47 protein-coding genes and 1 tRNA gene (1 of these 48 running past the window's edge) are annotated in these 57,671 nt (G+C 40.9%); 23 read left to right on the top strand and 25 right to left on the bottom strand.

Features of this window, described 5'->3' with window-relative positions:
* Nucleotides 1-174 carry the end of an NUDIX hydrolase gene (locus tag BM161_RS11775; protein ID WP_074932939.1) on the top strand. Its footprint begins 369 nt before the window's first position, so 174 of the gene's 543 nt are visible here — the last part of the coding sequence; its start codon lies off the left edge, out of view; the stop codon is at nt 172-174.
* Between the two features lie 70 nt (nt 175-244).
* Nucleotides 245-1,165 carry a prohibitin family protein gene (locus BM161_RS11770; protein ID WP_074932938.1) on the top strand — a complete coding sequence of 307 codons (921 nt, stop codon included), beginning with the start codon at nt 245-247 and terminating at the stop codon, nt 1,163-1,165.
* A gap of 22 nt (nt 1,166-1,187) precedes the next feature.
* On the opposite strand, the gene BM161_RS11765 is transcribed toward BM161_RS11770, so the two are convergent.
* A complete protein-coding gene (locus tag BM161_RS11765) occupies nt 1,188-1,601 on the bottom strand; it encodes a cytidine deaminase (RefSeq protein ID WP_074933032.1) in 414 nt (137 codons plus the stop codon).
* A gap of 71 nt (nt 1,602-1,672) precedes the next feature.
* Between BM161_RS11765 and BM161_RS11760 the strand changes: the two genes are divergently transcribed.
* On the top strand, nt 1,673-2,086 hold the full coding sequence (locus BM161_RS11760; RefSeq protein WP_074932936.1) for a hypothetical protein: 414 nt from the start codon (nt 1,673-1,675) through the stop codon (nt 2,084-2,086).
* A 27-nt stretch (nt 2,087-2,113) separates the two neighbouring features.
* Here BM161_RS11760 and BM161_RS11755 read toward each other — a convergent pair whose 3' ends face one another.
* On the bottom strand, nt 2,114-3,493 hold the full coding sequence (locus tag BM161_RS11755; RefSeq protein WP_074932934.1) for a YARHG domain-containing protein: 1,380 nt from the start codon (nt 3,491-3,493) through the stop codon (nt 2,114-2,116).
* Between the two features lie 407 nt (nt 3,494-3,900).
* On the opposite strand from BM161_RS11755, the gene BM161_RS11745 reads away from it, so the two are divergent.
* From BM161_RS11745 to BM161_RS11735, 3 genes are all read left to right on the top strand, one after another.
* Nucleotides 3,901-5,736, top strand: a complete 1,836-nt coding sequence (locus BM161_RS11745) for an ABC transporter ATP-binding protein (protein ID WP_074932929.1) — start codon at nt 3,901-3,903, stop codon at nt 5,734-5,736.
* A 110-nt stretch (nt 5,737-5,846) separates the two neighbouring features.
* Nucleotides 5,847-7,610: an ABC transporter ATP-binding protein gene (locus BM161_RS11740; RefSeq protein ID WP_143090561.1), complete on the top strand. Its 1,764-nt coding sequence runs from the start codon at nt 5,847-5,849 to the stop codon at nt 7,608-7,610.
* A 27-nt stretch (nt 7,611-7,637) separates the two neighbouring features.
* Nucleotides 7,638-8,558, top strand: coding sequence for an aldo/keto reductase (locus BM161_RS11735; RefSeq protein ID WP_074932925.1), 921 nt, complete (start codon nt 7,638-7,640; stop codon nt 8,556-8,558).
* 63 nt (nt 8,559-8,621) lie between these two features.
* On the opposite strand, the gene BM161_RS11730 is transcribed toward BM161_RS11735, so the two are convergent.
* Nucleotides 8,622-9,542: a hypothetical protein gene (locus tag BM161_RS11730; protein WP_143090560.1), complete on the bottom strand. Its 921-nt coding sequence runs from the start codon at nt 9,540-9,542 to the stop codon at nt 8,622-8,624.
* Between the two features lie 71 nt (nt 9,543-9,613).
* Entirely contained in the window at nt 9,614-9,751 is a 138-nt protein-coding gene (locus BM161_RS14415) for a hypothetical protein (protein WP_177206240.1), read from the bottom strand.
* 148 nt (nt 9,752-9,899) lie between these two features.
* Here BM161_RS14415 and BM161_RS11725 point away from each other — a divergent pair, with 148 nt between their 5' ends.
* Nucleotides 9,900-10,628 (top strand): 4-hydroxy-tetrahydrodipicolinate reductase, encoded by a 729-nt coding sequence (locus BM161_RS11725; protein ID WP_074932922.1) that lies wholly within the window; start codon nt 9,900-9,902, stop codon nt 10,626-10,628.
* A 4-nt stretch (nt 10,629-10,632) separates the two neighbouring features.
* On the opposite strand, the gene BM161_RS11720 is transcribed toward BM161_RS11725, so the two are convergent.
* Together BM161_RS11720 and BM161_RS11715 are read right to left on the bottom strand one after the other, a co-directional pair.
* Nucleotides 10,633-11,121, bottom strand: coding sequence for a hypothetical protein (locus BM161_RS11720; RefSeq protein ID WP_143090559.1), 489 nt, complete (start codon nt 11,119-11,121; stop codon nt 10,633-10,635).
* Nucleotides 11,122-11,240: 119 nt separating this feature from the next.
* On the bottom strand, nt 11,241-12,947 hold the full coding sequence (locus BM161_RS11715) for a sialate O-acetylesterase (protein WP_074932917.1): 1,707 nt from the start codon (nt 12,945-12,947) through the stop codon (nt 11,241-11,243).
* A 175-nt stretch (nt 12,948-13,122) separates the two neighbouring features.
* Here BM161_RS11715 and BM161_RS11710 point away from each other — a divergent pair, with 175 nt between their 5' ends.
* Nucleotides 13,123-15,195, top strand: a complete 2,073-nt coding sequence (locus BM161_RS11710; protein WP_074932915.1) for a methyl-accepting chemotaxis protein — start codon at nt 13,123-13,125, stop codon at nt 15,193-15,195.
* A gap of 111 nt (nt 15,196-15,306) precedes the next feature.
* Here the strand turns inward: BM161_RS11710 and BM161_RS11705 are convergent, their stop codons facing one another.
* Nucleotides 15,307-15,912, bottom strand: a complete 606-nt coding sequence (locus BM161_RS11705; protein WP_074932914.1) for a YgjV family protein — start codon at nt 15,910-15,912, stop codon at nt 15,307-15,309.
* A 57-nt stretch (nt 15,913-15,969) separates the two neighbouring features.
* Between BM161_RS11705 and gatC the strand changes: the two genes are divergently transcribed.
* Both gatC and gatA read left to right on the top strand, forming a co-directional pair.
* Nucleotides 15,970-16,281 (top strand): Asp-tRNA(Asn)/Glu-tRNA(Gln) amidotransferase subunit GatC, encoded by a 312-nt coding sequence (gatC, locus tag BM161_RS11700; RefSeq protein WP_074932912.1) that lies wholly within the window; start codon nt 15,970-15,972, stop codon nt 16,279-16,281.
* Between the two features lie 115 nt (nt 16,282-16,396).
* Complete coding sequence (gene gatA, locus BM161_RS11695; protein WP_074932911.1) at nt 16,397-17,899, top strand: Asp-tRNA(Asn)/Glu-tRNA(Gln) amidotransferase subunit GatA; 1,503 nt, start codon at nt 16,397-16,399, stop codon at nt 17,897-17,899.
* A gap of 94 nt (nt 17,900-17,993) precedes the next feature.
* On the opposite strand, the gene BM161_RS11690 is transcribed toward gatA, so the two are convergent.
* Complete coding sequence (locus BM161_RS11690) at nt 17,994-20,303, bottom strand: adenylate/guanylate cyclase domain-containing protein (protein ID WP_074932909.1); 2,310 nt, start codon at nt 20,301-20,303, stop codon at nt 17,994-17,996.
* 138 nt (nt 20,304-20,441) lie between these two features.
* Between BM161_RS11690 and BM161_RS11685 the strand changes: the two genes are divergently transcribed.
* From BM161_RS11685 to BM161_RS11670, 4 genes are all read left to right on the top strand, one after another.
* A complete protein-coding gene (locus BM161_RS11685; protein ID WP_074932908.1) occupies nt 20,442-21,536 on the top strand; it encodes a 30S ribosomal protein S1 in 1,095 nt (364 codons plus the stop codon).
* Between the two features lie 80 nt (nt 21,537-21,616).
* Entirely contained in the window at nt 21,617-22,294 is a 678-nt protein-coding gene (locus BM161_RS11680; protein ID WP_143090558.1) for an MBL fold metallo-hydrolase, read from the top strand.
* A 48-nt stretch (nt 22,295-22,342) separates the two neighbouring features.
* Entirely contained in the window at nt 22,343-22,939 is a 597-nt protein-coding gene (locus BM161_RS11675) for an SAM-dependent methyltransferase (RefSeq protein WP_074932905.1), read from the top strand.
* Nucleotides 22,936-24,108: a M23 family metallopeptidase gene (locus BM161_RS11670; protein ID WP_244882830.1), complete on the top strand. Its 1,173-nt coding sequence runs from the start codon at nt 22,936-22,938 to the stop codon at nt 24,106-24,108. Before BM161_RS11675 ends, BM161_RS11670 begins: the two co-directional genes overlap by 4 nt.
* A 96-nt stretch (nt 24,109-24,204) precedes the next feature.
* On the opposite strand, the gene BM161_RS11665 is transcribed toward BM161_RS11670, so the two are convergent.
* Entirely contained in the window at nt 24,205-24,762 is a 558-nt protein-coding gene (locus tag BM161_RS11665) for a GNAT family N-acetyltransferase (RefSeq protein WP_074932904.1), read from the bottom strand.
* Between the two features lie 128 nt (nt 24,763-24,890).
* Between BM161_RS11665 and BM161_RS11660 the strand changes: the two genes are divergently transcribed.
* Nucleotides 24,891-26,312: a lyase family protein gene (locus BM161_RS11660; RefSeq protein ID WP_074932903.1), complete on the top strand. Its 1,422-nt coding sequence runs from the start codon at nt 24,891-24,893 to the stop codon at nt 26,310-26,312.
* Between the two features lie 136 nt (nt 26,313-26,448).
* On the opposite strand, the gene gpmI is transcribed toward BM161_RS11660, so the two are convergent.
* From gpmI to BM161_RS11645, 3 genes are all read right to left on the bottom strand, one after another.
* Nucleotides 26,449-28,104 (bottom strand): 2,3-bisphosphoglycerate-independent phosphoglycerate mutase, encoded by a 1,656-nt coding sequence (gpmI, locus tag BM161_RS11655; RefSeq protein ID WP_074932902.1) that lies wholly within the window; start codon nt 28,102-28,104, stop codon nt 26,449-26,451.
* A 292-nt stretch (nt 28,105-28,396) separates the two neighbouring features.
* Nucleotides 28,397-28,966: a hypothetical protein gene (locus BM161_RS11650; protein ID WP_074932900.1), complete on the bottom strand. Its 570-nt coding sequence runs from the start codon at nt 28,964-28,966 to the stop codon at nt 28,397-28,399.
* A gap of 34 nt (nt 28,967-29,000) precedes the next feature.
* The gene (locus BM161_RS11645) at nt 29,001-29,480 is read right to left on the bottom strand and encodes a hypothetical protein (RefSeq protein ID WP_143090557.1); all 480 of its coding nucleotides are present in this window, start codon (nt 29,478-29,480) and stop codon (nt 29,001-29,003) included.
* Between the two features lie 145 nt (nt 29,481-29,625).
* Here BM161_RS11645 and BM161_RS11640 point away from each other — a divergent pair, with 145 nt between their 5' ends.
* Nucleotides 29,626-29,904 carry a helix-turn-helix transcriptional regulator gene (locus BM161_RS11640; RefSeq protein WP_074932897.1) on the top strand — a complete coding sequence of 93 codons (279 nt, stop codon included), beginning with the start codon at nt 29,626-29,628 and terminating at the stop codon, nt 29,902-29,904.
* A 63-nt stretch (nt 29,905-29,967) separates the two neighbouring features.
* On the opposite strand, the gene BM161_RS11635 is transcribed toward BM161_RS11640, so the two are convergent.
* Nucleotides 29,968-30,041, bottom strand: a tRNA-Ala gene (locus BM161_RS11635).
* Nucleotides 30,042-30,191: 150 nt separating this feature from the next.
* Here BM161_RS11635 and BM161_RS11630 point away from each other — a divergent pair.
* Complete coding sequence (locus BM161_RS11630) at nt 30,192-31,892, top strand: hypothetical protein (protein WP_177206239.1); 1,701 nt, start codon at nt 30,192-30,194, stop codon at nt 31,890-31,892.
* Nucleotide 31,893: 1 nt separating this feature from the next.
* Here BM161_RS11630 and BM161_RS11625 read toward each other — a convergent pair whose 3' ends face one another.
* The 6 genes from BM161_RS11625 to BM161_RS11600 form a co-directional block, all read right to left on the bottom strand.
* Nucleotides 31,894-33,081: an ABC transporter permease gene (locus BM161_RS11625; protein WP_074932894.1), complete on the bottom strand. Its 1,188-nt coding sequence runs from the start codon at nt 33,079-33,081 to the stop codon at nt 31,894-31,896.
* Nucleotides 33,082-33,139: 58 nt separating this feature from the next.
* Nucleotides 33,140-33,817, bottom strand: coding sequence for an ABC transporter ATP-binding protein (locus tag BM161_RS11620; protein WP_074932892.1), 678 nt, complete (start codon nt 33,815-33,817; stop codon nt 33,140-33,142).
* 12 nt (nt 33,818-33,829) lie between these two features.
* Nucleotides 33,830-34,903 (bottom strand): efflux RND transporter periplasmic adaptor subunit, encoded by a 1,074-nt coding sequence (locus BM161_RS11615; protein ID WP_074932890.1) that lies wholly within the window; start codon nt 34,901-34,903, stop codon nt 33,830-33,832.
* The gene (locus tag BM161_RS11610; protein ID WP_074932889.1) at nt 34,900-36,354 is read right to left on the bottom strand and encodes a TolC family protein; all 1,455 of its coding nucleotides are present in this window, start codon (nt 36,352-36,354) and stop codon (nt 34,900-34,902) included. Before BM161_RS11610 ends, BM161_RS11615 begins: the two co-directional genes overlap by 4 nt.
* Nucleotides 36,355-36,462: 108 nt before the next feature.
* A complete protein-coding gene (locus tag BM161_RS11605) occupies nt 36,463-37,644 on the bottom strand; it encodes a TraB/GumN family protein (protein WP_074933027.1) in 1,182 nt (393 codons plus the stop codon).
* Nucleotides 37,641-39,086 carry a tetratricopeptide repeat protein gene (locus BM161_RS11600; RefSeq protein ID WP_074932887.1) on the bottom strand — a complete coding sequence of 482 codons (1,446 nt, stop codon included), beginning with the start codon at nt 39,084-39,086 and terminating at the stop codon, nt 37,641-37,643. The genes BM161_RS11605 and BM161_RS11600 overlap by 4 nt, the downstream gene beginning before the upstream one ends.
* A 61-nt stretch (nt 39,087-39,147) precedes the next feature.
* Here BM161_RS11600 and BM161_RS11595 point away from each other — a divergent pair, with 61 nt between their 5' ends.
* Nucleotides 39,148-40,980 (top strand): hypothetical protein, encoded by a 1,833-nt coding sequence (locus BM161_RS11595; RefSeq protein WP_074932884.1) that lies wholly within the window; start codon nt 39,148-39,150, stop codon nt 40,978-40,980.
* A 54-nt stretch (nt 40,981-41,034) separates the two neighbouring features.
* Here BM161_RS11595 and BM161_RS11590 read toward each other — a convergent pair whose 3' ends face one another.
* A complete protein-coding gene (locus tag BM161_RS11590) occupies nt 41,035-43,146 on the bottom strand; it encodes a SpoIIE family protein phosphatase (protein WP_074932882.1) in 2,112 nt (703 codons plus the stop codon).
* 58 nt (nt 43,147-43,204) lie between these two features.
* Nucleotides 43,205-45,247, bottom strand: a complete 2,043-nt coding sequence (locus BM161_RS11585) for a DEAD/DEAH box helicase (protein WP_074932881.1) — start codon at nt 45,245-45,247, stop codon at nt 43,205-43,207.
* A gap of 312 nt (nt 45,248-45,559) precedes the next feature.
* Between BM161_RS11585 and BM161_RS11580 the strand changes: the two genes are divergently transcribed.
* Genes BM161_RS11580 through ispF form a run of 3 tightly spaced genes read left to right on the top strand, consistent with a single transcriptional unit; the run spans nt 45,560 to nt 47,406 of the window.
* Nucleotides 45,560-46,228 carry a CarD family transcriptional regulator gene (locus BM161_RS11580; protein WP_074932879.1) on the top strand — a complete coding sequence of 223 codons (669 nt, stop codon included), beginning with the start codon at nt 45,560-45,562 and terminating at the stop codon, nt 46,226-46,228.
* On the top strand, nt 46,203-46,931 hold the full coding sequence (locus BM161_RS11575) for an IspD/TarI family cytidylyltransferase (RefSeq protein WP_244882826.1): 729 nt from the start codon (nt 46,203-46,205) through the stop codon (nt 46,929-46,931). The genes BM161_RS11580 and BM161_RS11575 overlap by 26 nt, the downstream gene beginning before the upstream one ends.
* Nucleotides 46,927-47,406 (top strand): 2-C-methyl-D-erythritol 2,4-cyclodiphosphate synthase, encoded by a 480-nt coding sequence (ispF, locus tag BM161_RS11570; RefSeq protein WP_177206243.1) that lies wholly within the window; start codon nt 46,927-46,929, stop codon nt 47,404-47,406. Before BM161_RS11575 ends, ispF begins: the two co-directional genes overlap by 5 nt.
* A gap of 86 nt (nt 47,407-47,492) precedes the next feature.
* Here the strand turns inward: ispF and BM161_RS11565 are convergent, their stop codons facing one another.
* The 4 genes from BM161_RS11565 to BM161_RS11550 form a co-directional block, all read right to left on the bottom strand.
* Nucleotides 47,493-52,238, bottom strand: a complete 4,746-nt coding sequence (locus tag BM161_RS11565) for a SpiroCoCo family coiled-coil protein (RefSeq protein WP_074932873.1) — start codon at nt 52,236-52,238, stop codon at nt 47,493-47,495.
* 27 nt (nt 52,239-52,265) lie between these two features.
* The gene (locus tag BM161_RS11560; protein WP_074932871.1) at nt 52,266-52,970 is read right to left on the bottom strand and encodes an HAD family hydrolase; all 705 of its coding nucleotides are present in this window, start codon (nt 52,968-52,970) and stop codon (nt 52,266-52,268) included.
* Nucleotides 52,971-53,317: 347 nt separating this feature from the next.
* The gene (locus tag BM161_RS11555) at nt 53,318-54,004 is read right to left on the bottom strand and encodes a hypothetical protein (RefSeq protein ID WP_074932870.1); all 687 of its coding nucleotides are present in this window, start codon (nt 54,002-54,004) and stop codon (nt 53,318-53,320) included.
* Between the two features lie 87 nt (nt 54,005-54,091).
* The gene (locus BM161_RS11550; protein ID WP_074932869.1) at nt 54,092-55,126 is read right to left on the bottom strand and encodes a glycosyltransferase family 4 protein; all 1,035 of its coding nucleotides are present in this window, start codon (nt 55,124-55,126) and stop codon (nt 54,092-54,094) included.
* 150 nt (nt 55,127-55,276) lie between these two features.
* On the opposite strand from BM161_RS11550, the gene BM161_RS11545 reads away from it, so the two are divergent.
* Entirely contained in the window at nt 55,277-57,340 is a 2,064-nt protein-coding gene (locus BM161_RS11545) for a tRNA uridine-5-carboxymethylaminomethyl modification enzyme MnmG/GidA (protein WP_074932867.1), read from the top strand.
* A gap of 70 nt (nt 57,341-57,410) precedes the next feature.
* Nucleotides 57,411-57,671 (top strand): transposase (locus tag BM161_RS11540; protein ID WP_143090556.1); only part of this gene is annotated, 261 nt, incomplete at its 3' end.

Here is a 57,671-nt window from a genome sequence, read left to right as displayed (position 1 = left end):
GTCCCGATTGAAAAAATAAACGACTTGCCGCACTGGGAGGCCGACGAAATCTATCTGGACTTCATCGCAAAAAATCATCCTTTCTTTTCACTTAAGGCAGTTTATAAGGACTGTAAGCTCATAGAAACCTATCTTAGCGGAAAAGAATATAAACATATTTTTGAAAAAAAATAATTTTTTTTATTGTCACATAAATCATTTTTTATTATTTTAAGCGTAGAAATTAAAATTTGGAGGATGACTTATGAACAAAAAGCTCATCAAAAATCTTGTTTTGTGCGGTGTAATCGGACTTCTTGCTCTGGTTACAATTCTTAATTCTTGTACGGTGATTTCTCCGAATGAACGTGGCGTAAAAGTAACACTTGGTCAGGTACAGGGAGATGTTCTTCAGCCGGGAATGAATTTCCACGCTCCGTTTATAACAACAATCCGTAAGTTCCGTCTGGAACCAAAAACTTACGAAGTTTCTTTCTCTTGCGGACAGGATGGTGCAATTACAAAAGATATGCAGACTGTAGGAAGTACAGTAGCAGTTCGATATATTTACGATGAAAAGCGTATTATGGATATTGTAACACGCTATCAGAATGATGCGGTAATTCAGGGAGCAATGCGCGATAACGTAAAGGCTTCTCTTAAGGAAACTGTTGGTCAGTATTCAATTTATGACCTTGTTGAAAAACAGAATGAAGTTACTTCAAAGGTTGCAACAACAATGCTTTCCCGCATGGCAGATTATCCAATTGATATTTCACAGACAACCATTACAAACTGGGACTGGTCTGATGACTTTGATAAGCAGATTAAAGAAACTGCAAACCGTGCTCAGGAAGTAAAAAAGGCAGAACAGGATCTTAAACTTGCTGAACAGAATGCTCAGAAGCAGGTAAAAGAGGCTGAGGCTAAAAAGGCTGCCATTGAGCAGGAAGCAGAAGCCGCTCTTATTAAGGCTCAGAAAGAAGCAGAGGCTAAAAAGGTAGAAGCTGATGCCCTGGCATATTACAATGCAAAGGTTGCACAGAACTATCAGGTAGAAATTAAGCTTAAGGAACTTGAGATTGAACTTGAACGTGCAAAAAAATGGGATGGTCGCCAGGTTCCAGAATATGTTCCACTTACTGCAGCAGGTGGTATTGTAAACCTTCCTGCCGCAAAGAACTAAGGCTCAGGGCCTTACGGCCCGGTTATTTCAGACTAAAGCTTTCTGGTAAAAGCTCTGCAAGGGTGAACAGTTTCTGTTCACCCTTTTTGTTTGCCAGAATAATCTTAAAATCCTTGCTGCAGAACTCGCTGAGCACCTGTCGGCAGATACCACACGGCGGGCAGAATTCTTCAAGAACCGGAGAGCCGTCAGCACCTTCCGGGCCCCCCACAATCGCAATGGCTTCGAAATCGCGCACGCCTTCACTTACCGCCTTAAAGATCGCCGTGCGCTCCGCACAGTTTGTAGCTCCGTAAGTAGCATTTTCAATATTGCAGCCGGTCCAGATTTTTCCGTTTTTATCAAGAAGCGCCGCACCCACATGAAAGTGAGAATAGGGCACATAAGACATCTTAGTCATTTCAATTGCTTTTTGTACAAGTTCGTCGTAATTCATATGTGTAATTCTATCACATTTTTGTTTTATTTCATCAAAAATATTAGTATACTTTAAATAAGGAGACCACAATGGCAAACGAAGTACAAATCAATCAGGCCCTCAGCCTCACAGACCAGCTTATCTCAGAACTCGACCAGGCAGAACGCCAGCTTTCCTCTGCCCGCAACTGGGGCTTCTTAGATGTCTTGGGCGGCGGCCTCATCACAGACCTCATCAAGCATTCAAAGCTCAATAACGCCAAACTTTCAATGGAACGTGTAAACTATCTCCTTCAGGAACTCAAGCGTGTTCTCGGCGGAATCAGCATGCCGGGCGACTACAGCATGAACGTAGGCGGCTTCGAAACCTTTGCCGACTTCTTCTTCGACAGCGGCATCGTAGATGTATACATGACCGCCAAAATCATGAGCAGCCTTAACGAAGTCCGCAGCCTTAAAAACAGATGCTACGAACTCCGCAGCCGTCTCGCAAGCGCAAGATAATTAGACGCAATCAATCATTTCAGATTTTCAGTATTGTGACGGATCAATCGTTCTTTTGACGAAATTGTTCAGATTCTTATCAAAATAAAGGATTACTGAATCGGTGGTATGTTTTCCTGCATCTGTAAAAATCTGAAATGAAAGATATGATTTGTTATCATATTCAATTTTCCAGCCATAAAAACTTTGTGATTTTATTGGATATGTAATTTGCTTTGAGTTGTCTCTGATAATATAGTCATCAATAAAAAGATAAGGTTTTATATCATTGTTATCAGCAGTATAAATTAACCCCTTTGTAATCAGTGAACTATTTTCTTTGTTCTCAGAATAGGCAAACTTAAAAATCCTGTTTTCAAAATTAAGAGTCTTGATTTTATAAGTTTCATTGCTGAAATATTTATCAAGATAATTATTATTTTTTCTACGTGCTTCTTCCTGCATGATTAATTCAAGATTCTTTTTCTCATTTTCATTGAAGGTGTCGTCGTAAACTTTCTGAGTTGGTTTATACCACTCGGAACAGTACTTTTGCAGCCATGTGTTTATATCTTCAGACTTAAAGATATTTCCGTATGCAGCAAACATTAAATTTCGCAATATACGAAGTTGAGAATCAGAATAGTAAAGCAGACTGTTTTCACTGATAATATAATCTCTAAAATACCAGCGTCGTTCGGGATTGATAACTCTTAAGCTGACTAAACAGTCGGGAACAGAATCAAGCTGAAGGAAGATTTCTGATTCGAGTTTAGGGTAAACATTTGTTTTTGTAATCGTTATTGAATCTTGATTTCTTTGGATATCGCTGGCTTCTAAGTTTTCAAGTTGAATTCCGTTAATCCAGATATCATCTGTTTTATTGGTAATTGTAATCACCATCTCACCAATGCAGTCTTTCCAGGTAGCGCCGGTTCCGTATAAGTAATCTGCAGAAGAAGAAATGCCATAAACTCCGTAAGGGACAGAGTATTGAACTTCTGTTGTTGTAATTTCATTTGACTCGAAAGTAATTGAACGTACGTACCACTTTGTTATTACCATATAGTCATTCAATGGTTCAGGAGTCTTTAAAATTCTTACAGCAAAATCATTTGATTTGCCATTTACTTTAGAAGAGAAAGAATAAAAATCATCATTAGTAGGTTGAAGATGTTTCCATTGCGGAAAGCCAACTTCTATTGTTTCTGTGGGGCCATAGTTTTTGAAATAAAATTTTACATTGATATCATAATAATCTTTATACAGTGTAAAATTGATTTCCTCTTTTTCCATCTTAATGGATTCATGTTTTGTTTTTGAAAGAGGAAGAACTGATCCTCCGGAAACTCTTGTGTACGCATCATTTGAATATAAAAAAAATGTTGAAAAAATGAATATTACTAACCAAACAAAAACTTTTCTCATGGTTCCCCCAGTTTTTAGTATCTGTATGATTATAATATCTTTTCCATCTCAATGCATACCCAGTCGTGAGATATCCACATTAGTCCATATATTTCAGCGCAAGTGCGAGATAACTTATTTTTTATTATACTTCTCTTGACAAAAAATTTTATTCTCACTAGATTGAAAACATCAACGAGCGGTTGCATCCTCGCACGCTTTTGAAATTCTTTTTTATGGAGGTCACTCCCATGGATAACAGTGTTGTGTATTTTGATTATAAGTGCGGAATGATTCTCCCTACCGCAAAAGAGAATTAATTCCCACTTATAAATCAAATCCTCGCTAAATCGACCGCACGGTCCTCGACGTGTGTATTATTGTCTTCGGTACGTTGCCGAATCGTTTCTGCTACAATCTTGTTACTTATGAACAGACTGAATTTATTACACTATTTTAAACGTTATAGTTTTTTGTATCTGATTGCACTCATTGCAATGTGTGCAAGTACGCTGCTGGATCAGGCTGCCCCTCTTATTGTCCAGCATATTGTTGATGATGTTCTGATTGCAAAGAAGATGGAGGTTCTGAACTTTCTGCTTCTGGGCATTCTTGGAATTGGTGTAGGGCGTTGTATTTTTCAGTACACCAAGGAATTTTTGTGTGACTACGCCGGCAGTAAGATTGCCTGCGAAGTTCGTATAAATCTGTTCCGTAAAATCCAGAGCCTGTCGGCAAACTTCTTTGATGGCATAAACAGTGGTGAGCTGATGAGCCGCGTAAAGGATGACGTTGACCGCATCTGGGATATCGCGGCCTTTATGGGAATTCTGATGGCAGAGGTTTTTATCCGCACGGTAACAACTCTCTTCTTTATGATTCGCATTAACTGGCAGCTCGCATTGATTCCGATTATCGGAATGATTGGTTCTGGTGTGATTGCGATTCTGATGGAAAAGCAGCTGGATGATCTTTACGGCGCGGTTATGCAGGAAGGTTCAGAGATGAACAATACTGCCGCAGAAAACCTTGCCGGGGTACGCACTGTAAAAGCGTTTGCCCGCGAAGGCTTTGAGATTGCAAAGTTCCACAAGCACAATCAGAAGTTTTATGAATTGAATATTGATTTGAGCCGGGTTTTCGTAAAGTACAATCCGATGATTCAGACTATTACCAGAGTGCTTACTGTTGTGTCGCTCTTCCTTGGCGGCCTTATCGTTATGAAGGGTAACCCGCTTCAGGGCGGACAGAAGATGACTGTTGGTGAGTTGATGGCATTCCTTCAGTATGTTGGTGGAATGATCTGGCCAATGGAAATGCTCGGCTGGCTCACAAACGGTTTCTCCAGTGCGAAGGCGAGTGTTAAGCGTCTGAACAAGATTTACAGCGAGATGCCTGATATTACAGAAAACAGCGAACTTGCAAAGAACACCGAAGGCGCCGATGCCGACTTAGCAAACGCAATGTTCTCGCAGTTTGATATCAGTGGTGATATCAGCTTTGAACACGTAACATACGCGCCATCGGTGGTTGAGAACACTGGAGATACGGTGGTTGAGCCTGTCGAAACTACCGCAGCCGGTTCTCCTCGAAAAATCTTGGACGATGTTTCGTTTGAGATTAAATCCGGCCAGACCCTCGGCATCATGGGTGCAACAGGTTCGGGGAAAACAACGCTCATCAATCTTTTGAAGCGTATGTATGACGTAACTGACGGAAGCATCAAGCTTGATGGAATCGATATCCGCGAGCTGCCGCTGCCAACACTGCGCCGTGCAATCTCTTGTGTAATGCAGGATATCTTCCTGTTTTCAGACACAATTGACGGAAACATTCGCCTTGGTGCCCGCGAGACAATCACTGTGCCGGAAGTGCGCTCTGCTCTGGAGAAGTCGCATTCTGCAGAGTTCGTAGACCGCATGGAAGAAAAGGAAAACACAGTAATTGGTGAACGCGGTGTCGGCCTCAGCGGCGGACAGAAGCAGCGAATCACAATTGCGCGTGCCCTTGCCCGAAAGACACCGGTACTCGTACTCGACGATTCAACATCTGCGCTCGACACAGAGACTGAGCAGGAGATTCAGCAGGTTCTTGCAGAACTTTCCGGTATGACAAAAATCATCATCGCGCACAGAATCAGTGCGGTTCGCAAGGCTGACAAGATTATTGTGCTTGATAAGGGTAAGGTTGTGGAGTCTGGTACTCACGAAGAGTTATTGAAACTCGGCGGGTTGTATAAAGAGACTTACGATAGTCAGTATTAAACAAGGCACGTCATTGCGAGGAGCAAAGCGACGAAGCAATCCATTAAATAGATTGCTTCCCACTTCGCTTCGCTCGTGGTCGCAATGACGGATAATTTACGGAGATATTTATGAACAGTTATAAGGTAGATGAACAGCAGGTGCAGAAATCGAACTTCGAAACGATGCCACGACTTTTCCGTTACCTGCTTAAATATAAGAAACGAATTGCGGGCGTATTTGCGCTGATGGCTTTCGGTACAGCGGTAGACCTTGTGAATCCGCTTTTGAATGAACGCGCTATCGACCGCTATATTCTTCCGGGCGATGTTCCAGGACTTGTCCGCATCGTACTGCTGGGTGCAGCAATCAACATCCTTGCGGTTCTTGCAATCAAGCTTCGTATGCTTTTGATGGCAAAGACAAGTAACAAGGTTATTCAGGAGCTGCGCCAGGAATTGTACGACCATATTCAGGGACTGGACCTTGCGTTTTTTGATTCGCGTCCGTCCGGAAAAATTCTTGCGAGAATTATCGGTGACTCGAACTCGCTCAAGGACATTATTGAAAATGCCGTTACCACTTTGATTCCGAACCTTGTTACGGTCATTGCGGTTATGGTGATTATGTTTGTAAAAAACTGGAAGCTTGCGCTTGCAGCCCTTTGCAGTCTGCCTTTCCTTATCGGTGGAGTTTTTCTGATTTCGATAATGGCAGAAAAACACTGGAAGGCAAAGCGTCAGAAGTCTTCGAATATGAATGCGTTTATCAATGAAGATCTTTCTGGAATCAAAATTATTCAGAGCTTCCGTGCAGAGCAGGAGACTGATAAAACCTTCCAGTCGTTAGTTTGGGATGACCGCAAGGAGTTCCTGCGAGCCGTTCGCTGGTGTGACGGTTTTGGTTCATGGATTGATTTGTGCTGGAGTGTCGGAACCATGGCACTTTATATGGTTGGTATTAAACTGCTTGGAATCGAAGGTGTTTCTATTGGTACTTACATTGCCTTTGGAAGCTATGTCGGAATGTTCTGGCAGCCGATTCTGAACCTCAGTAATTTTTACAACCAGTTTGTAAATGCGGCCAGTGGTGCCGAGCGTATCTTTGAAATTATTGACAAACGACCGTTAGTTACCAGTAAGGCTGGGGCTAAAGCAATGCCTGCAATCAAGGGAGGCGTTGAGTTTAAGAATGTTACCTTCGGTTATACTGATGATGTAGATGTTCTTAAGAACGTAGACTTCTCTGTGACTCAAGGCGAAACAATTGCTCTTGTAGGACCTACAGGTGCCGGTAAATCTACGGTTGTTAATCTGGTAAGCCGTTTTTATGATATTAAAGACGGCGAGATCCTGATAGATGGAAATGATATCCGTGATGTAGAGCTTTCGAGTCTGCGTACTCAGATGGGAATCATGACGCAGGACAATTATATTTTCAGCGGTACAATCCGTGAAAACATAATGTATGGAAAGCTGGATGCAACGGAAGAAGAAATGCTCGAAGCAAGCCGTGCTGTTCACGCAGATGACTTTATCAAAAATCTGCCGGACGGCTACGATACAAAACTGACAGCCCGTGGCGGCGAACTTTCAAACGGCCAGCGTCAGCTTGTTGCGTTTGCCCGCACAATGCTCAGTAACCCAAGAATCCTGATTCTGGATGAGGCAACTTCTAGTATCGATACTAAGACAGAGCTTCTTGTTCAGAAAGGAATTGCGAGCATGCTTAAGGGACGAACAAGCTTCGTAATCGCACACCGTCTTTCAACAATTCAAAATGCCGACCGCATTTTTGTAATTGATAAAGGCGGCATTGTCGAGAGCGGCAGCCCAGCCGAACTTATGGCAAAGAAGGGCGCCTATTACGCACTACGTCAAGCGCAGTTTGCGTAAATAAAATGGAAGAAAAGGAGCGCAAGTATGAAAGAAATAGTTTTAGGATCTACAGGTAAGAAAATGCCTGCCATTGTAGTGGGCTGTATGCGCTTAGCAGATAAGACTTGTGATGAGATGCAGCATTTTATTCATTCAGTCTTAGATCAAGGCGCCTTTTATTTTGACCATGCGGATATTTATGGCGGCGGACAAAGTGAGACTATTTTCGGAGAAGCCATATCAAAAGATAAATCAATTAAACGAGAAGATTTATTCCTGCAATCAAAATGTGGCATCCGTAAAGGCTTTTATGATTTTTCTAAGGAACATATTCTTTCTTCGGTAGACGGGATCTTAAAAAGATTACAAACAGACTATCTGGATGCGCTCTTGCTCCATCGCCCCGATGCACTGGTTGAACCGGAAGAAGTTGCAGCTGCATTTGATGAATTATATCAAAAAGGAAAGGTTAGACATTTCGGTGTATCCAATCACAATCCAATGCAGATTGAATTGCTGAAAAAGTATGTAAAACAGCCTCTCATCATAAACCAGTTGCAGTTTAGTATTCCAGTTTCAAACATGGTTGCAAGCGGTTTGGAAGTAAATATGACTTCAGATGGAGCACCTGATCGCGACGGCAGTGTTTTAGATTATTCAAGACTGCACGATATGACAATTCAGGCATGGTCCCCATTCCAGATGCCGAACTGGCAGGGATGTTTTATTGATAGTGAAAAATATCCGGAATTAAACAAGGAACTGCAAAATCTGGCAGAAAAGTTTCAGGTAAGTACCACTACTATTGCCACTGCATGGATTTTACGACATCCTGCAGGAATGCAGGTAATTACCGGAACAACCAGTGAAAAACGTATGGCTGAAATTATTGCGGCAGAAAATGTTTGCCTGTCCAGAGAAGAATGGTATCGATTGTATCTGGCTGCAGGACATGTGTTACCGTAAAAAGGGAGAAGAAACAATTTTTGCTGAGTAAATAATAATGTTCAGATAATCAAAGTTTCTTTATTATTTCTTAATCTTCTCAATCTTCTTTTTGACGTCGTCCGTAAGATCAGATGGATAAAGCCGGTCTTCAAAAACCCAGCCATTTAATTTTGAGTCATAATGAATTGTAAGTCGTTCTCTTTTCTTAAATTCGCGCTGAGTCCATAAATCAGAAAGGAAGGTTTCAGTTAAAACCGGCTTATCGTCAAAAAATAAATAAAGAGGAATTCCCTGAACTTTTGCACCATTTCTCAATTCAAGTCTGGCTTCTTTTGTTCCGGTTAAAGAAGAGCCTGCTTCAACAATTATTGATTCATTAATTGTAGGACTTCTTCTACCCGGATCATTTCGAGGCAGAATAACAACGCTGGCTTTATTTTTGACAATCAGAGAACGGCATTCTGGTTCAGGTTCCTGCGAAGCCGACTTCGTAAATATCATATCATAATCATCAAATAAATTTTCATTAAAAGGATTCATAAAGCGCCATTCATTTATTGAAATCCAACCCTTCAAAGAAGTGCTGTAACAAAACTCAATGACTGAAACCATTTCTATGAGCTGCTGATTTCCGCTCTTCCAGATTTCATCGAGTGTCATAGGAAATTTTCGTGTAAAGACAAGTGTGTCAGAAACGCGAACCTTGTAGTATAAATCTATACCTTCAACATGAGTTCCCTGACTAAATACCAGATAGCCCTGTCCATCTTTTGGAGCAATAAAGGAAGCTCCTTCTTCTACAATAATGTTTCCACTTACAATTGCGTCTGTCATTACAAAGGTAGCGCCTTTTTTTACACGCAGGGTTTTTCCTTTTGAGACAGTGTTAAATTCAGTTGTTACTGTAAAATTCTTATCATATGTCCCGCTCAACTCTACAGCAGTTAAAGTAGACATACCAGTTAAGAGAATAATTAAAACAAAAAATAATCTATTACGCATATCTAAATTATACAATGAGAATTTGAAAACGTTAAGTTAGTTTTTATTCAGAAATTATATTGAAATTTTAATCACGGTTTTCTGGCGGATTTGTAATCTATGATCCAGCCGCCGTTGTAGAATCCGTTGTCGTTGCGGGTAGGGGTAACAAAGATTACCTTTGTCGGATTTTCTGTATTGTATTCAAAAAAACTATTCAGGTAAGACAAATTGATGATTATGGTAATCCATATTTTTATGATTCACCTTCAAAGAAATTTAATAAGAAATTAAATAATCCTGAGAGTAGGGCATGTCTCTAAAAATAACGAAAGCCAAGATGTAGTAATTCTTAATAATTATTTCTATAATGGAAATATGAAATTAGGAATTATTGGATGTACTGGACGACTGGCTACCGAAATCATAAATCTTATTAATAAAAGTAATGATTATGAATTAACTGCTGCAATTGCAAGAGAGGGAAATGCAAGGGTAGGAGAGAAAATCCTTTGCAATAACAATTCGGTTGAAATTACTACTGACTTGGATGACTGTTCAACTTGTGATGTTTTAATAGACGTTGCAACCAGAGACTCCTGCTTAAATAATCTTAAAAAATATAAACAACTGAAAAAGCCTTTGATTATTGGAACAACAGGTTTTTCCAGCGAAGAGATTTTAAGTATAGAAAAAACGGCAGAGCTATTTCCAATTTGTATGTCTTCTAACTTCAGTGAAGAATTAATCTTTTTTATTGAAGCAGTTAAAGCCTATTCAAAACTCACAAACATTGTTGATGCAAATATTATGGAATATCATCATGTAAATAAAAAAGATATTCCAAGTGGAACAGCATTAATGATTAAGGATGCAATTTTACAGGCGAATAAAAATATTTCTGTGTACATTCATAGTGTTCGTGCCGGAAACATAAAAGGTGAACATACAGTTTTGTTTACAAACACTTTTGGCGAAGAAATAATTTTTACACATAAAGCTTCTGATCGTTCTGTGTTTGCTCAGGGAATTTTGAAGACCGCACTAAAACTTACAAATTTGAAAAACGGAATTTATTCTTTTAAGGATATTCTGCTGAATAATTAGTGCATCATGGTTTTCTACCATTTTTATAATCAATCACCCAGCCACCGTTGTAGAAGCCGTTGTCGTTGCGGGTTGGGGTGACAAAGATTACCTTTGTTGGATTTTCTGTATTGTATTCAAAAATATTTGATTCCCACTGGAAAGGCTTTGCGTCAGCCTCGGCATAGGTGAAGTTATTCTGCTGATCGGGCGGGGTGTAGAGCGAGATTTTGTAACGGCCCTTTTTGAGTTTGAGGTGCATTGCCATTCCGCCGCTGAGGAAGTAGGTGTGCTTGTAATTTCTGATGATGTCGGGAGTGCTCATCCACTCGTAGGTGGCGGTGCATGCGGTGTAGGTTACGTCGTTGCCCTCTTCATCTTCGAGGCGCAGGAAACAGCGAATGTCGTTGAGTACGCCAACATTGTCGGCACGGTAAATTATGAGAGACTGCTTGTCGTGGCCAGCCGGCATATCCTTGGTGGCGTCGATGAAGTCGTAGTATGAGCCGGGCACGGGTTGGGAAAAAACTGATGCAGAAATCAGGAGTAAGAGAAGTGTAATTATGAAAGGTGGTTTCGACCCTTCGACCAGGCTCAGGGACCGCAGGCTCAACCACCGGTGTTGTTCTTTTCTCATACCGTCATTATCTGCTGAATCTTTGCGTGCCCGTCACCGCCTTCTGCTTTTATGCTGCCGGTCTGGAAAGGGCAGAGTGGAAGACCGTTCTTTCCATAAATTGTAACAGGTCCGTAATTATACCAGCCGTAACGTGCAGCAAGCGGGCGGCTAACTTTTTCGCTGCACAGAACAATTGTGTTTTGTTTTCCGTCAGTTCCGCCGAATGCAAACTTTGCCGGGTACCACACACCGTCGCTTCCTGCAATTTCAAAACCTGTAAAATCTTCTGCTACAGTTATATCCTGATTAGCTTCCATCTTTTTGTATTCTTCGAGACGTACTTCATCTGCGCGAACTTCAAAGCCTGTTGGTGCATTAGAGAAGGTTAGTACAAGGCGGCCACCGTCAGTTTCTGAATATAAAGCATGACAGCCTTCAAGTTGTGGAGCTCCAGCATCAACAGAAGGAATAATCTTATATACATTTGCCAGAGCGTTCTTTTCCATTCTTTCAGCAAGGACTTTTTTTGCACGAGGATGAATATCACTAAACTGTCCTAAATCAAAACAGCCTGTCAGCCACGTATTTTTTACACTCGCATGAACCTTTGCCTGCTGCTCACGAACAATACACCAGTGCTTATAATCAGGATCAGCCTGATAGCGGTGTACCGGAAGCTGAACAAAGACAAAAGGTAAATCAGCATCCTTAAAATCGCAACGCCAGTTTTCAATCATAGAGGTAAAGAGCTTTGCATAAGAACGTGGCTTATGATCATCACTTTCTCCCTGATACCAGATAACACCTTTCAGAGTATATGGCATAATACGGGCAAGCATACAATCATAAAGCCCGGTAGGGCGGTAAGGATTTTTGCAGGAAGCAGGACCCGGCCATGGATTCTTACCAAGAATCTTTTCTGCTGCTTCCCAGGTAATTTCATGGTCTTTTTCCCAGAGCTTTGAAAAGCCTTCCTGCCATTTTGCATTTTCTATTTCATAGTCATCATATTCTTTGCACTGCTGTTCTATGGATTTTCCACTTACTGCATTTTCATAGTCGGAAAGATAAGTATTCAGGTCTCTGTCAGCTTCAAGATATTCTCGGCTCATCCAGGCACTTGCCGAGGTTCCACCCCAGTTACAGCCAATTACGCCTACAACACAGTCCAAATCTTCTGCAAGCTTCTTTGCAAAAAAGTAGCCCACTGCAGACCATGCTCCACGCGAAGGGCTTTCCCAGGTCTGCCAGCAGGTGTTTCGCTCGGCTTCGAAAAACTTCTCATCCATCCAGCCAATCTTATTGGTATAATAAAAACGAACGTTCTTACCGGCCTTATCATCTTTTAATTCATCCGGTCCTTCTGTACAGTTCTGAAGTTCAAACTCCATATTACTCTGACCGCCTGCCAGCCAGACTTCACCAATAGCAATATCAGAAAAACAGATTTTTTCTTTTCCATCAGTAACGCACAATGAACAGCCAGTTTGTGCACTCTGCGGCTCTAACTCAACAAGCCAGCGGCCGTTCTCAGACAGAGTAGAGTTCTCTGCAATCACCGTACCCTTCTCATTACAAAGAGAGACCTTAATTACAATGCCGTCCTTAGCATTGCCGAACACAGCTACATATTTATTTCTCTGCAATACCATGTGATCAGAAAAAACTGCGGCTAGCGAAAAATCTGCCACCGAAAAGTCATTTTTTTTGAAATCTGCCATATTTTCCTCGCGTTTTTTCTATTATATACCAACACTATAACACAGGCAAATAAGGGAGCTTTCTTATTCAAATATAAAAGACTTGTTATAAGAATCAATAAAGATTTGCTTATTTTTATAAGCGGTAATAAAATATTATTGTATATTAGGATTATTATAATTTAGGGGAGTCTGTATGAACGTTAAATTGAAAAAAGCTACAATAATTGTTGCTATTGTTTGCTTTTTGGGGGCAGTTGGCCTTTTTACTTTGATTAGAAGTGTTGCCCGTAACCATGCACGAACTAATGCCTATGCAGAAATGGAGATGGAAGCTCGTGTAAAAAGAGCGAAGTTTGAAACATCTATGAATGAGCAGCTTACCCTGGTTCTTCAGCTGCTGAGAATGCCTGCCGTAAAAGAGTATCTTAAAAATCCATATGATGAGGAAATTAAGGCAACGGCTTTTAAGGATCTTGAAGTATTCAAAGAATCATTTAAATCAAAATCAATTTTCTGGGTATCAGATGTTGATAAGATGTTCTGGAGTGATATGCAGCCAAGTTATGTTGTAAATCCGGCAGATCCGAATGATTACTGGTACAACATGACCATGTATGAGACCGATGTCTATAACTTCAACATAAACTATAATCCACAGCTCAAGCAAACTAACCTTTGGGTAAATGCTGTAGTAAAAGAAAACGGAAAATCAATCGGTATGCTAGGAACCGGTATTCCTCTTACAAGCATGATTAATGAAATGTATGATGGACTGGATCCTGCTATCACAATGTATCTCTTCAATGATGCACAGGAAATTACAGGCGCTCTTGATGATTCAATTGTTGAAAAGAAACTTCCTATTTTAGAGCGAATGCCAGAGCTTTCAGATTTTGATTTTATGCCAAAGGATATTTCTTTTGAATCAAACATTTCAAGTGATTTTGTCCTTGCCGCAATTCCTCTTGTAAGCTGGCATATTGCAATGGAAAAGCCATATACAATGAAAGATTTTGTTGCAAATGGTCGTACAGCTCTTATCGCCGGAATTGTTACTATTCTCATCATCGTTTTCCTTGCTACTCAAATTCTTGCGATGATAAATCATCTTAATATTCTTAATGATGCTGTTTGCGATTTAAGTTCAGGAAATGCAGATCTTACAAAGCGTGTTACTCTGCGTGGAAAATCAATGTTCAAGGTTTTCGAAAGTCTTGTTGAAAATGAAAATCTGTTCATTGAAAAGCTTCAGGGAATTATTGAGAACTTGAAATCTTCTGAACAGAACCTGAGCAACGTTGGTAACAGTATGACTTCAAGTACACAAAATACTGCCAGCGCTATCACTCAGATTATTTCACATATTGATGCCGTACATTCTCAGATTAATCAGCAGACACAGAACGTTCAGGAAACTGCAGGTGCTGTAAATGAGATTGCCGCAAATATTGATTCCCTTGAACGAATGATTCGTCAGCAGGCTGATGGAGTATCAGAGGCTTCTTCTGCAGTTGAACAGATGGTTGGAAACATTCAGTCTGTAAATAACTCTGTAGATAAAATGGCTGAATCCTTTAATCAGCTTGAAAAGCAGGCTCAGTCTGGTCAGGCTAAGCAGGCTGCCGTAAACGAAAAGATTTATCAGATCGAAGATAAGTCAAAGATGCTTCAGGAAGCTAACCAGGCAATTGCAAATATTGCCGAACAGACAAACCTTCTTGCTATGAACGCGGCAATCGAAGCGGCTCATGCGGGTGAAGCAGGTAAGGGATTTGCTGTCGTTGCAGATGAAATCCGTAAGCTTTCAGAAACTTCAACTGAACAGTCTAAGACTATCGGAGATCAGCTGAACAGTATTCAGGCTTCTATTCTGGAGGTTGTTGAAGAGTCTCAGGAATCTAGCCGTGCCTTTGCCGGTGTATCTCACGAAATTGATAATACAAATCAGCTTGTTAATGAAATCAAAACTGCTATGGCCGAGCAGAATGAAGGTTCAAAGCAGGTTATTGAAACCCTTCGCGTTATGAACATGAGTACTTCTGAAGTAAGTAATTCTGCTCAGGAAATGATTGAAGGTAATAAGCTTATCTTTAGAAATATTGCGAGCCTGCAGGAATCATCTTCTGTTATGAAAAACAGTATGGATGAAATGTCTGCCGGTGCCCACAAGATTAATGAGAGTGGAGCAGAACTGTCTCAGATTTCAGATGAAATGAAAGATTCCATCACAGACATCGGAGAACAGATCGGCCAGTTCACAGTATAGATTCCGAAACAAGTTCGGAATGACATCGTCATGCTGAACTTATTTAGTAATGACATCGTCATGCTGAACTTGTTTAGTAATGACATCGTCATGCTGAACTTGTTTCAGCATCTACAGATTCTTTGTAAAATAATCCCCGTTTGCTGAAAAGCCCATCTTACGAAGATACTTTTCATGAGCGGGGATTTTTGTTTCTGCAGTAATCTTTTTGATTCCAAGATGATGCAGATGTGAGAACATAAACTTACCCGCAGAACAGTCGCGGTAAGCCGGAGTAGTGTAATCAAGCTTTACGCAAAGAGAGTCAGCCCCGTCTTCCTGAGCAATAAAAACTCCGGCAGGAACCTGACCACAGGTAATCAAAAAGATTTTGTCATTTTCTGAAGCGTTAGAAAAATCCGGGAAAAACTTTTTGATGTCACTGCTATTTGCAAACAAAAAGTGAGCAAGGAAGCCGTCGTTAGCATTTACTCCAACTGCAGCATATTCCTTCTTTGTATTATTCAGCTTGTAAAGATTAATCATATTAATAATAATCAGACAAATCTGCATTGCGGCAGTTGGGTAAGAATGAATAGCAATTGCATACCCGCAGAAAATCACACTGCCCACAGTATTAATAATTCTCAGCTTCACTACCGATGTCATCAGCATAGAAACAATAACCAGCAGCGAGCCTGTATAACCAATCAGTTCTAAAATAAATCGTGTATCCATGGTTTAAGATTTTATAGTATATTCACTAAAAACACAATTTCTACTATAATAGACTCTATGGCAACACAGCATAAAGAAATTGACGCGCAGACTCTTGAGAATCTGCTTTATTTAAGTCGTTTGTCTCCTGAAAGTACTAATATGGAGACTTTGAAAAAACAGGTAGATGATATCGTTGGTTATTTTGATATTCTCTCCAAATATGATGACAGTGAAAATCCATATGACGCATATCCTAGAACCGAGGCAGACAAGCTTCGTGACGATACAGTTGTAGAAGGACTTGAAATCAGCGACGTTAAGAAAGTTTCAGAAAACTTCATGGACGGCTACTTCCAGGTTCCAAAAGTTTTGGGAGAGGGTGCCTAAAATCGAAGAACCGTTAAAAAAAAGGCTGCGACAGCGGGCTTTTTTAGGTTCATCGAAAGAATGGCTCGGCGCGAGACTATGCGAGCGCCGCGGAACCGATGTAGGAGAATAAAATATGTACTATACTATAAAAGAAACACGCGCTGCTCTTAAAAGCGGCGAAACAACCAGCGAAAAACTTGTTCGCAGTGCAGTTGAAACATTTGAAAAAGATAAGTCTGCACCAATTCCTCTTAACGCATTTATCGAACTTTATGAAGATGCAGTAGAAAAGGCACAGGCTGCTGATAAGGAAATTGAAGCTGCCCGCGCTGCCGGAAACATCGATAAGCTTTTTGAAGAAAAGCCATTGCTTGGAATTCCATTTGCTAATAAAGACAACATCAACTCAAAGGGCCACCGCCTTACCTGTGCTTCTAAGATTCTCGAAGGCTATGTAGCTCCATATAATGCAACTGTAATTGACCGCCTTGAAAAAGCCGGCGCAATTGCACTTGGCCGCTGTAACCAGGATGAGTTTGCTATGGGTTCTTCTACAGAATACTCAAGCTACGGTCCTACACGTAACCCAATCAACCGCGAGTTTGTATCTGGTGGTTCTTCAGGTGGTTCAGCTGCCGCTGTTGCTGCAAACCAGGCTCTCTTTGGTCTTGGTACAGAAACTGGTGGTTCAGTTCGTTTACCAGCCAGCTACTGTGGTATTTACGGTCTTAAGCCAACTTATGGCGTACTCAGCCGCTGGGGTGTTGTAGCTTACGGTTCATCTCTGGATCAGGTTGGTATTCTCGGACATACTCCTTCTGATATTGCTGAACCGCTCAGTCTTATGTGCGGTGTAGATATGTATGATGATACATCAGCTGATTTGCCGGAAGGAAAAACTTTGAACAAGCTCGAGGCTCTCTCAGATGCAGAGTTCAAAGCACTTAAGATTGCAATTCCAAAGCAGTTCCTTAAGACAGAAGGTGCTGATCCTGATGTTGTAAAATGCTTTGAAGAAACTCGCAAGTGGTTCACAGATAAGGGAGCAACAGTAGAAGAAGTTGACCTTCCAATCCTTGATGCTTCAATTGCTGCTTACTATGTAATTGCACTTTCAGAAGCTGCATCAAACCTTAGCCGTTTTGATGGTATCCGCTATGGCCGCCGTGTTGATGATGGTCATGGCTATGATGAACTTTATGTAAAGACCCGTTCAGAAGGTTTCGGCCCAGAAGTTAAGCGCCGTATTGTAATTGGTAACTACGTTCTTTCAGAGCAGTTCTCTGGAGATACATATAAGAAGGGTATGACAGTTCGTGCCCGCATTCAGCGTGAAGTTGCTGCCGTATTCGAAAAATACGACATCATTCTCTGTCCAACCTGTCCAACTGCTGCATTCAAACTTGGTGCAAAGGTAGACAGCCCGCTCGAGATGTACCTTTCAGACCTTTACACAACTTTCGTAAACCTTGCACGTATTCCTTCTATCAACGTTCCTGCCGGACGCACAGGTGCAGACAATATGCCGATTGGTATGCAGTTTGCCGGTGCTATGTTCAGCGAGAAGAAGATTTTGAGACTTGCTCAGAACTGGGAAAACGACCACGCAGGTTGCGGAATTGCAGTAAAAGAGTGACGTCTTTGACGTCATTGCGAGGAGCATAAGCGACGAAGCAATCCATTGCATCTAGATTGCTTCGCTTCGCTCGCAATGACGCACAAATGCAGCATTACTTAACCTTCATCTCAAAAACACCATCCCACTTCTTCGGAGGTGGGTTTGTTTTAAAGTGGGAGATGCGGTCCAGGAATACAACAGACGGCATGTCCTGATACTTTTCGTTACACAGCTGGAACATTTCTTCGGCCTTGTCCCAGTCCTGCTTTCTGTAAGCCGCAAGACCTTTTTCAAACAAATCTTTGATTTCAAAAAGCTTGTCTACGGCTGCAGCCTTTGTCTGTAAAATTTCATAAATACGAACCGGCTCGTTTTTTCCTTTTACCTTGATAAAGTCGAGCTCGCGGCAAACAAAAGAATCTTTAAGCTTATCAAAAACAGCTTCTGTAATAATTGCCTTTGAACCGTAAGCCTTGTTTGCACTTTCAAGTCGTGCCGCAAGATTTACTGTATCGCCGATAGAAGTAAAGTCCATTCGGCTGCGTGCTCCAACTGAGCCAAAAATTACGCGGCCGGTGTTAATACCAATTCCCATAGAAATGTAATCTGAGCCGTCTGCAAGAGCCTGCTGCTGCTGAGCACGCATAGCGGCGCGAATCTCCATTGCAGCCTTACATGCGTTGTATTCCTTTTTCGGGCCGGCAAAGAAAGCCATCATTTCATCACCAACAAACTTATCAACATCACCGCCGTTGTTAAGAATGATTTCAGTTTCAATATCAAGATAGTGATTGAGAATCTCTACAACTTCGCGAGGAGGTTTACCTTCGCACAGAGTTGTAAAACCGCGGATATCTGTAAAAAGGAAACATAGTTCACGTGAACTGGTAGTCTTCTTAATATCTTTATCTGCTGCCTGAAGGGTAGAGAAGGAAATATAAGGAATAATTCCACGGATGATTCCGACCATGTTTTTAATTTCTTTTGAAAGGTCTTTAGTTTCATCACGGGTTTTAATAGAGTCAATAAAAGTGAGCTGCTCTGCAGTAATTTTAGAATTACCATTCAGAATCTCTTCAAGAGTATTTGCAGTTTTTCGTACGTTGGTTTTCAGATAGAGCAGAGGGTTTGTAATAAAATCTGAGATGAAAAGCGCAAGAATAATTGCAATGTAAAGGAACATTACAACCATTGTGTAAACATAAACCTGAACATGGAAATATGAGCGCATGAGGATTTCTGTCTTGTATGTTACAATAGAAAATCCAACAAGCTTAAATCCGGCCTTGCGTGTAAACGAAACAGGGTAAATGTACTTGCAGTATTCACCGTCAATTACAGGCTGCTTTTTATAATTGCCGTTCTGGAAGTTTGTAAAATATTCTCGGCCCTGTTCTGCGGTAATTCTCTTTTCTTCCGGGCGAATATCCTTTACTTTTCCGGTTGCTGTTGTGTAAGAGAAAACATCATACTCAGGCCATTCAATATCTTCTATCTTAATTTCTGATCCATCTTCATTCTGACCAAAAGAGATTTTATCTCCATTTTTCTGGAATATGATTGAACCCGGTACACTTGCTGTAATGATATCAATGCGTTCAAAAGGGCAGTCTGCATAACTGTTTGCTTCCTTCTGCTGTGTAAAGTATGGAGCAATCTTTTCATATTTTCCGTCTGCAGAATCATATACAGTAGAAGTCTGTTCTGCCTGCGAGCGGCCTACATCACTAACAGCTTCTGTAAACATTTTTCTGTAGCTGTGAAGAATTAGAATTGTAAAGATTACCATGATAACGGCAATAACGCTGATGATAGTTAGAGTGAGTTTTGTTTTGATGGAAATCTTTGTTTTCTGTTTTGATTCTGCCTGAAGCTTTTTGTATTCTGCAAATTCCGGATTCATCTCGCGCAGGAACATAATTCCAAAAATCGACATAAGGGCGTGAGAGATAAAAGCAAAGCCAAAGGCAACATATACCCAGACCGGCAGATGCAAGAACCATCTCCAGCAGTTTGCGAAAATTACAAGGCAGGTAACCGAGCAGAATAAATAGAAGGTAAGGCTGATATATGTGAGCACATAAAGAATTGTATTTACCTTACCTTTAATAAAAATCGAAATCAAAAGAAAAAGGGCTGTAAAAGGCAGAAAGTAAATCATAAAGTAAACGATATGAAGAATACTTTCCTGAATTACATCGGCCCCGGTAAATGGCAGCATATATGGGTAAATAAGATTTGCTGTACTTTCGGCATCTCCAAGACTGATGCTCTGCATTCCCATTGGCAGCAGAAAAAGCGCTGTCAGAATAAGTGAAGGAACAATTCTACAGAAGAAGAAAAAGAACTTTTTAGAATTAAATTTTATTTTTGATTTATTTCCTGAACGTGATTTTTTGGCTTTAGGTGACTTTTCTTTCATCTTTTTTCCTGTTTCTGTTAATAATATCGTTCCATTATAATATAAGAAAGAAAAAAAATCCAAAACGATTTACAGAAATCTATTTCAAATTTCTTCTATTTATATTACTATGCAGTAAGAAAATTAAGGAGAAAAACAGTGATTAATAAATTCAATATCGGCGACAGCTTTGAAACTACAGTTGTTGCAGTTACAGACACTACAGTTTTTGTTGATTTAAGCGCTAAGTCAGAAGGCGTAATTGATGTTGCAGAGTTTAAAGATGATGAAGGAAATGTAAGCGTAAAAGAAGGCGATAAACTTAAGGTTTTCTTTACAGGTGAAGTTCGCGGAGAAATGCGCTTTACAACAAAAATCGGCGGTAGCTCTGCTGATGATACAATGATTGAAAATGCTTTCAAGGGTGGCATTCCTGTAGAAGGTCACGTTGAAGCAGAAATCAAAGGTGGTTTTGAAGTAAAGGTAGGCGGTAAGCGTGCTTTCTGTCCATATTCACAGATGGGCTTTAAGGATAAAAAAGAGCCTGCTTTCTATGTTGGAAAAACACTCAGCTTTATTATCACTGAATATAAGAACGAAGGAAAAAATATTCTTGTAAGTAACCGCAAAATTGGTGAAAGCGAATATGCAGCTTCTCTTGGAAAACTTGCCGCACAGATTACAGAAGGTGCAGTTGTAAGTGCAACTGTTGAAAGCATTGAAAAGTTTGGTGCTTTTGTAAACATTCAGGGCTTCCGCGCACTTCTTCCAATCAGCGAGCTTTCTTTTGACCGTGTTTCTGATGCAGGAGACGTTGTTGAAGTTGGTCAGGAACTCAACGTAAAAGTAATTCATACAGACTGGAAAAATGAGCGTGTAAGCGTAAGCCTTAAAGCACTTCTTGCTGATCCATGGGAAGAGGCTGCAAGCAAGTTCCCAGTAGGCACAAAGGTAAACGGAAAAATCAGTAAGATTATGGATTTCGGTCTCTTTGTAAATCTTGATAAGGGAATTGATGGTCTTGTTCACATCAGTGAGCTCGAAGGACTCAGTGCAAATACAAACCTCAAAAAGGTTTATAAGCCTGGTCAGGAAATGAGCGTTGTTGTAACAAAGGTTGATGCTGCAAACAAGAGAATCTCTTTGACAACAGCAACTTCAAAAGAACAGGACGACACAGCCGCTCAGTATATGAGCAGCCAGGATGATGACGGAGAAACTTACAATCCGTTCGCAGCTCTTCTTAAGAAATAGATTGCTACGTCGCTACGCTCCTCGCAATGACGACAATGCTTCGTCATTGCGAGCGCAGCGAAGCAATCCATATAATTAAGATGCCTTTAATCCAAATTACCCCCGAAATCTCTTATCTCCCCTCAGTTGAGACTCCAATCTCAAGCGATGTGGTTTTTATAAAACCGGAAGGCTCTGAGACAACCTGGATTTTCGATGTGGGGACTACTTCGGAAGCGGCAGAAATCATCAATAATATGGAAGGGAAGAAGAATGTCGTTATTTCGCATTTTCATCCCGACCATATTCTGAATCTTCTGAAAATCAAATACGATAATCTTTACGTTACAAAATACACAAAAAAATATACAAGGGTAGGAACAATTGTTGATTCGGACCTCGAGTTTTCCGACGGTATAAAAATCTATCCCTTTCCTTCGAGCCATTCAAAAGGTGCTCTTGCTCTGGAATATAAAGATTACGCTTTTCTTGGAGATGCCACCTACTGCCATTTCCGCCTGAACGCCCGCGAGTATAACGTTCAGCTTCTGGAGCAGATGATAAAACGGATGGAACAGAGTAGTGCACCAAACTTCTGCCTGAGTCACGATAAAGATTTTGTGCAGCCCAAAGAAAGCGTACTTCGCATCTACAGAAAAATCCTTGCCCGCCGAAAGTCTGGGAACCCCACAATCAATGTAAATGATTTCTTTAATGATGACGGCGGTGTAAAAGAGAGTGAAGATTCACTTGGAAACAACGTAAAGGTCAAACTTTAATACTCTAATTTTGTTTAAATAATCATTTTTTAATGCCGATAATTAATTATGCCTAAAAACAGTTACGAAAAACCTGATTACTGGTCTCAAAAAGCTTTCTCAGAAGGATATCCTGCGCGTTCAGTATACAAGCTCAAGGAAATTGACGAAAAATTTGGAATGATTAAGAAGAATTATACCGTTCTGGATTTGGGATCTGCTCCTGGCAGCTGGACTACTTTCTTACTGCGCAAAATGGAGGGAACCGGCAAGGTTGTTTCCTGCGATTTGAATCCTCTTTCAAAGTCTGTAAAAGGTGATAATCTTCTTTTTATTCAGGGCGACCTTAATGCACCTGAAATCCGTAATCAGATAAAGGAAGCCGGTCCATACGACCTTGTTGTATGTGATGCTGCTCCAAAAACAACAGGAAATCGTACTGTAGACACTGCCCGTAGTGAGCAGCTTGTTGAAATGGCTATATGGTATGCTCAGACAATGCTTAAAACTGGTGCAAATTTCTGTGTAAAAATCTTTCAGAATGGAGATCAGCAGAGACTTTTAAAGCTTATGCGTGAAACCTTTACTTCTGCAAAAGGTTTTAAACCAGAAGCCTGTCGTGCAGAATCGTTTGAAACTTATCTGGTGGGGATTAGTAAAAAATGAGTGATAAAATAGGTGAAAAATCGTTACTGAAAAAGTGTGAAGCTACAATACAGGCAGAAAAATATGCTGCTGAATCCTCAGAAAAACCGGCCGCAAAAAAGTGCTTTATTTCTGAAAAGATACAGTGTATAATTAATAGATTGGTAAAAAGTGTTGTTATGAGCTTTAAATCTAATTCAATACAAGTTGTATGCCTCTCTGTTCTCGGTTTTTGTGCCGGTGTATTCCTTACTTGTGTATTGATTACAGCACGCAGACCTGATTCACGCCATGGTGTCGGAGGTCTTGAAACTACCGCCGAGCCTGAGTACGAGGAAAACCTTTCATCACTCCTTGCTTCTGTTGAAAAAGATATAAGTGCCGAAGATGCTGCCCTTGCAGAGGTAGATTCTGTAGTTGATACAGCTTCTTCAATTGATTCGGATTCTTCTGTAATTACATATCAGACATATCGTGTTAAATCTGGTGATATGATTGGCTTTATTGCTGATGCTTTTGATGTAACTCAGGACACAATTATCAGTGTAAATAACATTAAGCAGAGCCGTCTTATTCAGCCGGGACAGTATCTTAAAATTCCTTCAATGCCTGGAATCATATATACAGTAAAGAAAAACGGTGAAACTCCTGCTACTATTGCAGAAAAATATAAGGTAAATGCCGAAAAGTGTGCAAGTGCAAATTATGTAAGCCTTGATACAGAACTTAAGGCTGGGACTTCACTTTTTGTTCCTGATGCTGAGCTCGACTGGGCAACTCGTCAGGAAATCAATGGAGATCTCTTCAAAAAGCCTCTCCATGCCCGCTACTGGCTTTCATCTAACTACGGCTGGCGTAATTCTCCATTTAATGCGGGTTCACGTACCTTCCATGGTGGTATTGATATGGCAGTTTCTCAGGGAACTCCAATTTACGCTGCTCTGGACGGAACAGTTTCTGCAGTTGGATACAACGCAACTTACGGAAACTATGTAATTATTACTCACCACTCAGGATATAAAACCCTCTACGGCCACATGAAGTCTACTGCGTGCCGTAAAGGTAATTTCGTTTATACAAACACTGTAATCGGATATGTAGGTTCAACAGGTATGAGTACCGGTCCACACCTCCACTTTACAGTTTATAAGAACGGTAAAACAATTAATCCGCTTACAGTATTGAATTAGGCTACAATCGAAGAACCGTTAAAAACAAAGCGCAGCAGCGCTTTGTTTAGGTTCATCGGAAGAATGCCTCAGAGCGAGATTTATCGAGTGACTTTCTTATCTTGACAACTTCTTCTGCATCATATATTCATCAAGCAAGGTTCCGTCTTTCAGGCAGATTGCAGAAGGACGGCGACCGATGATTTTGAATCCCATCTTTTCGTAAAGGGCGCGGGCACGAGTATTTCCTTCAACAAAATCAAGTTCAAGAATCTGAACATATGGCTTATTCAACGCAAGTTTTTCCATCTCTTCAAACATACGGGTGCCGATTCCGAGATTCCAGTATTCCTTGCACAGTGCAATTGCAACACCTGCGCGGTGTCTGAGTTTTAATTGAGAGCTGAACTGAATGCCACAGTTACCGGCAACTTTTCCATCTACAAGGCAAAGCAGCATGGCTTCATCTTCAGAGGCATTCTTACGCTCAAAAAGAGCTTTTTCTGCTTCGTAGGTATATTTATCGCATTCTTCCGGGTAACGTAAAATAAACTCGGTTTCGCCGGCAGAAATTTTAAGATATTCAATTACTCCATTGATATCTTCTTCACGTGGGGAAAGAATGGTTGCAGTGCGGCCGTCTTTCAGTTTAAAGTCAAAAGGTTTAATAGTCATAGTTGTACCTCACATAATAAAAATTTCTGCCAGATCATACGACCGGCGTTATTATATTTTGACATCTTAAATATATTTAAAGATTTGTGCAACTTCCACATATCTGTAAAATTCGCTATAATCTCGCTATGGAAACACGAAACATTTTTGAAAACCTTTCTTGTATCGATCACAGATACTCTTTGTCGGAAGCCGATGCATTTGCCGGCCTTTCTAAGTACATTTCAGAAGAAGCTTCTATCCGCTCTTGTGCAAAATGTGAAGCTGCTCTCGTAAAGGCTCACCTTAAACTTCGCGGAAAATTGACTGATGAAATTGCAAAAACTCTTGATGATGTTGCTGCAAACATTGATCCTCAGGAAGTTTACACAGAAGAAGAGAAAACAAAGCACAATATCCGTGCTCTTGTAAACGTAATGAAGACTAAGGTTGATTCAGAAATCGGACCTCTTATCCATCTTGGTGCTACGTCGGTTGATATTCTTGATACAGCCCTCAGCTGCCGTATGCGTGATGTAACACAGAACGTCGTACTTCCAGAACTTAAGAAACTTGAAAATTATCTCTGCGACATTGCAGAACGCGAATGCGCTACACCACAGGTTGGCCGTACACACGGACAGCATGCTGTTCCAATCACTTTCGGATGGAGCATTGCTGAATTCGTTAGCCGCCTTGGAAAGTCAATTCTCCGCATTGAAGAATTGTCTAACCAGCTGGTAGGAAAGCTTGCCGGCCCTGTAGGTTCTTACAACGGACCATCTATGATCGTAAAAGATCCAGAAGAACTCGAGCGCACATATACTGAATTCCTAGGCCTCACACCATCTGAATATTCAAATCAGCTTGTTGAACCTGAATACGTTCTCCGCCTTTTGCTTGAGATGAACGTAGCATTCGGAATTATCGCAAACCTTGCTGATGACCTCCGCAACCTTCAGCGTTCTGAAATTGGTGAAGTATTCGAGTACTTTGCTGCAACTCAGGTTGGTTCTTCAACAATGCCTCAGAAGAGAAACCCATGGAACAGCGAGCACGTTAAGTCTTTGTGGAAGGCTATGTGTCCACGCGTAATCACTTTCTATATGGATCAGATTTCTGAACATCAGCGTGACCTTACAAACTCTGCTTCACAGCGCTTTATTGCTGATTATGTATCAGGCTTTACAATGGCAGTTGCCCGTATGAACAGTGTTGTTAAGGGACTTCAGGCTGATAAGGAAGGCATGGCACGTAATCTTGAAAATGCAGGTGGAAAAGTTCGCGGTGGTGTTTTGGCTGAACCTGCTTACATCCTTCTTGGCGAAGCAGGCTACAACGACGGTCACGAAATTATCCGTAAGATTACTCTCGAAGCAGAGCAGAGCGGAAAGACTTTCTTCGAAGTTCTCAAAACTCACGAAAAAGAATATGCAGACATCACAGCCCAGCTCGAAAAGCTCGGCGTTGAGAATCCTGCAAACTTCTTCGAACATCCAAGCAACTACTGTGGACTTGCTGCAGTGAAGTCTAAGAGACTGGCACAGAAGTATCGCGAATTGTGCAAATAAGTTTTACGTTAAATAAAAAAAACGGCGGTGGTTGAGTGCTCGCGAAGCGAGTGTATCGAAACCACTGCCGTTTTTTTCAGTGTAAACGGTGGTTTCGATACGCCCTTCGGGCTACTCAACCACCGTATTTTTTAGTTTACTTCAAGTTTACCATTGACTTATCATAATCACTTGGTGGAACGAATCCCATCAAAGTCATCAATGTTGCAGGCCAGCTTGAAATACCAAGACCGCTGTTGAGTTCAAGTTCGTATTCTCCCTTGTACTCTGGGTCGTAGATGATGCCAGGAACAGGGTTGAGCGAGTGGCTTGTCTTTGGCTTTGGTTCGCCGTCTGCGCCCATAGCTACAGAGCCGTCCTTCTTGTGCTCGTACATATCGTCTGAGTTACCATGGTCAGCTGTGAGACAGAGGATACCGCCTGCCTTTTCAATAGCTGTCTTAAGACGGCCAAGCTGAAGGTCCATACCTTCCATAGAACATACAACAGCGTTGAATACACCAGTGTGTCCTACCATATCACCGTTAGGGTAGTTAAGGCGGATGTGGTCATATTTTCCGCTTTCAATAGCCTCAATTACCTTGTCAGTAATTTCAGCACACTTCATCCATGGGCGCTGCTCGAAAGGAACAACATCAGATGGAACTTCAATATATGTTTCAAGATTCTTGTCGAATTCACCAGGGCGGTTACCGTTGAAGAAGTAAGTAACGTGACCATATTTCTGAGTCTCAGAAATTGCCATAAGATGAACACCAGTCTTTGTAAGATATTCGCCCATTGTGCGGTCAATGCTAGGTGGGTTTACGAGGAACTGAGCCGGCTTGTGGTTATCACCATCGTATTCCATCATACCTGCATATTCAACAGCAGGGCGGCGTACGCGGTCAAAGTGAGTAAAGTTATCCTCTTCGAAAGCAGCAGTAATTTCAAGAGAGCGGTCACCGCGGAAGTTGAAGAAGATTACAGAGTCGCCGTCAACGATTGGTCCAACAGGCTTTCCGTCTTTAGCGATAACGAACTCGTGCATATCCTGATCCAGAAGACCATCGTTTTCCTTGCGGTAAGTATTGATAGCTTCTGTAGCAGAAGCGAACTGACGGCCATCAGCCAAAACGTGAGCGTGCCAGCCGCGTTCTACCATAGACCAGTCTGCACCGTAGCGGTCCATAGTGATGTACATACGTCCACCACCAGAAGCAATCTGATAATCAACATCGCTGAACTCAGCAAGGAATTTTTCAAGAGGCTCAAAATATTCAAGAGCAGATGTAGGAGGAACGTCACGTCCATCAAGAAGAGCGTGAACGCGGAGAGTCTTAATGCCTTCCTTGTGAGCCTGAGTAATCATAGCCTTAAGGTGGTCAATGTGAGAGTGAACGTTACCATCAGAAACAAGACCAATAAGGTGGAAAGTAGTTCCCTTGTCCTGAACATTCTTTACAAGCTTCTTCCAGGTAGCGCCTTCGAACATGCTGCCAGAAGCAATAGATTCACCAACAAGCTTAGCACCCTGAGCAAAAACGCGACCACAACCCATAGCGTTGTGACCAACCTCAGAGTTACCCATATCATCATCAGTAGGAAGACCAACAGCAGTTCCGTGAGCCTTGAGCTTAGTGTGAGGGCAGTTAGCAGTAAACCAGTCCAGGTACTTCATTTTAGAAGCCTTAACAGCATCTCCCTCTTCATACTTACCATATCCAACGCCGTCCATAATAACCAGGACAACAGGACCACGACGACCCTTCCATTTAGGGTTCTTTTCCAATGCATGCATTGTGTCTGCCATATATTTATCTCCTATAAAATATTACAACTTTTAGCGTTCCCAGCTGCCCGGTAGGCGGCCGTTGATAAATAGCAAGCCGTTAATAAAATTGCGAATAGCAATTTTTAGGCTTACCTTCTGATTTACTCTTATAAAAAATAATATTTCTTCAATAATATAATGAATTCTTCGAGTTTTTACAACGAGGCTAAAAAAATAAGAAAAGTGCTGATTTCGAGTTATATAAAAAATAAAAAGCCGCGTTCCATAAAATGGAGCGCGGCCTGAATTACTTATAACTTCCGTTTAGAAATTAGAGTTTTGTAAAGGTGAACGAAGCTACTTGAACTGCAGAAGTATCATATGAACTTGTGCTGCTATTATAAGTGTTATAAGTATAAGTATTAGAATAAGTAAATGATGGATCGTCAAAAGTACCGTTAAATACTGTTGAGTCAAACTGTTTTATGCCATCTTTTTTTACTGCTGTTACAAGTTTACCATTTAAAATGCCCATATAATCTATACCGAGATTATTCTGGCCGATGCTTTTAGTTGGGGAATAGTTATATGTATATGTAGAGCGAGAGGTTACATAACTGCCATTTTCATCAAATAATGTAATGCTAATGTTTGAATAAACATCCAAAAGATTAGTATCTTCAGTTGGCTTAGTATAACCGTTGAATGTGGCTTGACCAAGGACTGTGTAAGTAGTATTTCCATCTTTTAATGTTCCGGAAACACTATATGTATAATCGTAATAATCTGTATAATGATCTACGACATTTGCATCTATAACTTCAGCCTGTTGTTTACATGCAGAAAGACTCAATACAACTGCAGTAAAGAGTACTGCTAAAAATATATTGTATTTTTTCATTAGAAATCTCCTTAATTAATTATTGAAAGTATAATTACAATCTTGTGAAAGTAAGATCCATTGCACTCTCATAAATATCACTTGTATCAACTTTGTATGAGAATGTACTGTCAGTTGGGCTACCAGTGAAGTGGGCAGAAACATCATGCAATTCTAATCCATTGTCTGTATTTAATATTGTTATACACCATTTTCCATCTTTCTTATAGAAGGTTTTGCTAAAATATATTTCAGAGTATGATGTGCTTCCATCAGTTTTTCCATAAAGATATCCAGATATTGTATATTTATCAGTATTTGTGTCTGTGTCTTTATGATAATTCCACGAAACTTCTACAAATGCATAATCAACTGTATACTGTGAACCAGCATAATTATATGTTCCTGTAGCAGTACATTCATAGCTTGCACTACTCTTATAATAGTCCACGATATTTACATCCTGAGGTCCTTCAGCCTGTTTACAAGATGCAAGTCCAATTACTAATGCTCCAACGAGCATTCCCAAAAACAATTTTGTGTTTTTCATATAAAACACCTCTCAGATTAATTTTTTAAGCTTCATACGAAGTCTATTATAACAATACTTTAGTATTTTAGAAATGTCAAATTTTGAAATACTATAGTAAGTAATATTTTGACAAGACGATGGTGTTAAAGTGCTTAGCGAAAGAATAAAAGAATTACGAATTGCAAGGGGAATGAGCCAGGTGGAAATTGCAGAAAGACTGGGCGTTTCTAAGCAGAGTGTATCGAATTGGGAAAATGATAATATACTTCCTTCTATTGATATGCTTATTAAAATTGCACATCTTTTTTCTGTAAGCACTGACTTTCTTTTAGGCGAAGATGAACGCCAGTATCTTGAAGTAACAGATTTAACCCAAACACAGATGAGTCATATTCAGCAGGTTATAGATGATATTCGCAATGCCTGATCACTCTTAAAAATCTCAAAGGGCAAAAAAAAGACCTGAAATCCAGTGATTTCAGGTCTTAAGTGGAGAATAGGGGGCTCGAACCCCTGACCCTCGGCTTGCAAAGCCGATGCTCTAGCCAACTGAGCTAATTCCCCAAGGAATAAAAAGATATTACAGAATTTTGATTTTTTATGCAATAGGTTTTCGGCATTTAGGCAGCGTTTGTGAGAAAATCACAGTTGCGAATATGGGTGTTATGGCTTATAATAATAATGTTATAGACGTTTTTACAGGAGATGATGCATATGAGTGATGGTTTGGATCCAGAGATTGCAGCACTTTTATCACAGTCGGGAGGAGATGGAGCCGCTGAAAGCGCCCCTGTAGAAACTCCAAAGGCTTTTTCTTTCAGTTCTTCAAAATCCAGTTCGGCAAGTACAGCATCATCATCTTCTTCAAATAAATCTGTTCATGATGTTGATTTGAGCCGCAAGGAATTTGAACCAATTGAACAGTTTACAAACGAATTCCCTTCAGAAGTATTTAACGACACAACATATTATAAAACTGCACTTACTGGTGAAAATCAGTCGGCACAGCGTGTACATCAGATTCTTTCAAAGTATCTTACCTGTCAGGATCCGAAAGACCGTGCTGTTTACCGTCAGCAGATTGTAACTTCGTACTGGGAGCTTCTCCGTGGTATGGTTGGAAAAATGGGATACCCTGACACTCCAATGCCAAAGAAGATGCTCGTGCGTTACGGAGTTCTTCTTCCATCTCTTTTCAAACAGGAACAAAAAGAGTTTTTCTCTAAGGTCTTTCTTGAAAACCGTGAAGCAGAGCCAATTCTTTATGTTGATGAGTGGTTCAAAGAAATTGCTTCAGGCCGAATGGGCAATTCTGCAACCGATGAAAAGAAGCAGGTAAAAACAGCCAATATGACTCCTGATCAGGCTGCTTCTGCTGAACAATCTCGACTTATGCAGCTGCAGTCAAAGAACTCGGGAAAGCTGCAGAGTACAGAAAACATTCTGAACATCAAAGAAAATGAGCGCCGCATGCTTGAAGGCGAGCTTAAGCGTGATATAGAAGATCTTTGTGAGCACAATGCAGTCCTTGGTCTTGATAATCATGCAGCCGGTTATACTGAAATGCAGAGAAAGCTTTTGCCTGAAATTACAGATATTCTTCATCGTCTTTCAAAGAATGATAAGGAGCTTTCTAAGGTTCTTGAAGAATACAAAGAGGCTAAAGCTACTTACGATAACGTTCAGGACAAGATTAATCAGGGTGGTGGAGCTGCTGCGGCAACTAACGATACAGAAGCTGTTAAGATTGAGTTTGAAACTGTACGTCAGATGGCAAAGATGACAGTTGGACGCCGTGGTAATCAGTTCCCGATTTTTACACGCGAATTCTACCATTGTACAGAACGTGGTACTGGTACCCGTGAAAATGTAATTGATGTACTTCGCTGGATTGAAAGCCTGGATCCGGGTGTATTCCATCGAATCCATAAAAATATTCCAAACCGAATTGTTCCTTATGTTCTGCTGGTTCCAACTTATGGCGACCGCGGATTCTGTTGGGAACCGTTTGACCGCTATAACCGCGTAACAAGCCGTGGACGTATTGTTGTTCCAATGTATCCTAAAGACCTTAAGATTGCGGTTCTTACTGCAGTTGCTGATTTAAGATGGCAGGTTGCTAAGGAAAAGGCTTCTTATTACTGGATGGAGGAAGGTCTTACAGGACAGTATTACCAGCACTTTGACCAGATGAAGCTGAAGGGTGATGTAAAGGAATTCTTTATTGAAGATTACATCCTCTGGATGACAAAGGAATCGACTGGTGTTCAGCGTCTTGATAAAGATGTTCGCGGAATCTTCTGGCGTAATATGCCGTTCCCTAAGGAACTCAAAGAAGAACTCCGCAAACGCTCACTTGTTTATGATGAGCTTTGTAAGAAGGATGCCAACCGCGAGATGTCTGACGGATACTGATTTATTCACCACTCAGTGCAATTACAGGATCCAGCTTTGCCGCACGGCTGGCTGGGTTCAAACCAAAGAATATTCCTACAAATACCGAGAACACAAACGAAATTATGCAGGCATTTACACTTATAATCAGTGCATTTGACTGAACATATTCTACCGCAAGAGCTACAATTATTCCTACAATAATTCCCATTATTCCACCGAGAAGAGTAATGCTTGCTGACTCAATCAGGAATTGCTGTCTTATATCTGCAGGGCTTGCACCAAGTGCTTTTCTGATTCCAATTTCCTGGCGGCGCTCAGTTACAGTTACAATCATAATGTTCATAATTCCAATACCACCAACCAGAAGCGAGATTGCGGCAATGGCACTGAGCATTACACTCATTGTGCTGGTGATTTCGCTCATCTGCTCAAGCATAGACTGCATACTCATTACGTTTACAGAATATTCAGAGCCAGTCTTTTCTGTGTAGTAGCTTTTGATTTCAGTAGCAAGATTTACAGCCTTATCAGCAGAAGTTGCCTGAACCATAACGGTTGCTGCAGTAGGATTGGGTGTAATCTTTTTTGCGTAAAAACCGCGTGGAATAAAAGCTGAGCCGTTTTCCATACCGGTAGTCTGTTCCTTCAAAACACCGATAACTTCAAAACAGAAAGTTGTTTTACTTGCAACAAGAATCACCTGTTTGCCAACGGCATCTCCGTCCGGGAAATAGTTTTCGGCAGTATCATGACTCAAAATGATTTTCTGAGTTCCCTCTTCGTTATCAGTTACAGTAAAGAAACTTCCTTTTTCAAGTTCAAGATTGTACATCTCAAGATAGCCGGTTTCAATTGCACTGCAGTTTACTGAAGAAGAAGTTTCTCCGTAAGTCATAGTTACGTTCAGCGAGTTTTTGTACCAGATTTTTTTGATGTTCTTGATATTATCAAAAAGGTCTGTACGCGCAGTTTCATCAAACCGAACAGAAGAAGAAGAGCCGCGGCGGCTCATAAAGCCTGCGCTTACACTTACAACATCAAGACCGGCACTACCAAAGGTATCCTGAATCTGTTTTGTGGAACTGCTTCCCATACTTGTGATTACGATTACAGAAGCAACACCAATGATTACACCAAGCAAAGAAAGGAAGGTGCGGGTTTTATTACTCTTGAAATTTTTAAAAGCATTTATGAAGTCTTCTAACATAAGGTCTCCTGAATAATTGTGATTTCGATACGCCCTTCGGGCTACTCAATCACCGGTGTTACTCCGTTACAATCTGTCCGTCGAGAATGCGGATACAGCGTTCAGTGGATTCTCCAATTCTCGGGTCATGGGTTACGATGATAATGGTAGTGTTCTGTTCTTTGTTGATTTTACGGAACATCTCCATAACCTGCTTACCTGTTTCTGTATCAAGAGCACCGGTAGGTTCATCAGCAAGAAGAATCTTTGGCTGAGTTACCATGGCGCGGGCAATTGCAACACGCTGTTTCTGACCACCAGAAAGCTCATGAGGCTTGTGGTGAATACGTTCTGCAAGACCAACCGACTCAAGAGCCGCAAGTGCCTTTTCATGACGGGAGTTACGGTCTACCTTCTGATATTTTAAAGGTAGCATTACGTTCTCAATTACATTCATTGAAGAAATAAGGTGATACTGCTGGAATACGAATCCGATAGTCTGATTGCGAAGAACCGAAAGTTCCTTCTCAGACATCTTTGCAGTTTCCTTACCATTAATCTTTACGATTCCAGAAGTAGGGCGATCCAGACAGCCGATCATATTCATACAGGTAGATTTTCCAGAACCCGAAGGTCCCATGATGGAAACAAACTCTCCCTGTGAAATGTCAAAGCTTACTCCACGGAGCGCACGTACTTCGTTATCTCCCATGATGTAGGTTCTTACTACATCATGTAAACTAACTACGCTATCCATAGACTGCCTCGCTTAGAATGGGCCACCGCCAGGGAATCCGCCGCCTGGCATTCCACCGCCGCTACCGTTACTACGGTTGCTGCCAGAGTTGCCGCTCGACGTACCACCGGGCATTCCGCTTCTGTTTCTGTTGAAGCCAGACATCTTAGGTGTAGACTGCTGTAAAAGAACTTCGCCGCCTTCAAGACCTTCCAGAACCTTTACGTATTCTGAACCGTAAGGCTGAACCTTTACAGACTTTTTCTGTTCACCTTTAGCAAGTACCACATAAGGCTCTTTGTTTTCATAACCGATTGCATAGCGCGAAACAACAACGTATTCCTCGGTTGGACTGATTTCAATTTTACCGGTGAAAGAGAAGTTTGGAAGAATCTCTTCAGGATAATCATCAATTCTAAGCTTTACCTTTACAACAGTTGCACCGCGGGAAGTAACTTCACCAATTGCAGGCCAGCCTGTTACATAACCCTTTACAGTTTCTGAACTATAAGCAGGGAAGGTAAAGTTTACAGTCTGTCCAACTTGGAGTTTAGAAACATCAGTTTCTGTAACTTCAACCTCGGCTGTAAGATAATCAATGTTTACAAGAGTACCTACAGTATCTTTAGCTTCAAGAGAGTCGCCTACGGCAACATCTAAATCTGCAATAATTCCATCAAAAGTAGCAGTAACCTTGCGGTCTTCAACTTTCTGCAGCAGCGAATTCCGCTCCGTCTCCAGCAGTCTAAGCTCGCGAGCCGAGGCGGTGAGCTTCTTAGTAGCCATCGTATATTCCTGCTTTTCGAGGTTATAAAGCTGCTCCGAGTCGTCCAACTGAATGATCACGTCGCCTTTCTTAACCTTGTCGCCGGCCTTTACGTAAACCGCAGTTACCGTACCCGCACTACGCGCCTGGAGAGTCTGCTCCTGAGCCGCAGCAACCGTTCCCGAGATTTCAATTACGTTTTCATAGGTCTCTACGTTGGCCGTATAGAAAACCTTCTCGTTACTCTTCGAACTCAAAAGTGTTTTTAATACAACAAGTCCAATTCCAATAACTGCAATAACAGCAGCGCAGATAATTATAATCTTAATCTTTTTTTTCATTGTGTTACCTCTAAATCATTTGGAATAAAGTTCATTACAACATCATCGTTATACATAATCAGTTCAATCTGATTCATAACCTTTTTAAGGATGTACGAGTTCAGATTAGTTTTAGCAGAAAGATATTCGCTCTCACTTGTAAAGCCCTGCTTGTACATAGAAGCCATATCCTTTTCGAGCTCTTCATACATCAAAAGATTCTGCTCGATTGTTTTCTGTTCCCATAAAAGTGAGTCCAGCTTCTGCTGAGTTTCTACAACCTTTGTTTCGTATTCAGTTTCTGCAGTTTCAATTGCAAGAAGTTCCTGTTCTTCTGTAAGAGCGTCCTGCTTTTTACTAATGCTGTTTTTGCGGAAAGTATTTGGAGTAAGGCTCATGCTTAAAGTGATGGCAGGGTAGTTTGATTCTCCTCCAACCGGCATGCTCACTCCTGCTCCAAGCGAAAGTCCTCCGATAGTTCCAGATAAGCCTGCGTCTACAGTGTCAGATTTTGTAGTTGAATTATCGATTGTGTAACCGGCAGAAGCAGAAAGTGAATAGCTCTTGTTTGTGCTGCGCTCCATGCTGTTGATTTTATATGTCCATTTTGCGCTTTCGATAGAACTGTAGTTTTCTTTCTCAAAGTCCAGAATGTTGAGAGGTGTTCCAGCTTCAATATCAGAAGGGACAAGGCTCATAAGATCTGTGTTCTCATCAATCTGAATGTCATAACCGCATTTCTTATAGAAGACAACACAGTCGTGAATCAAAGTGTGGAGACTGCTTTCAATTTCATGTTCGTTTGTGATTACCTTGAGTTCTGCCTTGCGGTAGGTAGAAGAAGTTTTTGAGTAGCCCTGAACCTTTACAGATTCAAAATCAATTTTGTCGCTGTAAAGCTGTTCCTGTTTACTCATAATTGAATTGATTGAATTAAGCAGCTGCTTGAGCTGGGTGTAAAAGTCTTTTTCAGCAGAAAGAACGCTTTTTCCAAGTTTGCGTTCTGCTTCAATTACAGAGCGTTCTGCTTTTAAGAGTGAAATCTTGTTTGAAAGATTTGAAGTCGAAATAATATCAACTCCAAGTGAAACAGAAGTATCAGAAACCTTTGTGTCATCCTGAGTAGAGTTTACGCTGGTCTGAACTTCTGCAGAAAGATTTGATGCCTGTGGAAGTTTTGCCTTAAGAGATGGCTTTGCAGAAATATTTGAGCCGTCTTCTGTAAGTTTAATTGTTACGTTGCCGCTTGCAAGAGTTATGTCAAAGCCCTTGTCAATTTTTGTTGAATCATACGAAAGCTGTGCCTTTTTTGCTGCAATGGCAAGATTCTTTAATTCTGAATCATTTTCAATATATGAAAGCAGTAGCTGTGTGGTGTCTGGAAGAGAAACTGTGTCCGAGACCGTTTCTGCAAAGATTCCAGAGAAGAGTGCACACATAGCTGTAATAATCAGAAGTTTTCTTTTTCCCATTTCAATTTCTCCTGTCGTTACATATAATAAAACGGAAATTGAAAAAAAAGGAAACAGCTTTCAGGTGTTTATAAGAATAGTCTTAGGAACTCTTATTTTTCTCTAATACTAATGGATATTATTTAAGATGCTGATGATATCTGCACCGCCAATAAAGGTTCCGATTGTACTTCCGATTGACGAAAGAATAAAAACCAGAAGAGTTCTGAGAATTCTGTTTTTATAGAAGCCCTTAAAGTTCACATCATCCTGCAGAGTTTCCATATCACTTACCTTTGGCTTGCACACTGTTGCCTGAACAATGGCGGTACAGAAACCAATTCCAATAAATGGACAAAGAGAAGTAAATGGAGCACCAATAAAGCCAACCAGAATTGCAATAGGATGTCCGAAGGCAATTGCAGTAAAGATTGCGGCAGGAATAGCATTCCACAGGAACCAGGTTGAAAGAATCTGTGTTCCAGCATGAACACCGCCGTAAATAAAGCCTGCAACAATAAGTCCAATAATACAAGCTGGAATTAAGAAGGCAAAAATCTTTCCTGCAATTCCAGGTTTTGGAAGGGTAGCAAGCTCTTTTACATTTGAACTTGCCTGATCGTTTCCAAGCTTTTCAAGATAAGCCTGAACTCCAGGAAGGTGACCTGCACCAAGAACAGCAACAATATTGTTACCTTCTGAATCCCAGATTTTTGATGCAAGATAACGGTCTCGTTCATCAATCAAAACTTCTTTGATTACAGGCATATATTCTGAAAGTTCATCCATCATGGAATCCATTTCATTTCGTTCTTTAAGCTTTTCAATCTCGTTAGGATCTACTTCTTCATTGCTGAAGGCACTTGCAAAGAGGGTAGCAAGAAGCTTGCATTTTCCCAAGAAGGTATTTTTACCCCAGGCTCTTTTAAGTGTAATCTGAATAGGGCGGTCTACGAGGGTACAGGCAATTTTATTTTCTTCTGCTGCGTTCATAGCAGCAATCATTTCATCACCTGGTTTTACACCGGCATTAAGACCCATTCTGCGCTGGTATGATGACAGAATAAGATTTGCGAGAAGGAGAAAGCCTTCCTTACGCTTAAGAATCTTTACCAGGTCTAACTGACTGTAGCGTGAAGGATTTTTGATGGATTCTGCACGCTTTTCATCGAGCTCTACGGCAACGCAGTCCGGTTTTATATTTTTAATAGTTTCTTTTACTTCTTCAACACTTTCTTTTGAAACGTGCGCTGTTCCTACAAGAGTTATCTTGCGGCCATTAAAATCCAGCTGTATCTGAGTCTGGCTCATTGCATCAATCCCCATTCGGCAATCCTGTATTCAAAGAACATAGGAGCCTTCATACTTGTAACTTTTGCATAGTATTCTCTTGCGAGATCCTCTGCGTTGTTCAACTCATAATAAAGTCCCATGTAGAATAGCATTTTACCGCGGTTGTTGCTATTAGTTTCTTTTGTAATTTTTTGAATAACATTTGATTCAGCATTTCTGTTGTAGTTATCGTTGTAGAAGCGAACCAGAGCATATTCGTTTGAATTAGAATCAAGCTTCTTGAGCTGAGCGGCAAGAACCTTTTTAGCTTCAAGAGGTTTGTTCAGTTTGAAGTAGCAGGCTGCAATCATAAGTGTGTAAGCATAGCTTGGACTGAACTCATAAGTTTTTGTGAAGTATCTGATTGCGTTTTCATAATTCTTTGCACGGTATTCAAGAATTGCAGTTGATTCGTATGCGTAGAAATATTTTGGATTTGTCTCAATTACCTTGCGGTAGTTTTCAAGAGCTTCATCCCACTTTTCAAGGTCATCATAGTTTCCGGCAAGATATGCATAAGCAAGGAAGTAAGAAGGATCAAGTTCTACAGCCTTTTTCCATGCATTTGCTGCATCATCAAATTTTCCCTGATAGCGAAGGTATGTACCATAATCCATCCAGTAATCATAATTTACAGGGTCCTGCTTAATTGCCTGCTGAATGAATTTTGTAGCACGAAGATAGTTCTGCTCTTCATAAGCAAGCTTTCCCATATAGGCGAGGGCAGCAGGGTTTTCAGGATCTTTATCAAGAATCTTAAGGAAGTTTTCAGAAGCAGTTTTAATGTCGTCTGTGTAGTAAGACATCTGGGCATAACCAAAGAGAGCGTCTAAGTTTTCTGGATCTCCGCGAAGAGCCTTTTTGTATGAGTCGCGGGCAAGCTTGTATTTTTTATTTACAGCATATTCTTCCGCCTTCTGAATATTTACAGATGGGTTATATGGATCTGCTGCAAGGATTTTATCTGTTGCTTCTTTATAGGCTTTTTTATCGCCCTTTGCTTTTGTACACATTGAGATAAGCTCAAGTGCATCCATGTTTTCCGGATCAACTACAAGAATCTCATTTGCAACTGTGATTGCGTTGTCGTACTGTGCATCTGAATAATAAAGGGCACCAAGAAGATTCTTGAGTTCAAGGTCGTCTTTTAATGAGGATGGAATTGAATCAAAGTGAGCGATTGCGCCTTTTGTGTCTCCCTTATCAAGAAGCACCTGAAGCTGCTTTACAAATTTTACATTTGGCGGATCTTCCGGTTCCTTCTTTTTAGTCTCTTTTTTAGGCTCGGTTTTTGTGACTTCCGGCTTAGGTTCGCTATCTGCCTTTGGGGCTGTAGCACAGCTGGTAACGAAAACTGAGGTAGCAAGAAGGGCTCCTGCAGCAAGAATCAGCAAAATCTTTGACTTATTTTCCTTAATCATTCTTTTTACTTTCCTTTATATAGTTGAAATTAACCGAATCATTGGCTAAACTATTAATACAATGAGCATTCGGATATTAAAAAAAGCATTAGGACTGCTTATTGTCGATATCGTTATAATCATCGGCATTTTTGTCCTGCAATTTAGAACAGATTCCACAATTATCAAAAAAATCGGAAATCTTCAGATTACCCTCGAAACTCTGGACGAGCAGTCAGGTGTAATTACTTATAAGAACAAAGCTAGAATCTCCTATAATGGTATTAATTTTGTATTTGATGACCAGAATCCGGTCTATATCAAGAAAGACGGCTCAGACATGCCGGTTCAGCTTAAGGACGTAGATCAGAAAGACCCTCTTTCTATTACTTTAAACTTCTCAGAGGGTGTTAAAGTTACGTACGAAATTGCTTCAGAAGATGCTTCTGCTTCCCTCGCTATTTTAGCCGAATTGCCAGACGGAATATCTGATTTCTCAATGCCATACAGTTATTCTTCTAATATGAGTATTCAGAAAGCCGAAAAAGACAGCCTTGTACTTGCAGGAAAACGCAATGCCTGGGAGTTTTCAAGCCATTATATTGATGCCGGCCGCTTTGACTTTACACAGCGCAATTATATGGCAACATACTCTATCTATGATGCTAACCAGAAGTTCAGCTTTGATGATATTATGAACGAGCAGATTGCAACTTCAGAAGAGTTTGCAAAGACAATTGCTCAGTTTAAGCGCACACTCATCAATGCCTTTGATACTAATAACGTTGAGTCAAATATTACAGAACAGGTTGCAGTTTCTTACATTGCTGCACAGGCAGAAAACAGCGGCTATTCTCGTGCTATTGAAAATGTTCCAGACAGCATTAGAAAGAGCAAACAGAGAACCTACCTTTCTGCTCCATACTTCAACACTCTTGAAGATATGAATACAAACCTTGAAAAGGCAATGAAAGATTACGAAAAGCGCATTACCGACAGTGCAGACAAGGGAACTTTTGATCTGTTTACAGTTCATAAGATTTCAGATTTCATTTACCTGCACCAGAACCCAGAAACTGTTAAGAAGCTTTTGTACAATGCTGCAATTGCAGAACCAGAAAACCTTACAATTGCTCAGATTTCTGGAATTCTTCAGGTTTATGTTGATCTTACTCAGCTTGCTCCTTCTTATGCAGCAATTCTTGAGCCTATACTTGAACCTGGAATTGAGCGCATTACAGAAGCCTGTAAGTTTGAAGGAAATATCCTTACAATTTCAGAAAACGATACCTTCCTTTCAGTTAATCAGGCTGTAGAAACTGGTATTGCACTGCTGCGTTACGGAAGACTCATTGATAATGAAACTTACAGAAAAGCAGGTTATGCAATTGTAAACTCTTATCTTGCAGAAAGCTCTTCATTTGATTTACGTACTCTCAGTAACATCTATCCTGTTATTGCATTCGGTAATGAGTTCTACCCTCATTTTGCAAAGATTTCTGATGAGAATGGTAAGAAGGTTTGGGCATGGACTTGTGCAAAAAATATTAAGCTTGAAAAGTCTGCAGATGAATATAATTTTGATATTGATTTCCCTAATGGCGATACTCATTACATTATTATTAAGGGTATTCCACAGTTCAATTCAATTTATATTTATGATATGGCCTTCCGTACAGACCCACGCTTTGAAACTTATAACTCTTCGGGTTATGTATATAAGAAGTCTACAGAAACCTTGCTGTTGAAGTCTCGCCATAAGGCACAGAACGAAAAGGTAAAACTTGTTTACAGAGAAACAAGACCTGCTCCAGCCCCTGTAGTTGAGACAGCTCCAGCTCCAGTGGTAGAAGATACTGAAACACCAGCAGTTGAGGCCGAAGATACAGAGAGTTCTGAAGAGAGTGTAGAGTAAGCCTTAAGAAAGATTGTCGGTCTCTGAGCGGAGTCGAATGGCCGGCAATGATAATTAGATTTCTTCGATATAATCTTTTGGATTTACACGTTTAAGAACGATGAGTGTAATATCATCTGTAAGCTTTTCTTTGCCAACAAAGTCCGAGAACTTGTCCATAATGCGGTTCATAAGCATTATGGCACTCTCATTATGATATTCTTCAATTATTCTGATAATTCTTTCTTTTGAAAAATCTTTTCCTTCGCTGTTAATGCAGTCGGTAAGTCCGTCTGTGTAGCAGACAATAATATCATCTTTTTCTGCACGGAAGCTCATTGGAGGGAACGATACATCAAGTCCTTCTACACCAAGAATACCATACTGCTTTTCTGTATCCTGCTTTAATTCAATTACCTTGTTTTCTGCGGCTTTGTAAAGCAGCGGATAAGGATGACCGGCGTTTGCAAACTCAACACTACAGATATCTTTTTTATTGAACTCGCTGAAGCGGAAAAGAAGACCAGTAATATAGTTTTCAACATTTACCTTTTCTTTTATGTAAGACTGGTTGATATCTTTAAGTACGTTGGAGATAGACTCATTCTGTCCAATTCCGGTTATAAAATGCTGACTGATAATACTCTTTGCAAGAATTGTCATAAGACCGGCAGGAATACCATGGCCCGAAACATCAAAAATACCAATACCGTCTAAGAAACCGTCTGTAAAGTAGTAGTCGTAAAGGTCGCCGGAAACGTTATTGTCTAACGCAGTGTAGGAAATTGAAAGATCCCAGCCACGGAATGAACGGTTTTTAATTGGCAGGAAGTTCTTTTGTACATGAGCTACAGTTTCCAGACCTTTTGAAAGTACGAAGTTAGCCTCAGAAAGTTCTTTTGTACGGATTGCAACTACCTCTTCCAGGTGAGTATTAAAATCAGAAAGCTGATTTTTAAGCTGGGTGTTGTGACTGTACATGTTTCCAAAGTTGAAAAGAAGATTTCCAAGGAAGAGATAAATTGTACACTGCCAGCCGTAAATTGTTAAATAAGGCAGATTAGGTGCAAGGCCCACAACCTTGAAAAATAAATCTAAAATGAGTCCTACAATTACAGGTGTAAAACCCAGAAGCATTGAATAAACAGTTTTTCTGCGTTGTTTATCACGTATTGCCATAATGATTCGCGGAATACTGAAACAGAACTGGCTTAAGCTTGAAATAATAAGGAAGGGTATAAACTTTGGAATTACAAGATAACTTGAAATTGTGAAAGTAGTTATCATTGGAACAACATAAAGACACAAACGGATAATCATAATTCTTTTTGAGTCTTTATATCCAAGATATGAAATTATAAATGAGTTGGCAAAATAAATAGTTGTAAAGGCCCCTGAGAAGAAGAAAAACTTGAGCATTGCAAAATAAGAAAGGAATGCAGGTTTTGCCCAGGAGATTTCTGAAATAAAGTTTGGTAAAAGGAACTGAATTGTAAAGAAGTTCAGCAGGGCATAAAACAGATATACATTTGCATTTCCAAATTTTCGCATTACAAAATAAAGGAAAAGATACATAAAGAAAATCAAAATCATTACGCCGGCAAAGGCCACAATAATTTTTGAATTAAAGAAGTTTCCTTTTTCTGCGGCATGGAAAATGTCCGGCTGCTCACCTATAAAGACTTTAGTTGAAATGCTTCCGAATGAACCCGGCCAAACCTGAATCATGATGGTATTTATACCAGTCTGATTTACAATGTTTTTCGGGAACATAAAATACTGGGTGTCGTAGCCGGCAGTATTTTCCTGTGGCGGGAATTCACCATATTTACGGATACCGCTGTTATTGAAGAAGAGAAGGTCTGCAGAGCGAAGGTGACCAATGTAAAGACCAATATCTTTGTCGCGTAGTTCTTCTGGAATTATGAAGTTTATTTTAAGCCATAAAACACTGTTTTCATCTGTTACAAGCGAGGTAAGCTTATTCATCTGCTTGTGTTCAAGAAACTTAAAATCTCCAATTCTGGTTATAACCCTTCCATAAGGTTCTTTTATATCTGCTTCTATGTAATAGATGAAGTTTGAAACGTCATAGCGAAAATATTTTTGTTTTTTACTGCAGGAAGTAAAACTTAGAGTGAGAAAAAAAATAAAGATGATATATACCAAAAATGAACGACGTTTCATCGCATTATATAGTATATATCATCTTTAAGAAAAATGATATTAAAAAGATGTAGGAAAATTAAAAGCGTTCAGCCTTTTTTCCAGACTTTTTATACAAAGAAGCGCTGTTTTTTCTTGAAGAAGAGCGTTCTGTCTGGGCATGAACGTTAGGCTTATTACCTTTTGCATTCAGGCGGCCGCGTGGTGCTCTTTCAGACTTTGAAGAGTCCCGTCTTCCACGTGCAGGACGGTCGGAACGTTCTGAGCGGTCGCTATAGCTGTCAAAATCTGATTTACGTGAACGGCGTGAACCACGGCCTTCTTCCTTATCATCATAGTGCATATGAGGTACTTTCTTGTTGCTTTTAGAAAGTTCAATAGCTTTCCGGGCAGAGGCAACTGGAAGGCTTACAAGAGAGAACTGCTGAGCTACGTCGATGTCGTCTACAAGGCGTCCTGGAATGTGGAGAAGCTCGCTGAAGTAGTCTGCAATTTCTTTTGCATGATATCCGTCGCGTTTACCAAGAGAAACAAAGATACGTTTCTGATCGCCACGTGGGGCAGAAGAAATTGTATTGATTTTTCCGTAGTGCTTTGGAGAAAGCTGGTCGCCGTATACAGTTGAAAGAACTCCGGCAAGTACCTGCTGTGCATCCTGTCCTTCGCAGAGTGCTGCAGCGAGATCTGTGAAGAGAGGAGTGAGGAGTTCGGACTTTACGGTTGCTCCGGTGGTTGAGCTTGTCGAAACTACCGCTGTGTCGGATGTGGTGTTTAGGTCTTCACTAGATACGGTGGTTGAGCCTGTCGAAACTACCGCAGCTGTCTCTTCATTAAGTTCAACCTTTGTATTAAAAAGCTTTTCTTTAAGCTCTTTTATAACGCGTTCGTTCTTTACGTTGAGAACTTCGTTTACGCTTGGAATCTTTCCTTCTGTAAAGTCGCTCTTTGTGGCCTTCTTAATGTTCTTTGAAAGGAAGCCGAGCTTGCGGCGTTCTTCCGGACGAACGAATGTAACAGCGATTCCTTCTGTTCCGGCGCGGCCTGTACGACCAATGCGGTGAACGTAAGTTGCAGTATCAAATGGAAGAGAGTAGTTTACAACGTGAGAAACGCCCTTGATGTCGATACCACGGGCAGCAACGTCTGTTGCTACGAGAATGCGTGTCTTTTTCATGCGGAATCGTTCAAGAACTTTCTCGCGCTGGTTCTGCATGATGTCTCCGTGAAGGGCTGCGGCTTCATAACCACGAAGATCGAGCTCGCGGGTAACACGGTCTGCATCTGATTTTGTCATAGTGAATACAAGACCGTAGAAATCTGGAGAAATGTCGATGAGGCGAACAAGAGCTTCAATCTTTTCGCTTTCTTTTACAACCCAGTATTTCTGATCGATGAGGAGTGCTTCGTCAATTACATTTTCCTCTTCGATAATGTCGTACTCGCCCATAAAGTCGCCGGCAATCTTGAGGATTGGGGCAGGCATAGTTGCACTGAAAAGAAGGATGCGGCAGTCTGGATTAGCGTGACGGAAAATCTCTTCGATGTCGTCAATAAAGCCCATGTCCAGCATCTCATCACCTTCATCAAGAATGAAGTATTTGATTTTGCTGAGATCGAGAGTTTTGCGGTCGATGTGGTCTTTAATACGTCCCGGTGTTCCAACTACAACTTCACAGCCACGCTTAAGGTCTTTAATCTGAGCAGCATAAGAAGCGCCGCCGTAAAGAACAGTTGTGCGAGGATATTCAGAGGTAGAAAAAGACTGCATCTCTGTGCAAGTCTGCATTGCAAGTTCACGTGTAGGTTCAAGAATCAAAGCTTCAACATGATTTGATTTACCGCGTACGTTCTGAATAATAGGTAATCCAAAAGCGGCAGTTTTTCCAGTACCAGTGCGGGCACGCGCAATGAGGTTAGTATCCCCAGTAAGAAGGCGCGGAATAGCAAGCACCTGAATTGGAGAAGGAGTAACAAAGCCTTTTTTCTCAACGGCTTTCAATGTGTATTCATCAAGTCCTAAATCTTCAAAAGTAACAGTGTCTGGAGTTTCGTTTTCGATTTTTTCGTCAGTGAATGTCGAGTCTGCAGTCTGATCTGCAGTGTTTTCAATAAAATCTGTCATATAAGTTCAGATAATATACAAGAAATAGTAAAGAATTGCAACAAACTGCAAGGTTTTCAAATGAATTAATAAAGGAACCTGATTTATTAAGATTTGAGTAAAATTTGGCGCGAAGGAGCAGATTTGCGGGGCAAAATGACTTTGTTTGTGGCAGCCGCGAGAGCGGCTGTATAATGGTTTCCATACCACAAACAACGTCAAGCGCATTATTGCGCGTTTTTGACCTGCAAATATGCGACTGGGAGCCAATTATACGATTAATTTTTTTATACAATTTGAATTTCCTCTTTTTTTATGATATAATAGAAATATATGGCACAAAAATTTAAGATTAACCAGAAAGTGGTTTACCCAAGTCAGGGCGTAGGAATTGTAAAGGAAGTTTTTGAAAAGACATTTAAAGATCAGACAACCCTTTACTACAAGATTTATATTGAAGCCTCTGACATGGTTGTTATGGTTCCGGTTGAAAACGCAGAGAACCTTGGTATCCGCCAGATTGTTTCGGCTAAGGAAGCACAGGAAGCACTTAATCTTCTTTCAGATGATTTTGAACCAATCACTTCAGACTGGAAACTCCGCTATCAGATGAACCTTGACCTTCTTAAGAAGGGTACAGTAAAAGATATCGCAACTATTGTTCGCTGTCTTTATAACAGAAGTAAGGTAAAAGAGCTCCCAATTCTTGAGCGCAAACTTTATGATTCAGCAAAGAAACTTCTTGAAGATGAAATTGCTTATGCACTTGGAAAATCTTCAAAGGATATTGAAGCAGAGATTCATACAAAGCTTGAACCACCTGGAGCAACTCCAAAAATCAAACATACAATGATTCTTGATGATGATGAAGATGATGATTTGATGGATGATATTTCGGAAGGAAATAACAGACGCAGCTCAGATGATTCTGATGATGAAGATGATTCAGCTGACGATATGGGTGCGGATGAAGATTTTGACGACGAAGACGATTCATTCTAAGATTGCAATTATCATTACTGCGGCCGGTTCTTCTACAAGAATTGGCAGCGGTATAAAAAAAGAATATCTTCCTTATAAAAACGGCACAGTCCTTTCGGTCTGTGCCCAAGCTTTTTTAAATGCACTTGCCGGCGAAAAGGGAATTGAGATAACTGACTTTATTGTGACCTGCCCGGCAGGCGGAATTGAAGAATGCATTAAAGCGCTCGGTGATGTTGCTCCGGAAGTAAGAATTACGGAGGGGGCGGAGACACGGCAGAAATCTGTTTACCACGGGCTGCTTGCGGTCACAGGCCAGCCGGATATAGTTCTTATTCATGATGGGGCAAGGCCTTTTGTGAGCCGGGATGTTATTATGAATGCGCTTGAAGCAGCGATTGAGTTTGGCGCTTCGGTTCCGGGAATTACTCCAACTGATACTCAAAAAGAAATTGACGGGGAAGGCTTTATTACCCGCCACCTTATTCGCAGTAATCTGACTGCGGTTCAGACGCCGCAATGTTTTGAGTTTGCAAAACTGCTCGAGGCTCACGGCCGCGCTGCTACGGACGACCGCGAATACACCGACGACACAGAAATCTGGGGTGCCTACTGCGGCCGTGTTCGAGTTACGCCCGGAGATGTAAACAATATAAAAATTACGTATCCCGCAGATCTGGAGATCCTGAATCGAGTTCAGGATGACGGAGGACTTTGTGATTAGAGTTGGACTTGGTTACGATCTTCACCGCCTCGTTGAAGGCCGCCGACTTATTCTTGGTGGTGTTGAGTTTGATTTTGAAAAAGGGGAGGACGGCCATTCTGATGGTGACGTTCTTCTTCACGCGATAACTGATGCACTACTTGGAGCGGCAGGGCTTGGAGATATCGGTTCGTATTTTCCGCCGGAAGACGCAAAGTGGAAAGATGCAAACTCTGCTGACCTGCTTCGCGCAGTGTGGAAAGATGTCCGCGCTGCCGGCTGGGAGCTTGTAAACCTCGACTGTGTAATTAAACTCGAAAAGCCTAAGTTTCTTTCGCGCCGCGGCGAAGTAATTGAGAGCATCGCGGCCATACTTGGCGTGGATAAATCTCAGGTGTTTGTTAAAGCAAAAACCGGCGAGAAACTCCCGCCGGTTGGTACAAGTGAAGCCGTTGAGGCTCAGGTGGTTTGTCTGCTTGAAAACTACGGTGGTTGAGTAGGCGAAGCCGTATCGAAACTACCGTAGAACTTCGTAAATGTGGTTTCGATACGCCCTTTGGGCTACTCAACCACCGGAATTGTTTACTCAGGAAGTTGAAGTATCAAATCAACTTCATTCTCTGTAAGATCAAGGCGCTTTGCAATATCGCTGATTGTCCAGCCCTGGCGCTTAAGCTGTCTTACGCTGTCGCTTGTCTGAGGGTTGAGTGTAGTTCCCTTCTTTGAAGGACTCTTTGTGCGTTCCTGCTGTGTAATGCCTTGAAGAACCTTAAACTTCTTATCTACTTCACGATTCATTGTATCAAGATTAAGCTCTACCTGTTTAATACCTGTCTGTACAGAGTTAAGTGCTTCAATACGCTTTTCTGTATCAGAAATAATTGAATCCAGATCTTCAAGTCTTCCAACAGCAGTTGAAAGTTTTGGACCGCTTGCCAGAATCTTATCAACATTATTCTGAACTTCCTTAATCTCTTGTGGAAGAGAAACAGCCTGACGGTTACAGTTTGTGAGTCTCTGTTCAAGATCCTTAAGTTTTTCAAACTGAGAATCAACATCTGTTTTGATGCGGTTGATAACTTCATCTTTTTTCTCAAGGCGTTCGTACTGTTCAGAAACACGCTGAAGGTTGTCGTTGTAATTGCGTACTGCAACTTCCATAGACTGAAGATCATCAGAAGTTGTATTCAAAGACTGAATGCGTTCATCGATTGTGTTTGAAAGAGCGAGCATTTTGTTGAACTGCTGCTCAAGACCAACTACACGATTCTTCTGTGCTTCCATTCCGGAAAGCTGGCGGTTAATGTCTTCGTTAATCTTAAGAATTGAATTGTACTGAATGTTCATTTTGTCTGCAGTGTCAGAGTAGCCCTTGAGTTTTGTAAATGCACTGTTCAATTCAGAAACGTTTGCTTCAAGCTGGCGGCGCATCTTGTCTGCAGTTTCGTAATTCTGAATGTTAGACTTAACATCCTGTAATTCCTTTTCTATATCACCGAGGCGGGTCTGAATAAGGTTTGCATTGTCCTGCATCTTGAGAGTAAAGGCAGACTGGTTTGCAGCATTTCTGTCTTCTGCTTCCTTGATGTCTTTCTTGAATGCATCTGTTCTTTCTTTTGCAGCTGCATCCTGTTCTTCAAGACGAGCCTTTGCCTCTTCAAGCATCTTCTTGTACATACTGCCCATCTGATTCAGAATTGTCTTAGACTTTTCCTCGTATTCTTTGATAGAAGTTCCGGTCTTGTTTTCAAGATCTGCAATTTTGTCGTTGAGTTCATTGTGCTGATTCTGAACGGCAATTGCATAATCATTCATATTCTGGAGCAGCTTCTGTGCTTCTTCATTAATCTTATCATCAGACTGTGCCTTGAACTTTTCAAGGTCTGTATTGAAGATTGTGGTTGTATCTTCAAACTGAGTTTTGAGCTGCTGCTTCCAGGTATTGAATTCTGCAAGGGCTGCATCAATTGAAGATGAACCTGTTTCCTGTCTTGTCTTAATAGACTCTTCAAAGAGCTTAAGGTCTCCAAGAAGTTCTTCCTGAAGTTTAGAAAGGGTAGTCTGTACAAGCTCCTTGTTGTTTTCAATCTCTTTCTTAAGGGCGTCTTCAGAAGCCTTTGTAAGAGAATTGATAGAGTTGTCTGTGTCGCTCTTGAAGCGGTTTACAAAGTCCTGGATATCTTTGATTGAATCCTGCATGTCATTCTTTGTACGCTCAATTGAAGCGGCAACCTTTGTGTACTGATCAGAAGCTCTTGTCTGGAGGCCTTCAATATTTGTCTTGAATTCATCAAGATATTTAGCCTCAAGTTTCTTACGGTTGTCTTCGTAAGTATTTGAGATTTTTGTAAGCTTTGTATCAAGGTCGCTCTTCCATTCAGAAAGTTCAGAATCAATCTGATTGCTCTTTGTTGAGAGTGTCTGATTAAACTCTGTTTCAAACTCCTGAATCTTAGCACTCATGCTGCCTGTTGCAGTTTCTTTGAGGCTGTCGAGAGAGCGGTTGATTTCTGTAATCTTAGATTCAATTTCTTCAGAATCTTCCTTGATTGTGTTACTGAATTCTTCATGCTTCTGCTTCTGATTTGTGGTGAAGGTATCAAAGTCGCGGAGAACTCTGTTCTGAACTTCGGCCATGGCAGCCTTGAGGCTCTTTTCAAGAGTATCAATATCATTTTCAGAAACCTGAATCTGAGAGAGCTTATACTCAATATCCTTTTTGTAAGCATTGAGCTGGCTGTCAACATTTTCAAGAATATTAAGATGTTTAACTTCACTTTCAGAAACTGCCTTGCGTACAGAATCTGTAATGATTTTTGTAAGGCTTTCGAGTCGTGTATCTGTTTCGTTCTGGAAGTTGTCGAGTTTTGCAGTTGTATCACCCTTAAAGCCTTCAATCTGACGGTCGGCTTCGCTCTGGAATGCTTCGATTTTTGCCGTTGTGTCACCCTTATAGCTTTCAATCTGACGGTCGGCCTCATTCTGGAATGCTTCAATCTTTGCAGTTGCATCTCCCTTGAAGTCTTCAATCTGTTTTCCGGCTTCATTCTGGAAAGCTTCAATTCTTGCAGTAGTAGCACTCTGGAATTCTTTGAGCTGTTTGCCAGTTTCGTCCTGGTACTCTTCCAGCTGCTTATCAGATTCTTTCTGGAAGGCTTCAATCTTTGCAGTTGTAGAACTCTGATAGCTGTCAATTTTGCGCTCTGTTTCGCTCTGGAAATCACCAAACTTACTTGCATTTTCAGTTTTAATGTATTCAAGCTTCTGCTGAGATTCATTCTGAATAGTTTTGATTGTCTGTTCAGTTTCGCTCTGCAGAGTTTCAATAGTCTGTTCTGTCTTAGTCTGGAACTCTTTAATCTTTGCGCCAGTTTCAGAAAGAATTTCCTGAATCTTACTTTCTGTTGCATTCTGAAGTCTTTCAAGCTTTTCAATTGTTTCGCTCTGAACGCTGTCCAGACTTGTGTTCATCTGACTGATCTTTTCTTCAAGTTCAGGCTTAAGTTCTGCGGCCTTGCGTTCAGCTTCATCACACTGAACCTTGATTGACTGCACAGAAGCTTCGGCGTTCTGAACCGAAGTTGTTGCCTCTGCTGCAACCTGCTGAAGTGTCTGTGTGAGTTTTTCCTGCATATCAGAAATTTCTGTCTGAAGGGATGTAGAGCGTTCATTACACTGACGCAGGCTTGTATCCAGCTGAGTGCGAAGATTTTCAATTCTTGCCTTGTAGTCTTCTTCAGTATTTGAAAGTTCTTCTATGCGGTTTCCAAATACGTTCTGAAGTCCATCAATCTGCTGTGAGTATTCATCCTGCAAAGATTCAAAACGTCCAAGGTATTCTTCTTTGATTTTTGTGTATTCTGAATTATAGATTTCGTTAAGGCTCTGAATTTGTTCGTCCTGAGAGCTCTTAAGTTCATTAAGCTTTCTGTCGTTTGCACTCTGAGATTCGTTGATTGCATCAGCAAAATCCTGAATAAGTTTCTGATGTTCATCTGCAAACTTTTTGTGTTCTTCAACAAAGAGGCGGTTGAATTCATTTACCTTATTGTTGTTAGTTGCAGTTGCATTTTCAAATGCTGCGGTATAAGAGTCCTGGAACTTCTTAAAGTCGGCAGTAAATTTTTCTGAGAGAGCAGAGTAGTTACCATCGTTTTTCTTCTGAATGCTTTCCATCTGCTTTGTATATTCAGCTTCAAGCTTGTTGCTGTCTTCGTTAAAGCGTGCCTGGATTTTTCCAATAATACCATCGTTGCGGCCACCAATTGATTCAAGCTGCTGTGTGTATTTTGTCTGAAGTGCGTCCACTTTTCCGGCAAAGGCTTCTGAAAGCTGTCCAAGTTTTTCGTTGAACTTTTCGTTAAGCTTTATGATATTTGCCTTTGCGTCTGTAATAAGTTTATTTTCAGATTCTTTGTAAGAAGCAGTTGCGGCTGCAGTCTTATCATCAAACATTTTGATAAGTTCTTTTTCTTTTGATTCAAGTTCTGAATGAATGATACCGGTTCTGTTAGTAATATCATTTCTGATGGCGAGAGTCTGTTTTTCAAGTTCACTCTGAAGTGAAGCTGTCTGTGCGCTGAGCTCTTTAAGATATTTATCTGTTCTCTGCTGAGCCTGTTCGCTAAGATGTTCAAAGGCAGTGTTTTCAAGTTTCTCTGCACTGGCTGCAGCTTCGTTATATGCTTCCTGAATGCTCTGTTTGATTTCGCCGAGAGCCTTTTCTGCTTCTCCCTGAGAAGCTTTAATGTCTGCAGTAAGTTTTGCGGCACGGCTTTCATAATTTTCAAGAAGGGTAGTGCCAACAGCCTTAAGCTGCTCTGCATTCTTTGCAGAAAATTCCTTTGAAATTTCTGGAATCTTTTTTTCGATAGAAACAATCTGAGCCTGCTGCTTTGAAAGTTTTCCATCGAGGGTAGAAATTACACCGCTTTCCTTATGAAGGCGTTCAAGATTCTCTTCAACCTGGGCGGTCATATCATTGAGTTCTCCGAGAATCTTAGAGTAAGCGTCTATCTGTGACTTGATGTTTTTTACAGCATTGATGCTCTGATCAAAAGTCTGCATCTTAGAATTAAAATCTTCGTTCTGCTGCTTTAAGAGTTTTACGGCTGCATTTGCCTGTGTCTGCTGAGCATTAAAATCTGAGATAATTGTGTTGAATCTGGTCTGAATCTTTCCAAAAGCTTCGTTCAGTTCATTAGTTTTCTTGTTCGCAAATTTGTTGATTCGTTCCAGAGGATCATCTTTTTTACTAAGCATACGGAAGTATAAAGACACTCCCATTGAAATGACTGTAGAAAAGAGAATTGCGATTACGATTTCCATTTTTTATCCCCACCCAATTTTTTTATATTAATCCGACTTGTTTGTCTGATCATTAAAGAACCAGTTAGAAAGCTGGTTATAATGCCAGAACGTAAAGTCTGCTATTTTTGATTTTTTACCTATCCAGCCAGAATGCGGAAGAATAAGCCATGCTGTTTTCATACCTGCATTATGTGCACCCTGAATATCGTATTTGTGATTGTTGCCCACATAAAGAATCTGCTCCGGCGGAAGGTTAAATTCTTCCGCAAGTTTTCTAAACGGAGTTGGATCCGGCTTGAGAGCACCGGCTTCTTCTGAGCCAAGAACTACATCACATAATTCACGTACACCCCAGATCTCACCCTTTTGTTCTGGAGGAAAATCAGAAAGAAGACCAAGTTTATAGCCTTTGTCTTTAAGTTTATGAATAAAGTCCAAAGCACCGTCGCAAGGCTTAATGTTTACAAAATATTTTTCGAGTCCCTTGTAGATGATTTTTTCAAGGCGCTCTTCAGCTTCTTCTGGAGAACAGTTGAGCTTTTTAGCCATGTGAGCGGCCTGAATTTTTGTGAATTCAGAGGTAGCAGCGGTCCTGTGCATAATGTTGCGAACAAGCCCGTATTTTAAGAAGAAGAAAGAATGAAACAGAAAGTAAGGCGCAATGCGAAGATTAAATCTCCATGCTCTGTATAGAGTACCATCGATGTCAAAAGCTACAGCCTTTATCTGCGTTAAATCAACATTATTCACCTTTCTATTATAACATATTATAGAAAAAACGTATATATAAAAAAATACCCGCTCACAAAACAGGGCTTCCGCATCATAAAGACGTAAAACGTGAACATTGGCTCCCAGTCGCGTATTTGCATGTCAAAAACGCGCAATAATGCGCTTGACGTTGTGTGTGGTAAAGTAACTATATTACCTGCCGCTCACGCGGCAGCCACACACAAAGTCATTTTGCCACGCAACTCCGCTCCTTCGCGCCAAAATATTCGTAAATCTTTATAATGCGGAAGCCCTGCGTAAATAAAAAAAGCCGTCATTGAGAATGACGACTTTTAGATGCTGAAACGAGTTCAGCATGACAGGGGTTATTTTGCAGTCTGGAAGTTAACAAAGTTGTAATTGATAGCAATTGATTCAGTTGCGTCATAAGGAATTCTTACATAAGCATGACATCTGCCTTTATCAAGCTTGTTTGCTATTCGTTTAATTTCTGTACCGTTAATTTTAAGAACAAGTTCTTCGCCTTCTGTATAGAAAAGAACATCATTCTCTTCGCCTTCTTTTTTAATAGCGTTGTTTACGATATTTTGATATTCGCCATTTACAGATAGAAGTGTTTCAGCGTGTCCGCTTAATTTTTCATATAAAATATAAGAGTTTTGCCAGAGTGTTAATCTATAATAAGAATTTGTATTATCACTCGAATCACCAGACTCAAGGAAAAGAATACCATATTCAGAATCTGTAAATTTTGCTTGTTTAAGTTTTACATTAACACCGTATATTTTATCGCTTGAAATAGGTAAAGATAGAAGTTGAACTTTGTTTGTAGGGATTTGAAGTGTAGTTGGATCATCACATTTGTATGATATTGTATTGTTTTTTAGAGTCCAGCCATTTTGATTATAATCATTATAATAAGTAACTGAACTACTCCATGTTCCAGGAAGTTTTTCTCCTTCATCTCCGCTGTTTGCGGCTGGGTTTGAACATCCTGTGAATACTAAAGCTGCTGCGAGAAGAACAGCTGAGATTGTTAATAATTTTTTCATTGTCTACTCCTTTTTTTTGTGACTTTTTTTGAAAATATTATTAAAATCATACCCCCCCCCATCTACATCTGTCAAGTATTATTTTAACTAATACGTCATTGCGGATTTTGTGTAGTTTATGAATTTTTCTTCGTACTGCTTTTTTCCAAAGTTTTGGATGGTTTTTGAGGCTATTTCAGCTTTTTGGGTGTGCCAGGTTTTATAGAGTCTGATAATTTCTTCAACGGTTTTTGAAATGTCGGAAAAATCGTGGCGAAGGCAGAAAGCAAAATCTTTTATTTCATCTGGAATTGCAAAATCGGTTCCAATTACGCTGAGACCCGATGCGAGTGCTTCCATTGTAGACATTGAAAAACCTTCGTAGTTTGTCGGGAAAATAAGAACATCACCGGCGCGGTAGAAATCTGGCATCTGTTCTACGCCGAGGCCTGAAACAATCTTTGTATTATTAAGTCCCTCAAAAAAATGATATGCGTCTTTTGTGTTAGAAGCGATTGTAAATTTTATCTGATATGGACCTTTAAAATCTTCTATATATTTAGAAAATTCTATGAGCTTTGGAAGACCTTTTCGTTCATCAAGTGAGCCGGAGAAAAGCACGTTGATTATTTTGTTATCTTCGCTGCCAGCATTGCTTTCTTCCTTTGGAAAAAAGACCTCTTCATTTACAAAATTATTCAGAACTTCAATTTTATTAGGATTGATTTTATAGTAGCTTTCGAGTTCGTTTTTGCAGTTAATACTTACGGCAAGAATCTTTTTTGCTTTGCGGGCGCTTACTTTTTCCATAAAGGCGGTGATGCCTGCGGCGCCTCCAACTGTAGTGTGAAGCTTTGCTCCGGCCATTGTTCCATGATGAATAGAAAGCTCTGCGGGATACAAAAAACAGTGCCAGGAATTGGCAATAACAATCTTATTGCGGATAAAACAAAGCTTAAGACTGAGCAGAACCGGCCAGATAAGGTTACCGATTTTTCCCGGCATAAGTTTTCCGCGGGTGAGCACCTGTACGTTATCAAAATGGTCGGTAAGGATTTCGTTCAAATACCAGCTTACACGTTCAACTCCGCCTTTGTTGCCAATGCCATTCAGAGAAACCAGGATGATTTTTTTGCCGTTCATAAGATGAATTATATAGAAATTGATTATAATTGTACAAGGTTTACATTTCAGATATAATCGTGAAAACGTCATCCCGAACTTGTTTCGGGATCTGTTATTATAGATGCTGAAACAAGTTCAGCATGACGGCTTATTGAAAGGAACTTTCTGATGCCTGGATTTTATGATTATTATGATGTGGCTGTTGTAGGAGCCGGCCACGCGGGAATTGAAGCGGGACTTGCCTGTGCCCGTATGGGATTAAAAACTGTACTTATTACCCAAACTCCTGATGCTATTGCCCGCATGAGCTGTAACCCTTCTATTGGTGGAATTGCAAAAGGAAACATTGTCCGCGAAATTGATGCTCTTGGCGGCCAGATGGCCAAATTGATTGATAAATCTATGATTCAGTTCCGCATGCTCAATAAGAGCCGTGGACCTGCAGTTCAGGCACCTCGTTCTCAGGCCGATAAGATTACCTATTCTCAGCTTGCCCGTAAAACCTGTGAAACAACTGAAAATCTTTATACATTAATGGATACCGTTATTGATATCCTGACAACTGCCTCTACAACACCGCTTCCTCCAAACAGCGACTCTGCTGCAGAAAAGGGAACTATCCCGGGAGAGTTCCGTGGAGACGGACGCACAGAAGCTGCAAAGAGCGGAATGCGTCAAAAGGTAACCGGCGTTGTTACAGAGCGCGGCCGCATTATTCCGGTTCGCTCTGTTGTTCTTACAACAGGTACCTTCCTTGGTGGCCGTATTTTTATTGGTGAATATGATGCTCCTTGCGGACGTGTAGGGGAGCCTGCAGCATACGGACTTACAGAAAGCCTTCACAGACTCGGCTTTACAACAGGTCGTCTTAAGACAGGAACCCCACCGCGCATTCTCCGCAAAACCGTAGACTTCAGCAAACTCGACGAACAGCCGGGCGACACAGAAGTTATTCCTTTCAGTTTTGAAACCGAACGGGTAGAGCGCCCATTAGTAAACTGCCATATCGTATATACAAACGAAGAAACTCATAAAATCATCCGCGACAACATTGGCCGCTCACCGCTTTATTCTGGTAAAATCAGCGGTATTGGCCCTCGCTACTGTCCAAGCATAGAAGATAAGGTTATGCGCTTTGCAGAACGCGACCGCCATCAGATTTTCGTTGAGCCGGAAGGTCTTGAAACTGATGAGATTTATCTGAACGGACTTTCTTCAAGTCTTCCTGAATGTGTTCAGGATGCCTTTATGCGCACAATGCATGGATTTGAAAATGCCGTACAGAGCCGCCCGGGCTATGCCGTAGAGTATGACTTTGTTGAACCTACCCAGCTTTATCCTTCTCTGGAGACTAAACGTGTTGCAGGCCTTTTTAATGCCGGTCAGATTAACGGAACTTCCGGCTACGAAGAAGCTGCCGGACAGGGACTTATTGCCGGAATGAACGCAGGTCTTTATGCACGTGAGCACATTAAGCTTTGCGGACCTCTTGCAGAAATTCCTCATACACTTAACGGTGTTGCTTCAAGTACAGAGACAGGTGCTTTCCGTCCTAAGGCAGATATGACAAACGAAGAAAAAGCAAAGTTTGCCGAAATCTCAGAACGCGAAACTCACCAGCTCAACGACTACGAGCGCGGTGTTCAGAAAAATGCCGGCTTTGACAAGTTCGACGTAATTCCAGAGTTTGAGCCTGTAATTCTTGGCCGCGACGAAGCGTACATCGGTGTACTTATTGATGACCTTGTAACTCTCGGAACAAAAGAGCCATACCGTATGTTTACAGCCCGCGCCGAATACCGCTTAAAGCTCCGCCACGACACAGCAGACCGCCGCCTTGCAAAATATGCCTTCCGCTGCGGCCTTAAGACTCAGGCTCAGTTTGATGCAGTAAACGAAAAATATGCACGCCTCTCAGAAATTGAAGCTCTGCTTCTTAAAAAGCCTGATATGGAAAACCCTGGCTACCCTGAAGCAGACTGGGAAATGGCAAAGATTGACGCTAAGTATAAGTACTATATTGAAAAGCAGGATAAGCGAGTAGAAAAGCTTCATAAGATGGAGAATGCCCGCATTCCTGCAGACTTTGATTATGGCAGCATTCCGTCACTTTCTGCAGAGAGCCGCAACAAGCTCGAAGCAATCCGCCCGGTAACACTCGGTCAGGCAAACCGCATCAGCGGAATCCGTAATAGTGATATTATGCTGCTAATGGTATATTTGAAGCGCTAGATCCCCGGGTCAAGTGAAGTGCACCCCTAAAGTTGGACAAATAAAGTTCACTTTAGGAGGTGCTTTTTTTATGTCCAAATACTCAGAAGAGTTCAAACTAAAGATTGTCTTAGACTATATTGAAGAACATATAAGTCCAGAACAACAAGAAAAAGCATATGGAGTAAGTTCAAGTCAAATTAGACAGTGGATTGCCCAGTACAAATTAAATGGAAAATTTACAAAACCAACCCGACATTTTAGCGGAGAATTTAAGCTAAAAGTGCTAAACTATCAACAAGAGCATAATCTTTCAAATTTACAGGTTGCATTGCTTTTCGGTATTACAAAT

This window comes from Treponema bryantii (assembly GCF_900113965.1).
GTDB lineage: Bacteria > Spirochaetota > Spirochaetia > Treponematales > Treponemataceae > Treponema_D > Treponema_D bryantii_A.
The sequence above is the reverse complement of the archived record's forward strand: the minus strand, read 5'-3'. Positions and strand labels throughout refer to the sequence as shown.

Excerpts from the sequence above, each read along its gene's own strand:
- BM161_RS11670 (WP_244882830.1), top strand. The coding sequence starts at position 22,936 with ATGAGTGATAAAATAGGTGAAAAATCGTTACTGAAAAAGTGTGAAGCT.
- gatA (WP_074932911.1), top strand. The coding sequence starts at position 16,397 with ATGTACTATACTATAAAAGAAACACGCGCTGCTCTTAAAAGCGGCGAA.
- BM161_RS11605 (WP_074933027.1), bottom strand. The coding sequence starts at position 37,644 with ATGAGCCAGACTCAGATACAGCTGGATTTTAATGGCCGCAAGATAACT.
- BM161_RS11625 (WP_074932894.1), bottom strand. The coding sequence starts at position 33,081 with ATGTTAGAAGACTTCATAAATGCTTTTAAAAATTTCAAGAGTAATAAA.
- BM161_RS11665 (WP_074932904.1), bottom strand. The coding sequence starts at position 24,762 with ATGACTATTAAACCTTTTGACTTTAAACTGAAAGACGGCCGCACTGCA.
- BM161_RS11725 (WP_074932922.1), top strand. The coding sequence starts at position 9,900 with ATGAAATTAGGAATTATTGGATGTACTGGACGACTGGCTACCGAAATC.
- BM161_RS11585 (WP_074932881.1), bottom strand. The coding sequence starts at position 45,247 with ATGACAGATTTTATTGAAAACACTGCAGATCAGACTGCAGACTCGACA.
- BM161_RS11765 (WP_074933032.1), bottom strand. The coding sequence starts at position 1,601 with ATGAATTACGACGAACTTGTACAAAAAGCAATTGAAATGACTAAGATG.
- BM161_RS11630 (WP_177206239.1), top strand. The coding sequence starts at position 30,192 with ATGAGTGATGGTTTGGATCCAGAGATTGCAGCACTTTTATCACAGTCG.
- BM161_RS11580 (WP_074932879.1), top strand. The coding sequence starts at position 45,560 with ATGGCACAAAAATTTAAGATTAACCAGAAAGTGGTTTACCCAAGTCAG.
- BM161_RS11660 (WP_074932903.1), top strand. The coding sequence starts at position 24,891 with ATGGAAACACGAAACATTTTTGAAAACCTTTCTTGTATCGATCACAGA.
- BM161_RS11610 (WP_074932889.1), bottom strand. The coding sequence starts at position 36,354 with ATGGGAAAAAGAAAACTTCTGATTATTACAGCTATGTGTGCACTCTTC.
- BM161_RS11600 (WP_074932887.1), bottom strand. The coding sequence starts at position 39,086 with ATGATTAAGGAAAATAAGTCAAAGATTTTGCTGATTCTTGCTGCAGGA.
- BM161_RS11705 (WP_074932914.1), bottom strand. The coding sequence starts at position 15,912 with ATGGATACACGATTTATTTTAGAACTGATTGGTTATACAGGCTCGCTG.
- BM161_RS11615 (WP_074932890.1), bottom strand. The coding sequence starts at position 34,903 with ATGAAAAAAAAGATTAAGATTATAATTATCTGCGCTGCTGTTATTGCA.
- BM161_RS11675 (WP_074932905.1), top strand. The coding sequence starts at position 22,343 with ATGCCTAAAAACAGTTACGAAAAACCTGATTACTGGTCTCAAAAAGCT.
- BM161_RS11620 (WP_074932892.1), bottom strand. The coding sequence starts at position 33,817 with ATGGATAGCGTAGTTAGTTTACATGATGTAGTAAGAACCTACATCATG.
- BM161_RS11550 (WP_074932869.1), bottom strand. The coding sequence starts at position 55,126 with ATGAACGGCAAAAAAATCATCCTGGTTTCTCTGAATGGCATTGGCAAC.
- BM161_RS11555 (WP_074932870.1), bottom strand. The coding sequence starts at position 54,004 with ATGAAAAAATTATTAACAATCTCAGCTGTTCTTCTCGCAGCAGCTTTA.
- BM161_RS11730 (WP_143090560.1), bottom strand. The coding sequence starts at position 9,542 with ATGCGTAATAGATTATTTTTTGTTTTAATTATTCTCTTAACTGGTATG.
- BM161_RS11715 (WP_074932917.1), bottom strand. The coding sequence starts at position 12,947 with ATGGCAGATTTCAAAAAAAATGACTTTTCGGTGGCAGATTTTTCGCTA.
- BM161_RS11755 (WP_074932934.1), bottom strand. The coding sequence starts at position 3,493 with ATGAGAAAAGTTTTTGTTTGGTTAGTAATATTCATTTTTTCAACATTT.
- BM161_RS11565 (WP_074932873.1), bottom strand. The coding sequence starts at position 52,238 with ATGGAAATCGTAATCGCAATTCTCTTTTCTACAGTCATTTCAATGGGA.
- BM161_RS11680 (WP_143090558.1), top strand. The coding sequence starts at position 21,617 with ATGCCTTTAATCCAAATTACCCCCGAAATCTCTTATCTCCCCTCAGTT.
- BM161_RS11740 (WP_143090561.1), top strand. The coding sequence starts at position 5,847 with ATGAACAGTTATAAGGTAGATGAACAGCAGGTGCAGAAATCGAACTTC.
- gatC (WP_074932912.1), top strand. The coding sequence starts at position 15,970 with ATGGCAACACAGCATAAAGAAATTGACGCGCAGACTCTTGAGAATCTG.
- BM161_RS11735 (WP_074932925.1), top strand. The coding sequence starts at position 7,638 with ATGAAAGAAATAGTTTTAGGATCTACAGGTAAGAAAATGCCTGCCATT.
- BM161_RS11545 (WP_074932867.1), top strand. The coding sequence starts at position 55,277 with ATGCCTGGATTTTATGATTATTATGATGTGGCTGTTGTAGGAGCCGGC.
- BM161_RS11745 (WP_074932929.1), top strand. The coding sequence starts at position 3,901 with ATGAACAGACTGAATTTATTACACTATTTTAAACGTTATAGTTTTTTG.
- BM161_RS11690 (WP_074932909.1), bottom strand. The coding sequence starts at position 20,303 with ATGAAAGAAAAGTCACCTAAAGCCAAAAAATCACGTTCAGGAAATAAA.
- BM161_RS11760 (WP_074932936.1), top strand. The coding sequence starts at position 1,673 with ATGGCAAACGAAGTACAAATCAATCAGGCCCTCAGCCTCACAGACCAG.
- BM161_RS11590 (WP_074932882.1), bottom strand. The coding sequence starts at position 43,146 with ATGAAACGTCGTTCATTTTTGGTATATATCATCTTTATTTTTTTTCTC.
- BM161_RS11710 (WP_074932915.1), top strand. The coding sequence starts at position 13,123 with ATGAACGTTAAATTGAAAAAAGCTACAATAATTGTTGCTATTGTTTGC.
- gpmI (WP_074932902.1), bottom strand. The coding sequence starts at position 28,104 with ATGGCAGACACAATGCATGCATTGGAAAAGAACCCTAAATGGAAGGGT.
- BM161_RS11770 (WP_074932938.1), top strand. The coding sequence starts at position 245 with ATGAACAAAAAGCTCATCAAAAATCTTGTTTTGTGCGGTGTAATCGGA.
- BM161_RS11650 (WP_074932900.1), bottom strand. The coding sequence starts at position 28,966 with ATGAAAAAATACAATATATTTTTAGCAGTACTCTTTACTGCAGTTGTA.
- BM161_RS11595 (WP_074932884.1), top strand. The coding sequence starts at position 39,148 with ATGAGCATTCGGATATTAAAAAAAGCATTAGGACTGCTTATTGTCGAT.